This window comes from Amphritea pacifica (genome assembly GCF_016924145.1).
Taxonomy (GTDB): Bacteria; Pseudomonadota; Gammaproteobacteria; order Pseudomonadales; family Balneatricaceae; genus Amphritea; species Amphritea pacifica.
Window position 1 is genome coordinate 47,454 of sequence record NZ_JAFFZO010000022.1, and the last position, 45,244, is coordinate 92,697.

Here is a 45,244-nt window from a genome sequence, read left to right on the forward strand (position 1 = left end):
TATCGGCGAACGCTACAATTTTTTCATGCGATGAATGATTATCCACGACAGCTCTCAAGAAAAGCTCATGGCGTATCGGCGAACGCTACAATTTTTTCATGGATGAATGATTGTCCACGACAACTCTCAAGAAAAGCTCAGGGCTTATCGTCGAGCGCTACATTTTATATTCCTTCCTGTTAAGGGAGGGTTGTCCTTTGTTCCGCATTTCTATCGTTGATCTGTTGTGTCTCCTGTTTATTTCTTTTTTTTCATCTTGCCAGTGATCTCGTTTGTGATTGGTAGGTGTTCAATTTTTTAACTCTCTGTTATTCAAACGGTTTTTATCCGGCACTTTCGCTCTCCGCTTTTCTGTATTTGCCTCACTAATAATCCGTCGCTTTATAAGCTTGTTTCGGGGAGTTTCTCCCTTGCAAACCTGTAGGTTAATTTCTATAGTGTGCACTAGTGGGAAAATGTGGGTAATTGTGGATTAATCTGGTTTCCGGGAGCGCTATTTTTGTTTTTCAGGGGTGTTAATCCAATCAATCTGGATGCCAAGGGCCGTATGGCCATACCGGCACGCTACCGTGAAGCGATCACGGAGCACTGCTGTGGGCATCTGGTTGCTACGATTGACACCGAAGAGCGCTGTCTGTTGCTTTACCCGCTGGCTGAATGGGAGGAGATTCAGGCGAAGATAGAGGCTTTGCCCAGTTTTAATCCCGCTGCCCGGCGTATTCAGCGCTTGCTGATAGGCCATGCGACTGATCTGGATATGGATGGTAATGGCCGGTTGCTATTGCCAGCCCCACTGCGCGAGTACGCGGAGCTTAATAAAAAGATCGTCCTGCTGGGGCAGGGAAATAAGTTTGAAATATGGAGCGAAGAGCGCTGGATGGCGACCCGCGAAGAGTATCTCGCAGAAGCCGATGGTGGTGCTGAACTGCCAGAAGAGTTACAGAATTTATCACTTTAAACCGACAGGGGTTAGCACATGAGTGCAGAGTATAAACATATCACGGTGCTGCTGAATGAGGCTGTGGATACCCTGGTTGAAGATCCGGATGGCTTTTATATCGATGGCACCTTTGGCCGGGGTGGTCATTCTGCACTGGTGTTGAGCCGCTTGTCAGCGCAGGGGCAACTGATGGGGATTGATAAGGATCCTGAAGCGATAGCCTGCGCCGCAGAACGATTTGGTGATGACCCGCGTTTCAGTATTGAGCGGGGCTCATTTGCTCAGTTGGAGGCGTTTGTTCGTCAGCGTGGGCTGGCGGGAAAGGTTGATGGTGTATTGCTGGATCTGGGGGTTTCATCTCCCCAGCTTGATGATCCGAATCGGGGATTCAGTTTCATGGCTGATGGTCCGCTGGATATGCGGATGAACCCGGATGTGGGCGAGAGCGCGGCCGAGTGGCTTGCGCATGCCGCAGAGAAAGAGATTGCTGATGTGCTCTATACCTACGGTGAAGAGCGTCACTCCAGACGGATGGCCCGGGCTATTGTGAATGAGCGGGAGCAGGAACCGATCGTGACCACCGGCCGGCTGGCGAAAATTATTACAGAGGCTAACCCCGCATGGGAAAAAGGGAAAAACCCAGCCACCCGTGCTTTTCAGGGGATCCGGATCTTTATTAACCGGGAGCTGGAAGACCTGGAAGACTGTCTCGATCAGGCGCTGGAGGTGTTAAAGCCCGGTGGGCGACTGGTAGTAATCAGTTTTCACTCTCTGGAAGACCGGATTGTAAAGCGCTTTATCCGCAAGTATGTCAAGGGCGATGAGCATCTGCCGCCGGGTATTCCGGTGACCGATGATATGTTGAATATCCGCCTGAAAGCGGTGGGTAAAGCGGTCAAAGCCGGGCGGGAAGAGGTGTCGGATAATCCCCGTTCACGCAGTGCCGTTATGCGGGTAGCGAAAAAAGTACGATGAAACTGGGAGTGACGCTGCCTGGATGGCTGAGAACCCGGGATGAGCAACCGATTGATGATGTGATAGCGCCTGTCGAGTTGGTTAAGCCAGGGCTGATGTTGTTCTGCATGATTGCTCTGGTGGTGGTGTCATCGTTGATGGTGATCTGGTCGGCACATCAGTACCGGGTCTTATTTAACCAGCAGCAGGAGCTGGTACAGCAGTGGGATGAGTTGCAGGTTGAATGGGGGCAACTACTACTTGAACAGGGGACTCTGGCCGCGAATAACCGGGTTGAGTCAGTGGCAATTAAACGCCTGGGAATGCGTATTCCTGAGCAGGTTGAGGTGATCAGAGATGAGCGATGAGCAGGACTTTCAAGCTCGTGCTGCAAGGGGCTGGCGCTTATGGCTGGTGTTTTTGCTGCTGTTGCTGATCGCGGCTGCGGTGGCGGGTAAGATGCTGTCACTGAATGTGCAGGAGCAAGCGTTTCTGAAGCAGCAGGGGGATGCCCGGGTTCTGCGTACTGCGGTGATTCCGGCCCACCGGGGGATGATCAGTGATCGCAACGGTCTGCCGTTGTCTGTCAGTGCACCTGTTTCAACGGTGTGGATGAACCCCAAAGAGTTTGATCTGCATAACGCTTCGATCAGTAAACTGACGACGCTGATCGACAGCACTAAAACCGACCTGTTGAAGCGGGTAGCACAGTCTCGAGACAAGCAGTTTATCTATCTGAAACGGCAGATGACGCCTGCTCAGGCTGAGCAGATTGAAGATCTGCACATGCCAGGTGTCTATGTAGATCGTGAATATAAACGCTTCTACCCTGCTGCAGAGGTTGCCACGCATCTGGTGGGCTTTACCAGTGTTGACGGGGTTGGTCAGGAAGGCATTGAACTGGCGTTTGAGGACTGGTTGCAGGGTGTACCGGGCAAAAAACTGGTGATGCGGGATCTGCTCGGTCGGACGGTTAAACATATCCGCGAGTTGGAACCGATGGTGCAGGGTAAAGATCTGCAGCTAAGTATCGATCTGCGGTTGCAGTATCTGGCATATCGGGAGCTGAAAGCTGCAGTGCAGGCCCATAAAGCAGATTCAGCGGCGATGGTAGTGCTTGATGTGCATACCGGTGAAGTGCTGGCGATGGTCAACCAGCCCTCTTACAACCCGAATGATCGCAGCAATCTCGGCAGTGATATGAAGTCGCTGCGTAACCGGGCGGTGACCGACACCTTTGAACCGGGGTCTACCATGAAACCGCTGACCATCGCGGCGGCATTGATGAGTGGTAAGTATACCCCTGACAGTGTGATTGATACCTCGCCTGGCTATATCCGGGTGAAGGGGAATACGATCCGTGACCACCGAAACTATGGTGAGCTGGATCTGGGCCGGATTATTACCAAATCCAGTAACGTTGGTGTTACTAAGCTGGCGTTGAGCATGCATGGGGATGCTGTGCGTAATGTTTTTCAGAATGTCGGGCTGGGGCAGGTGCCGGGTACCGGTTTTCCTGGCGAGCAGCCGGGCGTATTACCCTATTTATCTGAACGACAGCAGGTAGAACGTGCCACGATGGCTTATGGCTATGGTCTCTCTGTAACCCCATTGCAACTGGCACAGGCGTATCTGCCATTCGCCACCGGTGGGCTGGTGCGCCATGTATCGCTGCTGAAGCTTGACCGGCCTGAACCCGGCACCCGGGTGATGCCGGAAAAGGTCGCCCGGGAGGTGCTGGAGATGATGGAAACCGTAACCCAGGCTGGTGGTACCGGACGCCGGGCTGCCATCGACGGATACCGGGTCGCGGGTAAGACTGGCACCGTGCATAAAGTTGGCACCGGCGGCTATGCGGATGATCAGTATGTATCCATTTTTGCCGGTGTCGCGCCGGTGGATAACCCTGAAATCGTCGCAGTGGTCATGGTGGATAATCCGAAAGGGCAGGAGTATTACGGCGGTGAAGTGGCCGCCCCGCTGTTTTCGCGGGTGGTCGGTGGCGCTCTGCGCATGTTGAATGTGGCGCCGGATAACTGGCAGCCAGTGCAGACACAGATGGTGATGAAATGAGCCGGGTCAGTTTTCATCTGGCTGAGTTGTTGCCGCAACTGGCTGGTAGTGATCTGGCACAGCTGGAGATCGGCGGTATCTGTCAGGATAGCCGTCAGGTGAAACCGGGTGATCTGTTTTTTGCCCGTAATGGTGTGAACCATAAAGGGATCGATTTTGTTTGCTCCGCTGCAGCAGAAGGGGCAGTTGCTGCGATTGTTGATGACGCAGAACTGGCTGCAGCGGACTCTATTGATGTGACTATCCCGCTGATCGGTGTAACGGATGTTGCGGCACTGATTGGCGAGGTAGCTTCACGTTTCTTTGGGGAACCCTCTCTTCATATGCGGGTGGTGGGTGTCACCGGCACCAACGGTAAAACCTCCAGCGCGCACTATATCGCCCAGTTGCTGCAGGGCTGTGGCGAGGTATGCGGCCTGATAGGGACCGTGGGGAATGGTTTGCTGGGGCAGCTCAGGGAGTCAACCCATACTACGCCGGATGCTATTGGTGTGCATCGCCTGCTGGCTGAACTGCGCAGTGAAGGGGCAACTGCCGTCGTGATGGAGGTATCCAGTCACGCACTGGATCAGCAGCGAATCAGCGGCGTGCACTTCAGTGCGGCAGGGTTTACTAATCTGTCGCGGGACCACCTGGATTACCATGGTGATATGGACAGCTACGGGGCGGCAAAAGCCCGGTTGTTTTTCGAGATGGAGATTGATCATCAGGTGGTGAATGCCGATGACGCTTTTGGCGCAACGATTCTGGCACGTAAAGATGGTCAGGACCGGATCGGTTTTGGCGAGTCTGAACGGGCGGCAGTACGAGCCACTGGAGTGATATTGTCGGCCAGCGGAATTGTCGCCCGGATTGAGACCGGGCAGGGAACCTTTGCGCTGGATACTGGTCTGATCGGCCGCTTCAATCTGAGTAACCTGCTACTGGCCATCGCTATCACCGAGCAGATGGGTTATCCGCAGGAGAAAATAGAGCGCGCATTGCAGCACCTGACACCGGTGGCTGGACGGATGCAACGGGTATCCCGTCAGACACCTCTGGTGGTAGTGGATTATGCCCACACGCCGGATGCGCTGGAAAAAGCCCTTGAAGCCCTGCGGAGTCATTGCCAGGGGCAGCTCTGCTGTGTGTTTGGCTGCGGCGGTGACCGGGATACCGGCAAAAGAGCGCAGATGGCGCAGGTGGCGGAGCGACTGGCTGACCGTATTCTGGTCACCAGTGATAACCCCCGCACAGAGGATCCGCAGCAGATTATACAAATGATTATGGCAGGCTTTAGCGGCAGCGCCTCTGTGACCTGTGAAGCAGACCGCAAACGGGCGATTGAACAGGCGATTGCGCTGCTGCAACCAGACGATATTTTATTGATCGCCGGAAAAGGGCATGAAAACTATCAGGATATACAAGGGGTGAAGATGCCGTTCGATGACCTGGCGGTTGCCAGAGAGGCATTAGCCAGACCGGCTGCTAAACAGGAGCGTTCCCAATGAACGGTCCGTTCAGTCTGAGTGAGCTGGCCCCAGCACTGTCAGCCCGTCTGATTGGCGGAAGCTGCGAGGTGCTGGGGGTGAGCACTGATACACGCCATATTGGCAGTGGTGATCTTTTTATCGCCTTGCGGGGTGAACACTTTGACGCCCACAACTTTGTAAAACAGGCGGTCGCTGAGGGTGCGGTTGCGGTAGTGGTTGAGCATGAGGTCGATGTTGATGTGCCTCAGTTGGTGGTCAGTAATACCCGTATGGCGCTGGGCAATATCGCTGCCTATAACCGTCAACGGTTCAACGGTTCGATGTTTGCCGTGACTGGCAGTAGTGGCAAAACCACCGTAAAAGAGATGCTCGCGTCTATTAACCGGCTTCGGGGACAGACTCTGGCAACCCAGGGCAATCTGAACAACGATATAGGTGTTCCTCTGACGCTGTTAAGGCTGTCAGCCGGTGATCGTTATGGGGTGATTGAGATGGGCGCCAGCGGTGCCCATGAGATCGCCTATAGCACCCAGCTGACCCGGCCGGATGTGGCGATTCTGAATAATGCCTTTGGTGCTCACCTGGAAGGGTTTGGCTCCCTCAGAGGCGTGGTGCTGGCGAAAGCGGAAATTTTCGAAGGACTATCTGATAGTGGCACGGCAGTGGTTAACCTGGATGATCCCCATGCTGATATCTGGCTGGGCATGTTGCAACAGCAGCCGCTGATGACCTTTTCAGTAGAGCGCAGTGAGGCGTCTGTGTTTGCCTCAGATATCTTTTTACAGAGCAACGGCTGTTATGCCTTCAAACTGAACTATCAGGGGCAACAGTATCCAGTCAGTCTGGCTGTAATGGGGTGGCATAATATTGCCAACGCGCTGGCCGCCGCGGCCGCAGTACTGGCCGATGGCTGCCCGCCTGAGACTGCGGCGCAGGGACTGGGGCAATGCCAGGCCGTTGCGGGGCGGATGCGTCCGATTCAGTCAGACGGCTCCACCCTGATTATTGATGACAGCTATAACGCCAACCCTGATGCGGTGAAGGCGGCACTCAATACGCTGTCTGAGCTGACTGGTGAAAAGGTGGTGGTGCTGGGTGATATGGGCGAGCTGGGTGACGGCGCAGAGGAGCAACACCGGCAACTGGGAGCGTTTGCAGCTAGTCGGCCAATTGACCTGCTGTTGACGTGCGGTGCCCTCAGCGCCGCGACCCATGCAGGGTTTAATGCCGCCGGAGGCAAAAAAGCAGAACACTTTGCTGATAAAGCCGCTCTGCTCAGCTATCTGCAACAGCTACCATCGCGTCCGCGCACGGTTCTGGTAAAAGGCTCCCGCAGTGCGGGGATGGATCAAATTGTAACTGGCCTGACGAATACAGGCTCTACCGATGGGGGTAGTCACTGATGTTATTGCTTCTGGCCAACTGGCTGGCTGAATATAACAGTTTTTTCTCCGTATTCAGCTATCTGACGTTGCGCGGAATTCTTGGCGTGCTGACGGCACTGGCGATCTCGCTATTGCTGGGGCCTGCGCTGATCCGCAAGCTGAAAAGCAAGCAGATTGGTCAGACGGTGCGTAGCGATGGGCCCGAATCCCATTTCAGTAAGGCGGGAACGCCAACAATGGGTGGCGCTCTGATAATCCTGGCGATTATGATCAGTAGCCTGCTGTGGTCTGATCTGAGTAACCGATACACCTGGATCGTTCTGGGGGTGACCTTTATCTTTGGCGCTGTTGGCTGGGTCGATGACTACCGGATGGTGATCGAGAAGAGTTCACGGGGATTACCGGCGCGCTGGAAATATTTCTGGCAATCGGTTGGTGGCCTGGGAGCCGCCATCGTGCTTTATATCACCGCCCATGGCCCCGCAGAGACACAACTGATTATCCCGATCTTTAAAGATGTTGCCATCGAGATGGGGGTGTTCTTTATCGTCTTCACCTACTTCGTCATTGTGGGGACCTCAAATGCAGTTAACCTGACCGATGGTCTGGATGGTCTGGCCATTCTGCCCACCGTGCTGGTTGCCGGTGCGCTGGGGTTCTTTGCCTATCTGGGGGGGAACGTCAATTTTGCCAGCTATCTGCATATACCCTACATCGCGGGCTCCGGTGAGCTGATTATTATCTGTGGTTCGATTGTCGGGGCCGGCCTCGGGTTTCTCTGGTTTAACGCCTATCCCGCTCAGGTGTTTATGGGGGATGTGGGCGCGCTTGCGCTGGGCGCTGCGCTCGGTGTTATCGCCGTTATTGTTCGTCAGGAGCTGGTGCTGATGATTATGGGCGGGGTGTTTGTCATTGAGACGGTATCGGTGATTCTCCAGGTAGCATCATTCAAGCTGACCGGACGGCGGATCTTTCGCATGGCACCGCTGCATCACCATTTTGAACTGAAAGGCTGGCCGGAACCCCGCGTTATTGTGCGGTTCTGGATTATTACTGTGGTGCTGGTTCTGATCGGATTGGCAACCCTGAAAATACGTTAACGGAGCGATTGTGAGCCTGATAGCAACAGATCAACTGCGGATTATTATCGGTCTTGGACAGACCGGGCTGTCCTGCGCCCGTTATCTGGCACGTAAAGGTGTTCCGTTTGTTCTGGTTGATACCCGTGATGCGCCGCCCAATCTTGACCTGATTCGCTCAGAGTTTCCAGCGACAGAGTTGCATTGCGGCCCACTGGATCAGCAACTGCTGTGTCGGGCGGGCGAAATTCTGCTGAGTCCCGGAGTCGCTAAGGATCAGCCCGCGATTCAGGCTGCCGTTGCCGCCGGGGTAAAACTCAGTGGTGATATTGATCTGTTCTGTCAGGCGGTTACCGCCCCGATCGTTGCGATCACCGGTTCCAATGCCAAAAGTACGGTAACCACGCTGGTCGGGCAGATGGCGCTGGATGCCGGTATTGATACTGGTATTGGCGGCAATCTGGGAACGCCGGTACTGGATATGCTGGTGGGGGGCGAACAGCAGCTCTATGTTCTGGAACTGTCGAGTTTTCAGCTGGAGACCGTCAATGATCTGCGGGCAGCGGCGGCAACGGTGCTCAATGTCAGCCCTGACCATCTGGACCGTTACAGCAACAGCCTGCAACAGTATTACCAGGCGAAGCACCGTATATTTAAGGGGGCCGCAAACGTTATTGTCAATCGTGATGACCCGCTGACATCCCCCCTGGTGAGCAGCAGTGTTAACGTCTCCAGTTTTGGTCTGGGGCGCCCCGATCTTAACCAGTTTGGTTTACTGGAACAGCAGGGTGAGTTGTACCTGGCCCGGGGCCTGAAACCCTTGCTGGCGATCAGTGAACTGAAAATTCAGGGGCAACACAATATCGCCAATGCGCTGGCGTCGCTGGCGCTGGGGGAGGCGGCCGGTATCCCGCTGGAGTCGATGTTGCACACTCTGAAAAACTTTACCGGCCTGAAACATCGTTGTCAGTGGGTTGATGATAAGGGGGGCGTGGCCTTCTTTAATGACAGTAAAGGCACCAACGTGGGGGCTACGGTCGCTGCAATTAACGGGCTGGCGGCAACCCTGGCCCCAGGTAATAAAATTGTGCTGATTGCTGGTGGCGTTGGCAAAGGGGCTGATTTTAGTGATCTGAACCAGCCGTTGCAGCAAGCGGGGCGGGCTCTGGTGCTGATCGGACAGGATGGTGGGCTGATTGATCAGGCGGTCAGTTGCCTGCCCGGGCAGTACGCTGCCACGATGCCGGAGGCGGTTTCACTGGCTGCCCGTCTGGCCCGGCCCGGTGATATCGTACTTCTGTCTCCTGCCTGCGCCAGCTTTGATATGTTCAGCGGTTTTCCGGCCCGGGGTGATGCCTTTGTTGAGTCGGTGGAGGCGCTATGAATATGGCTGCCACTGTCCCAGTCACTGCCCGTAACCGGGTGCTGCCATTCGATCCGCTGTTTGTCAGTGCGGTGCTCTGTCTGATCCTGATCGGCTTTGTGATGATCAGTTCCGCTTCGATTGAGGTGGCCGCGGTGCGTAACAATAATCCGTTCTTCTATATGATTCGCCACGGTGTATTTATTCTGCTGGGGCTAGCAGCGGCGATTGTTGTACTGAGAATTCCAATCAGCTTCTGGCAGCGCAGTGGCCCCTGGTTGTTGCTGGTAGGCTTTATATTGCTGGTACTGGTGCTGGCCGTGGGCCGGGAGATCAACGGTTCGGTTCGCTGGATCTCTCTGGGGCCGGTAAACCTTCAGGCATCAGAGGTGGCCAAGTTTGCCATGGTGATCTATCTGGCCGGTTATCTGGTGCGGCGACTGACCGAGGTCAGAAGCAGCTGGAAGGGGATAGCCAAGCCAGCGCTGCCACTGGCTTTTTTTGTCTTTCTGATGATTCTTGAACCTGACTTCGGTGCTGCTGTGGTATTGATGGGCAGTGTGATGGGGATGATCTTTCTTGGCGGGATGAAGTTCAGTCAGTTTGCCCTGATTGTGATCGGTTGTGCCGTTGTGATCCCCTCACTGGCGATGCTTCAGCCCTACCGGGTGGTGCGTTTGAAAACCTTCCTTGATCCCTGGGCCGATCCGTTTGGTTCTGGCTATCAACTGGCGCAGGCGCAGATCGCTTTTGGCCGGGGCGACTGGTTTGGCGAAGGACTGGGCAACAGCGTTCAGAAGCTGTTCTATCTGCCTGAAGCGCATACTGATTTTGTGTTCTCCGTTCTCGCCGAAGAGATGGGGCTGGTGTTTGCACTGCTGGTGGTATGCCTTTACGGCCTGATCGCCGTGCGCATGTTTCGTATCGGTCGCAGAGCGGAAAAACTACAGCAGTTTTTTATGGCCTATCTCTCCTATGGCTTCGCCATCATGCTGACAGGTCAGGCGCTGATCAATATCGGAGTTAATGTGGGGGCATTGCCAACTAAAGGGCTGACCCTGCCACTGGTGAGCTACGGCGGCAGTAGTCTGGTGGTCAGCTGTGTCATGATCGCTATCGTGATGCGGGTTGATTACGAGTTGAAAAGGTTGCTGGCGGATGCTCCGGCTACGGCAAAGCAGCGAAAAAAGACAGCGGGCGCTGATGATGAAAAATAATCGCACAGTACTGATTATGGCAGGCGGCACTGGTGGTCATGTGTTTCCTGCACTGGCGACTGCTGACTGTCTGCGTCATCAAGGTGTGTCTGTCGAGTGGCTGGGGACTGCAGCGGGTATCGAGGCCGATGTTGTTCCCGCTGCGGATATCCGCTTGCACTGTATCGATGTAAAAGGTTTGCGGGGTAAGGGGAAGTTAAGCTTACTGATGGCACCCTTGCGGTTGCTGCACGCTTTATATCAGGCGCTGGTTGTGTTGCGCCGGGTTAAACCTGACATGGTGTTGGGGATGGGTGGTTTTGCTTCGGGGCCTGGCGGACTGGCCGCCTGGCTGACCGGGGTTCCGGTTGTAGTGCATGAGCAGAATGCCTGTGCCGGAATGACCAATAAAATTCTGGCACGGATGGCCCGGCGGGTGCTTGAGGCGTTTGGCGGCGCATTTCGCGGCAAATTTACAACCACCGTTGTGGGTAATCCGGTGCGCGGCGATATTCTCAATCTGCCCGCACCCGAACAACGCTTTGAGGGACGCCAGGGACCTGTTCGCTTGCTGGTGGTGGGGGGCAGCCTGGGGGCGACCGCCATCAATGAGTTGCTTCCCGCGGTTTTAAGCCAGTTGCCAGATAGCTGTGAGCTGGAGGTTTTGCACCAGGTGGGTAAGCGGAATCTGTCGCAGACTCAGGCGCTGTATCAGGCGGCTGGACTTGCTGAGCGGGAAACGATCCGGGTGGTGCCCTTCATTGAGCGGATGGATGAAGCTTACGGCTGGGCAGATCTGGTGCTGTGCCGGTCAGGCGCATTGACAGTCAGCGAACTGAGCATTGCCGGGGTGGCCTCTGTACTGGTGCCTTTTCCCTTTGCGGTGGATGATCATCAGACGGGAAATGCCCGGTTTCTGGCTGAAGCGGGCGCTGCGATTCTGGTGCAGCAGAAAGATCTGGATCGGGACCGGCTGATCAATATTTTGACAGAGCAGCTGAATGACCGGCAGGTGCTGTTAGAGATGGCGCAGAAAGCGCGTCAACTGGGACAACCTGACGCCAGTCAAACGGTAGCCGATATCTGTCTGGAGGTAATGAAAAAGTGACTGAGAATACGACAGAAGTTTATGAAGTACCTGAGATGCGGCGTATTCGCAGAATCCACTTTGTGGGTATTGGCGGCGTGGGTATGTGCGGTATTGCTGAGGTTTTGCTTAACCAGGGATACCAGATCTCCGGTTCAGATATTAAAACTTCAGCCGCCACGGAACGGTTACAGAAAATGGGCGCAGAGATCTTTATCGGACACCTTGCGGAGAATATTACCGCCGCCAATGTGGTGGTCACCTCCACGGCGGTTCGGGATGATAACCCGGAGGTGAGCGCAGCCCGCGAACGACGTATTCCTATTGTACGTCGTGCCGAGATGTTGGCCGAACTGATGCGCTATCGTCATGGTATTGCGGTGGCAGGCACCCATGGTAAGACCACCACCACCAGTTTGCTGGCATCGGTGATGGCAGAAGCCAACCTTGATCCTACCTTTGTGATTGGCGGGCGGCTGAATAGTGCCGGAACCAACGCGAAGCTGGGCGGCAGCCGCTATCTGGTCGCTGAAGCAGATGAGAGTGATGCTTCCTTCCTCCATTTGCAACCGATGGTGGCGATTGTCACCAATATCGATGCCGATCATATGGACACCTATGGGGGGGACTTTGGCAAGCTGAAGCAGACCTTTATCGACTTCCTGCATAACCTGCCGTTCTATGGACTTGCGGTGTTGTGCACCGATGACCCGGTTGTCAAAGAGATTATTGCCGATGTCGGCCGGCCAGTTGTCACCTACGGGTTTAATAGCGAGGCGGATTACCGCGCAGAAAATATCGTTCAGAACGGCTTGAAAACCCGTTTCACGGCTAAACGGCCAGATGGACGGGACGATCTGCAGGTGACACTGAATATGCCCGGCAGACATAACGTCCTGAACGCTCTGGCTACCATCGCGGTAGCGACTGATGAAGGGATCGATGATCAGTCGATCTGCCATGCGTTGCAAACGTTTGAGGGGGTTGGTCGCCGCTTTCAGGTGCTGGGCGAGATTCCGGTTAAGGGCGGCACGGCGATGCTGGTGGATGACTATGGTCACCACCCCCGTGAGGTTCAGGCAACGATCCGTGCTGTGAAAGAGGGATGGCCGGATAAGCGTCTGGTGATGATCAATCAGCCCCATCGTTATACCCGTACCCGGGATCTTTATGAGGATTTTGTCCAGGTACTGTCTGAAGCGGATGTGCTGCTGTTGATGGAGGTTTTTGCTGCGGGTGAAGAGCCGATAGCAGGGGCCGACAGTCGCAGTTTGTGTCGAAGTATCCGTCAGCGGGGCAGTGTTGATCCGGTGTTTGTTGAGTCTGTCGCTGCGGTGCCCGGACTGTTACACAACCTGCTGCAGCCGGGAGATCTGCTACTGACTCAGGGCGCGGGAAATATCACCGCTCTGGCACATGAGCTTTCCAAACTTGATCTGACTGTGGCGGCGGAGGCAGATTGATGACGAATTTTATGATTAGTGCGCAGGAGCGTAGCCAGTTTGGCCGGGTTGCGGTGCTTTATGGTGGTTCTTCGGCGGAGCGCAGTATCTCCCTGAAAAGTGGTGCAGAGGTGTTGCGAGGATTGTTGCAGGCCAATGTTGATGCCTTTGGTATCGATCTCTGTGCTGAGGGTGCCGACCCGCTGCAGCAGTTGCAAAACGCTGAATTTGACCGGGCGTTTCTGATTCTGCACGGCCGTGGTGGCGAAGATGGCACGATCCAGGGAGTGCTGGAGATCATGGGTAAACCCTATACTGGCAGTGGTGTTATGGCGTCAGCCCTGGGGATGGATAAGGTTAAGTGTAAGCAGATCTGGAGTGCTGCAGGTCTGCCAACCCCGGCCTATGTCGTACCAGATGAAAACTCAGATCTGCAGCAGATCGCAGATCAGCTTGGTTTTCCAATGATTGTTAAGCCTGCCCATGAAGGGTCCAGCATCGGTATGAGTAAGGTCGACAATGCCGGGGCGTTAGCACAGGCGATTGGTGCGGCCCGGCAGTTCGATCGGGCTGTACTGGTTGAAAGCTGGATCAGTGGTCCTGAATTTACCATTGCGGTCCTGAATGGCCAGGCGCTGCCGGTTATTCGTCTGGAAACACCCCATGAGTTTTATGACTTTGACGCCAAATATCAGGCCAGTGATACCCAGTACCACTTTGATAACGAGCTGGCAGCGAATCAGGAAACTGAGCTCAAACATCTGGCAGAACAGGCGTTTGATATGGTCGGCTGCAGTGGCTGGGGACGGGTTGATGTAATGCTTGATCAGCAACGGGGCTTTCAGTTGCTGGAGGTGAATACGCTTCCGGGGATGACCGATCACAGCCTGGTACCGATGGCTGCCCGGGAAGCGGGTATCAGCTTTGAGGAGCTGGTGGTCACCATTCTGCGGGGGAGCCTCTGAAGCATGTTAAAAAAACTGTTTTCACAGGCTGAACAGCAAGCGGAGCCGCCTAAAAGGGGAGCTTCTGCCACTGTTCACAGGAAAACAGAACCCCGTGGCGCTAAAAAACGCTTCTGGAGATCGGAACGGTCTGCGGTTGCCGATGAGCGTCTGCTGAAGCAGAAAAGCAAAGCGTCCGCTGATGGGACAGAACGTGAGCCGCTGGCCGCGACAGAGGAGACTGCGCGCTGGCATGGTATTGATGGTGACTGGTGGATCAAACCCGCCACCATACTGACGGCACTGGCGGTGTTTATTGCCCTGGGTAATTACTGCTACAGCTCGCTCTATCACTGGCTGGATCAGCCGGTAGAGTGGGTTACTTTTGAGGGGAATACAGAACATCTGGACCGGACGCAGCTGGCGGCCAGCTCCGTTGCCCTGATGAAGGGGGGGCTGCTGAGCGCCGATCTGGACGCGGTTAAGGCGGGTATACAGAAGAACCCCTGGGTGTATCAGGTGGGAGTGAGTCGGCGCTGGCCTGCCTCCCTCTACCTGCAAATAAAAGAGGAGGTTCCGGTTGCCCGCTGGGGAGATGATGCTCTGTTGAATCATGAGGGGGATATTTTCTGGCCCGATCAGGTCGCCCGATACAGCACTCTGCCGCTATTGACAGGGCCTTCCGGTAATACTGCGATGATGATGTCGGAGTATTACGATCTGAATCAGATGCTGCGCAACGCCGGCCTGCAGCTGGTTGAGCTGAAACTGGAAGCGCGGGGGGCCTGGACCCTGATGCTGAATAACGGCATTAAAGTTGTGGTGGGACGGGACCAGGTGGTGGCCAGACTGGAACGGTTTCTGACGGTCTATCAGCAGCGATTGCAGGCGGAAGCTGACGCCGGGCGGATAGAACAGATCGATATTCGATATAACAACGGCATTGCCGTTAAGTGGCGCCCTGAGGCGGCCACAGATGAACAACAAAAAGGTTGATACTGTGAATATGGCGATGAAGCCTGGAAATAATATGATCGTGGCACTGGATATAGGCACCTCGAAAGTGGTGTGTCTGGTGGGCGAGGTTGGCCTGGATGGCACGATCGATATCGTTGGTATTGGCTCCCATGAGTCGCGGGGGCTGAAGCGGGGTGTGGTGGTGAATATCGAATCCACCGTGCACTCCATTCAGCGGGCCGTGGAAGAGGCCGAGCTGATGGCGGGCTGCAAGATCCACTCGGTGACCGTGGGGGTCGCCGGCAGCCATATCAACAGCATGAACTCCCACGGCATCGTTGCCGTTCGCGACGGTGAAGTGATGGAGCATGATCTGGAGCGGGTGATTGATGCGGCCCGGGCGGTGGCGATTCCAGCGGATCAGAAAATTCTGCATATCCTGCCGCAGGAGTATGTCATCGATAACCAGGAGGGCATTCGCGAACCGCTGGGGATGTCCGGAGTGCGACTGGAAGCCAAAGTGCATCTGGTGACCGGCGCGGTGAATGCGGTGCAGAACATTGAGAAGTGCGTTAAGCGCTGTGGTCTGGCGGTGGACAACGCGGTGCTGGAACAACTGGCATCCAGTTATTCGGTATTGACCGAGGATGAGAAAGAGCTGGGTGTCTGCATGGTGGATATGGGGGGCGGCACCACCGATATCGCTATCTTCACCGGCGGCGCGATCCGCCATACCGCGGTGATCCCGATTGCCGGTGACCAGGTGACCAACGATATTGCCATGGCGCTGCGCACACCGACGCCCCATGCGGAAGAGATCAAGATCAAGTACGCCTGTGCGCTGGCTCAGCTGGCCAGTGCCGAGGACACCATCAAGGTGCCCAGTGTCGGTGATCGTCCGGCGCGGGACTTATCCCGTCAGGCGCTGGCAGAGGTGGTTGAGCCGCGCTATGACGAACTGTTCACCCTGGTGCAGGCGGAACTGCGTCGCAGCGGTTTTGAAGATCTGGTGGCCGCGGGGATAGTACTGACCGGGGGCACGGCGAAGATGGAAGGGGCGGTGGAACTGGCGGAAGAGATCTTCCATATGCCGGTGCGACTGGCGTTGCCAAAAGGGGTGCGGGGCATGGGGGATATCCTTAACAGCCCGATCTACGCCACCGGCATCGGTCTGTTGCAATACGCCAAACAGGATATTCAGCATCTGGGTGAAGCGGTAGTGGTTGAAGATGTGATAGAGCGACCTAATGTACTGAACCGGATGAAAGCCTGGTTCCAGGGGAACTTCTGATGAGTTACTAACTGAAATTCGACGCAGACAGAGAGGTCGCGTAAGACAAGTTTAGTGGGGCAGAGTATTAACCCCGGTGATTGATGTGTTCACAGGATGTGACAGACAGCAATGAAACAGAACGCAACAAAAAAACAGGTGCGGGTTGGGCACTGAACCTGGAGGGAAGGGATATGTTTGAACTAGTTAATAATATCGCACAGAACGCTGTCATTAAGGTGATTGGCGTCGGTGGTGGCGGTGGTAATGCCGTACAGCACATGGTCTCATCGGATGTTGATGGAGTTGAGTTTATCTGTGCCAATACCGATGCTCAGGCGCTCAACAATATGGGCTCACGCAGTGTTCTGCAACTGGGTGGCGAAATCACCAAGGGGCTGGGTGCGGGGGCCAATCCGGATATCGGTCGTCAGGCGGCTCTGGAGGATCGTGATCAGATTGTTGAGATGCTCAGCGGTGCAGATATGGTGTTTATCACCGCCGGCATGGGAGGCGGTACCGGTACCGGTGCAGCGCCTGTTGTGGCTCAGGTGGCTAAAGAGCTGGGTATTCTCACTGTTGCTGTAGTGACCAAGCCGTTCCCGTTCGAGGGTAAGAAGCGGATGCTGATCGCCGATCAGGGGATCAAAGAGCTGTCCGAGCATGTTGACTCGCTGATTATCGTGCCCAACGAAAAACTGCTGCAGGTACTGGGCAAAAACTGCACCCTGATGAAAGCGTTCGATGAAGCGAATGATGTCCTTAAAGGGGCGGTGCAGGGGATCTCTGATCTGATTATCCGTCCGGGAATGATCAACGTCGACTTTGCTGACGTGCGTACGGTGATGTCAGAGATGGGTACCTCGATGATGGGGACCGGCATGGCACGGGGTGAAAACCGGGCGATTGAAGCGGCTGAAGCGGCTGTTCGCAGTCCGTTGCTGGAAGATGTCGATCTGATGGGGGCCCGGGGTATTCTGGTGAATATCACCGCCGGTCTGGATCTCGGCCTGGGTGAGTTCAGCGATGTGGGTCAGGTGATCGAAGAGTTTGCTTCTGATAATGCCATTGTTGTGGTGGGCACCGTTATCGATCCGGAAATGGTGGATGATATTAAGGTGACCGTCGTGGCGACCGGCCTGCAGAGAGCGAAGCAGGAAGATTCCACGGTTAAGGTGGTCAGCAACAACCGTAAACCCGATGGTCAGCTTGATCTGAATCAGCTGGAGCTGCCCGCAGTACACCGGCGTAAGGCAGACCATATCAGCGCTGAAAAAAATAGAGTGCCACACAGGGAACTTTCCGGAAATCAGGAGTCGAAGAGTGGCACACAAGGGGAAACTGAGACCTATCTGGACATCCCGACATTTCTGCGGCGTCAGGCGGATTAAGCAGTCCGCTGGAAAGCCTGATGTTGCAGGGGTTACGCGAATCAGTTATTGCTGATATAGCGGTATTTTTGTTAATATGGCGCGCTAATTCGCGACACACCAAAGAGACACACCAAAGAGCCTTGGCAGACAATATGATCGGACAACGTACATTACGGAACAGCATTAAAGCAACGGGCGTAGGCCTTCACACCGGTCAGAAAGTGTATCTGACTCTGAAGCCAGCGCCTGTGGATACCGGTATTGTGTTTCGTCGGGTGGATCTTGAGCCGGCTGTAGAGATCCACGCACGGGCAAAAAATGTAGGTGATACGACACTGTCGACCAATCTGCAGAAGGGCGATGTGCGCGTTTCCACCGTTGAACATCTGCTGTCGGCAATGGCCGGACTGGGGATTGATAATGCCTATGTAGAGCTGAGTGCCGAAGAGGTGCCGATTATGGATGGCAGTGCCGCGCCATTCGTTTTCCTGATTCAGTCTGCGGGTATCCAGGAGCAGAATGCGCCGAAGCAGTTTATCCGGATCAGGAAAGAGGTCACTGTTCAGATTGAGGACAAGATCGCTACCTTTAAACCGTTTAATGGTTTCAAGGTTGGCTTTACCATCGATTTTGATCACCCCGCTTTTGCTGACCGAAACATGGAAGCCAGTCTGGATTTTTCCAGCACCTCATTTGTAAAAGAGGTTAGCCGGGCCCGTACTTTTGGCTTTATGCGGGATATCGAATACCTCCGTGCTCAGAATCTGGCACTGGGTGGCAGCATGGATAATGCGATTGTGGTGGATGATTACCGCATCCTCAATGAGGATGGTCTGCGTTATGACGATGAATTTGTTAAGCATAAAGTGCTGGACGCGGTGGGTGATCTTTACCTGCTGGGCAAGAGTCTGATTGGTGAGTTTCACGGCTTTAAATCCGGCCACTATCTGAACAATCTGCTGCTGCGCAAACTACTGGAAACAGAGGATGCCTGGGAGATTGTAACCTTTGAGGGGCGCGAGCAAGCAGTGCCTATCTCATATCTGCAGCCAGCAGCGGTAAGCTGATTCGCATTAACAGGCTGAAAGCCGGACTCCAGAGTCCGGCTTTTTACTTTTTTTAAGGTCGATATATCCGCAAAAAAAATATCCCTATTGAGATTCAATTTGATGCCCCAATAGAGGTAGAATGTTGCGTTAATTTAATACTTTAACCGGCCTAAGACCGCCGCTTCTAACAGGTAAATAATCAGATTATGTTCACTTCGATGTTAAAGAAGGTTTTTGGTAGCAAAAACGAGCGTGTACTCAAACAGATGAGTAAGATCGTTAAACAGATCAATAGCTATGAAAGCGAAGTTGAACAACTCTCCGATGATGACCTGAAGGCGAAGACGGCGGAATTCAAGTCACGTCTTGAACAGAATGAATCCCTCGATGCGATTTTGCCGGAAGCTTTTGCGGTTGTCCGGGAAGCGTCACGGCGGGTGATGGGGATGCGTCACTTCGATGTGCAGATGATCGGTGGTATTACCCTGCATGAGGGTAAAGTTGCTGAGATGCGTACCGGTGAGGGTAAAACCCTGGTGGCAACGCTGCCGGTGTATCTCAACGCGCTGGCGGGGCGGGGGGTGCATGTTGTTACTGTCAACGACTACCTGGCCAGTCGTGATGCTGAGTGGATGCGCCCACTGTATGAGTTCCTGGGGCTGAGTGTGGGTGTGGTTCTGTCGGGACAGGATCCGCAAACCAAGCGGGATGCCTATCATGCTGATATCACTTACGGCACCAACAACGAGTTTGGCTTTGACTATCTGCGCGACAATATGGCGTTCAGTGTCGAGGATAAAGTTCAGCGGGATTTCTATTTTGCCGTGGTGGATGAGGTGGACTCCATCCTCATCGATGAGGCGCGTACCCCACTGATTATCTCCGGAGCGGCGGAAGACAGTTCAGAGATGTATCGCAAGATGAACACTCTGATTCCGGGGCTGGAAAAGTATGAGGGTGAGATCGATCCTAAAAGTGATGAAGCGATCGATGGCGATTTTGCGGTTGATGAGAAGAACCGTACTGTTGAGCTGACCGAGCGGGGCCATCAGCGGATTGAGGATATGCTCGCCAAAGAGGGGATCCTGGCAGAGGGCGAAAGCCTGTATGCGCCACAAAACCTGAGCCTGCTGCACCATGTTCTCGCAGCACTGCGGGCGCATAACCTGTTTCAGCGTGATGTAGATTACATCGTTCAGGACGGCGAAGTGGTGATTGTTGATGAGCATACCGGCCGTATTATGCCGGGACGCCGCTGGTCAGAAGGCTTGCATCAGGCGGTGGAGGCCAAAGAGGGCGTCCATATCAATCAGGAGAGCCAGACGCTGGCGTCGACGACCTTCCAGAACTATTTCCGTCTTTATGACAAACTCTCCGGTATGACCGGTACAGCGGACACCGAAGCGTTCGAGCTTAATCAGATCTATGGTCTGGATGTTGTGGTTATTCCGACTAACGTGCCGGTGGCCCGAATCGACTATAACGATCTGGTATTTCTCACTATCGAAGAGAAATATGAAGCTATCCTCAAAGAGATTGAACACTGCGTTGAAGAGAAACGTCCGGTGCTGGTGGGTACTGCATCGGTTGAGTCTTCTGAGCTGATCTCAGCATTTCTGAAGAAGAAAAAAATCCCCCACAATGTACTGAATGCCAAAAATCACGGTAAAGAGGCAGGGATTATTGCGGATGCCGGTCGTGCGGGGGCGGTGACAATCGCTACCAATATGGCGGGCCGGGGTACCGATATTGTGCTGGGTGGTAAGTTCGAGTCCGTTCTGGAGGGGATGGATAACCCGACTGAGGAACAGATTGCCGCGGCTAAAGCCGAGTGGCAGGCGCGGCATGATGCGGTGCTGGAAGCCGGTGGCTTGCATATTATTGGTACCGAGCGTCATGAATCACGCCGTATCGATAATCAGCTGCGGGGTCGTGCCGGTCGTCAGGGTGATAACGGTTCATCCCGTTTCTTCCTGTCACTGGAAGATGATCTGATGCGGATCTTTGCTTCCGACCGGGTACGTCAGTTTATGAAAGCCCTGGGAATGGAGAAGGGTGAAGCGATTGAGCATAAGATGGTCTCCAATGCGATCGAGAAAGCTCAGCGTAAAGTCGAGGGGCGCAACTACGATATCCGTAAGCAGCTGCTGGAATATGATGATGTTGCCAATGATCAGCGTCGTGCTGTGTATGATCAGCGCAATGAACTGATGGCCACTAATGATATTTCCGAGACTATCGAGGCGATTCGTGCTGAGGTGGTTGATAATGCGATCAGTGACTATATCAAGCCGCAGAGTCTGGAAGAGCAGTGGGATATCCCAGGTCTGGAAAAGCATCTGCAGTCTGAGTTTGGTCTGGAGATGCCGGTGCAGGAATGGCTGGATAAAGATGATACCTTGCATGAAGAGTCGCTACGTGAGCGCATTCTGCGGGATATCGTTGAGGATTATCAGGCCAAAGCGGCGATTGTCGGGGTAGAAAATATGCGCCTGTTTGAGAAACAGGTGATGTTGCAGGTGCTGGATACGCTGTGGAAAGAGCACCTGCAATCGATGGATATGCTGCGTCAGGGTATCCATCTGCGCGGCTATGCCCAGAAAAACCCGAAACAGGAGTATAAGCGTGAATCCTTTATCCTGTTTGAGCAGCTGCTGGAAAATATCAAGACCGATGTGATTAAGATCCTCAGTCACGTGCAGGTGCGACAGCCCGAAGAGATTGAAGAGATGGAGCGTCAGCGACGTGAACAGGCGGCGCAACAGCAGATGAATTTCCAGCACGACCAGTCCTCCGCGATGGCGGCTGATGAAGCCGGCGATGAGGAAGCCGTTGCCGGCGCAGAGCCTTTTGTTCGCGAAGGTAAGAAAGTGGGGCGTAATGATCCCTGTCCCTGTGGTTCCGGTAAAAAATATAAGCAGTGTCACGGTAAACTGAGCTGATCGCTAATATTGAGTATTTACCCTGATCTGGTGATTGATTAATACAGAGAAAGCAGCGAAGCTGCTTTCTTTTTGTCTATAGATTAATAAGGTTTAAGGAGTCTGTAATGGCAGTAGGTCCTGGCACGCTTCCAACGCTGCACCCGGTTGCAGGTTTTCGTATCGGTACAACTTCGGCTGGGGTTAAAAAGCCTGGGCGAAAAGATCTGGTGCTGATGGAGATCGCAGAGGGCGCCAGCACTGCAGGGGTTTTTACCCTGAACCAGTTTTGCGCTGCACCGGTGAGAATTTGTAAGACACATCTGCAGCAGGGGATGCCATCCTATCTGGTGATCAATACCGGTAATGCCAATGCGGGGACAGGTAAACAGGGGCATCAGGATGCTCTGGATGTCTGTCAGGCGGTTGCAGATCGGGGCGGTGTTGCTATTCAGCAGGTGTTGCCATTCTCGACCGGGGTGATCGGTGAAAAACTACCCACTGATCGTATTATCAGCGCCGTGCCTGCTGCGTTTGATGCGCTGTCTGATGATGGCTGGCTGGAAGCCGCCAGCGGGATTATGACCACTGATACCCGGCCAAAAGCGTATTCGATGCAGCTGGAACACCAGGGGCAGGTGATCACCCTGACCGGTATCTCAAAGGGCGCCGGTATGATCAAGCCCAATATGGCAACCATGCTGGCTTATATTGCGACGGACGCAAAAGTTGAGCCTGCGCTGCTGCAATCATTGCTAAGCCGTGCCGCAGACCAGTCATTTAACCGTATCACCATCGATGGTGATACCTCCACCAACGATTCCTGCATGCTGGTGGCGACCGGTGCCAGCGGGGTAGAGGTGACAGAGGATAACAGCGAACTGCTGGCTCAGTTTGGCGCCGCGGTGGATAAGGTGTTGCTGGAACTGGCTCAGGCGATTATCCGTGATGGCGAAGGGGCAACTAAATTTGTCACCATCAGTGTTGAACAGGCCGCCAGCTCGGAAGAGGCGTTGAAAACCGCTTATGCGGTTGCTCATTCACCGCTGGTTAAAACCGCGCTGTTTGCCAGCGACCCTAACTGGGGACGGATTCTGGCGGCGGTTGGTTATGCCGGGATTGAAAATCTGGATGTTGATACTCTCCAGATCTGGCTGGGAGAGGCCTGTATTGTCGAAAACGGTGGCCGGGCTGCCAGTTATACCGAGGCCGCCGGACAGGCGGTGATGAATCGTGAAGAGATCACTATCCGTATTATCCTTAACCGGGGTGATAAGCAGGAAACGGTCTGGACCACGGATCTGAGTAAGGAGTATGTGGCCATCAATGCGGATTACCGCTCCTGATCATCCTCCAATGCAGGGTATAGGTGTTGTCTAAACTGATCCATGTCGCGGCAGCGGCGATCTTTAATGATTCCGGTGAGCTGCTGCTGGCGCTGCGCGATAAGGCGCAGCATCAGGGCGGTCTGTGGGAGTTTCCCGGGGGCAAGGTAGAACCCGGTGAAGAGGTTCGCAGTGCGCTGGCCAGAGAGTTACAGGAGGAGCTGGGCATAGAGATTGATCAGTCTGCTACCGTTCCTCTGATACAGGTGCCCTTCCACTATCCTGATAAATCGGTATTGCTGGATGTGTTCCGCGTTAACCGCTTTATGGGGCAGCCCTATGGCCGGGAAGGGCAGCCGCTGAACTGGGTTAAGCTGGCGGATCTGAGTGGTTATCAGTTTCCGGCAGCGAACACACCGATTGTCAATGCGCTGCAGCTGCCGACAGCGTTAGCCATCACCCCCCGATTATTATCTGTTCAATACTGTGAATATATCGATAAAGCCCTTCAGAAGGGGGCTCAGGCGGTTATGCTGCGGGCAAAGCACCTTGCTGAAACAGAGCAGTTAAACCTCTATCAACAGCTGGCAGAGGCGTTTCCTGAGCTGTTAGTGATATGGAATGGATCGCTGGACGCGGCAAACCGTGCTGAAGTCACAGCGCTTCATCTCAGTTCAGAACGGCTGATGCAACTGAACAGCCGGGAAACCTATCGTGGCCGCTGGCTGGGGGCTTCCTGCCATACTGAGGAACAGATCCGCCGGGCGGAACAGATCGGCGCGGATTACATCACCCTTTCACCGGTGCAGAAAACAGCCAGTCATCCGGAGGTCACCCCTATGGGCTGGGCTGAATATTCTCGCCTGGTGCGTCTGTCCTCTCTGCCGGTTTATGCTCTGGGTGGTGTATCGCTGGCAGATCTTGAGCAAACCCTTCAGGCGGGTGGCCAGGGGATCGCAGCGATTAGATGTTTTTGTTGAAGCTGGGGGGGCGGGGTCGCAGATTTAGCAGGCGCTGCATCCTGCAGCAATAAAGCTTTGCAGTTGCACAGACCCTCGCCGCTGGAAGCGGCTCCTACACTATAAGCTGGCTTGCCACCGGGGTCGCAGAATCAGTAGGCGCTGCATCCTGCAACGATAGAGCTTTGCAGTTGCACAGACCCTCGCCGCTGGAAGCGCTCCTACACTATAAAGCTGGCTCGCCACCGGGGTCACAGAATCAGTAGGCGCTGCATCTTGCAGCGATAAAGCTTTGCATTTGCGCAGACCCTCGCTGCTGGAAGCGGCTTCCACACTATAAAGCTGGCTCGCCACCGGGGTCGCAGAATCAGTAGGAGCTGCATCCTGCAGCGATAAAGCTTTGCAGTTGCGCAGACCCTCGCCGCTGGAAGCGGCTCCTACACTATAAAGCTGGCTCGCCACCGGGGGCGCAGAATTAGTAGGCGCTGCATCCTGCAGCGATAAAGCTTTGCAGTTGCACAGACCCTCGCCGCTGGAAGCGGCTCCTACACTATAAGCTGGCTTGCCACCGGGGTCGCAGAATCAGTAGGCGCTGCATCCTGCAACGATAGAGCTTTGCAGTTGCACAGACCCTCGCCGCTGGAAGCGCTCCTACACTATAAAGCTGGCTCGCCACCGGGGTCACAGAATCAGTAGGCGCTGCATCTTGCAGCGATAAAGCTTTGCATTTGCGCAGACCCTCGCTGCTGGAAGCGGCTTCCACACTATAAAGCTGGCTCGCCACCGGGGTCGCAGAATCAGTAGGAGCTGCATCCTGCAGCGATAAAGCTTTGCAGTTGCGCAGACCCTCGCCGCTGGAAGCGGCTCCTACACTATAAAGCTGGCTCGCCACCGGGGTCGCAGAATTAGTAGGCGCTGCATCCTGCAGCGATAAAGCTTTGCAGTTGCGCAGACCCTCGCCGCTGGAAGCGGCTCCTACACTATAAAGCTGGCTCGCCACCGGGGTCGCAGGTTTAGTAGGAGCTGCATCTTGCAGCGATAAAGCTTTGTAGTTGCGCAGACCCTCGCCGCTGGAAGCGGCTCCTACACTATAAAGCTGGCTCGCCACCGGGGTCGCAGAATCAGTAGGCGCTGCATCCTGCAGCGATAAAGCTTGCTACCAGTGCGGTTCTTCGCCGCTGGAAGCGGCTCCTACACTATAAAGCTGGTTCGCCACCGGGGTCGCAGAATCAGTAGGCGCTGCATCCTGCAGCAATAAAACTTTGCAGTTGCGCAGACCCTCGCCGCTGGAAGCGGCTCCTACACTATAAAGCTGGCTCGCCACCGGGGTCACAGCATCAGTAGGAGCTGCATCCTGCAGCGATAAAGCTTTGCAGTTGCGCAGACCCTCGCCGCTGGAAGCGGCTCCCACACTATAAAACTGGCTCGCCACCGGGGTCGCAGAATCAGTAGGCGCTGCATCCTGCAGCGATAGAGCTTTGCAGTTGCGCAGACCCTCGCCGCTGGAAGCGGCTCCTACACTATAAAGCTGGCTCGCCACCGGGGTCGCAGAATCAGTAGGCGCTGCATCCTGCAGCGATAAAGCTTAAAGCCAGAAGTCTATAAATTAGCTTTTTCAGGTGATTCCCCCTAGTGAAAATGCTTCAGAGGAACCGTATTGTCAGTGCAGTGGCCGGTCCAGATAGTCTGCGCTTTCGCTATCTTCGAAGCTGCTGCTGTAATCATCAACGCTGGGTTCTGCCGGGATCTGATACGCCTCATCAGCCCAGGCGCCCAGATCAATCAGCTTGCAGCGTTCGCTGCAAAATGGGCGAAATGGATTTTCTGTGCTCCACTCCTGCTTTTTACTGCAGGTAGGGCAGGCCACCAGTGGCTTTTTCTTGTGTGAATCAGTGTTGTCAGGCTTATTAACCAAGATCGGACTCCCGTTCCTGTTGTGCTTTTTGCAGGAACTTTTTATGTAATTTTTCCACCAGGGGGGGCAGTTCATCTACCGTGCCGCTGTTGTCGATCAGATCATCCGCTTTAGCGGTACGCTCACAGCGGGGCATCTGAGCGGTGATAATCGCTTTGACCTGCGCTGCATCGGTGTTGTCCCGTGCGGTTGTACGGCTGATCTGAGTGGCTTCATCGACATCGATAACCACCACATGGTTCACCAGCAGATGCTGATCGGTTTCCAGCAGCAGGGGGGAGGCGAGAATAGTATAGTCCGCCTTTGAGCTATCCAGTTTCAGCAGAATCCGCTCCCTGATCAGGGGGTGGAGCAGTTGCTCCAGCCAGTCCCGCTGACGGGGTGCTTCAAAGACGATTTTTCTCAGCGCTTTACGGTCCAGATTGCCATCGGATAACAGAATATCGCTGCCGAATCGCTGGGCAATTTTAGCCAGTGCCGGTTCTCCCGGTTCAACGACCTCCCGGGCGACCTGGTCGGCATCGATCACATCGACAGCCAGCTGTTCAAAGAGCTGCGAAACGGCTGATTTACCACTGCCGATACCACCGGTAAGACCTACTACAAACATATCAGACTCTCTGAATGAACTGATTTTATGAGTTTAAATTTATCAATAAACAGGTTTATAAGTTTAGCAGATGCAGATACCAGCCGGTCAGCTCATCTCCCCATAACAGCGCGATCCAGCCTGCGCCTGCCAGATAGGGGCCAAAAGGGATCGGTGTTTGCGATTGCTGACGGCTGAAAGCGATCATGATCCCGCCAATAATAGCGCCGATCAGCGAGGAGGCCAGAATAATCAACGGTAGCATATCGGCGCCGGCCCAGGCCCCTAGTGCCGCAAGCAGCTTGAAATCGCCATAGCCCATCCCCTCCTTGCCGGTGGCCAGTTTGAATAGCCAGTAAACCGACCAGAGGGAGAGGTAGCCCAGCACTGCTCCCCAAAGGGCTGAGGGCAGCGTGGTGAAGTAACCAAAGCTATTGATGATCAGGCCGATCCAGAGCAGCGGCAGAGTGATTTTATCTGGCAATAGCTGATGATCAATGTCGATAGCGGTAAGGGTAATCAGGCACCAGCTGAAGAGGACCGCGGCAAAGGCTACCGGATTGAAACCAAGTTGCCAGACAATAAAAGCCGATATCAGCGCGGTGACCAGCTCAATCAGCGGGTAGCGCAGTGATATCCCGGTGTTACAGCCACTGCATCTGCCTCTGAGGATAACAAAGTAACTGATAAGAGGGATATTCTCATACCAGCGGATCAGATGACCACAGTTGGGGCAGGTTGACGCGGGCTGCGCCAGATTGAAGGGCGGGGATCGCTCTGCGGGTGTTTCCTCTGCCTCCGGATCTCTTGTTTCAGCCGTTTCAGCCGTTTCAGCCGTTTCAGCCGCTTCAGTTGCCATCAGCTGCCATTCACGCTCCATCATCAGCGGCAGTCGGTGAATAACCACATTCAGAAAACTGCCCACCATCAGTGCGAAAACAAAGGTAAGTAACAGCGACAACCAGGTATTGGCTGCAATCAGTTCGAACATCATAATATCTGGGTTTTCTCAGTCAGGGCTTTCGGCTTTGTTCTCTAGACTACATTACCCAACTGGAAGATCGGCAGATACATGGCGATCACCAGACCACCCACCAGAATACCCAGAATGGCCATAATCATCGGCTCGATCAGCGTCGACAGGTTATCGACGGCGTTATCCACCTCCTCCTCGTAATAGCTGGCGACCTTATCCAGCATCATCTCAAGGGAGCCTGCTTCTTCGCCGATGGCGATCATCTGGGTGGCCATTGCTGGAAACAGTCCGGTCATGGTGACGGCGTTTTGCAGTGATTGTCCGGTAGAAACGCCGTTCTTGATCTGCATAATCGCCTTTTCGTAGACCACATTACCGGAAGCGCCCGCCGCAGAGTCCAGCGCATCGACCAGCGGCACCCCGGCTGCAAAGGTGGTGGCCAGGGTACGGGCAAAGCGGGCAATAGCGGAGTTATGCAGTATCTTCCCGATAATGGGTAGTTTCAGCACGGTACGATCGAGCCACTCCCGGAACCCCTGTGACTTCTCATGAGCTTTTGTAAAAGCAAAGCCAGAAAGCACAATACCGATAAGAACAAGGAACCACCATTTTTGTGCAATTTTGGACAGATGTACAACAAATAGAGTAAAAGCTGGCAAGTCTGCTCCGAAGCTTGCAAAAACACTCTCAAACTGGGGGACTACTTTAACTAACAGAATAGCAGAAACGATAAAGCCTATAACAATTACCGCAATTGGATAGGTCAGGGCTTTTTTGATCTTCTTTTTAAGAGTTTCAATCTTTTCTTTATAGGTTGCGATCCGGTCCAGCATGGTTTCCAGCGAGCCGGAACTTTCACCTGCATGGACCAGGTTGCAGTACAGATCATCAAAATACTTGGGATGGCGCTCCAGTGCCTTGGCAAAGTTGGTGCCGCCACTGACATCGGCTTTCAGATCGTATATCACCTGCTTCATCTTCTGTTTTTCGATACCGTTAGCAACGATATCGAAGCCCTGCAACAATGGCACCCCGGACTTCAGCATGGTGGCGGTCTGGCGGGTAAACAGGGCGATATCCAGGGGTTTGATCGGCTTGTTATGGTTGCTAAACATGCTGTAGCTCTGTTTACGAACCTTTTTGGGCATAATCCCCTGCTTGCGCAGCATCGCTTTGGCTTCAGCGAGGTTTTCAGCGTTGATCGCCCCTTTGCTGGCATTACCGCTCTTATCTTTACCTTCCCAGTTAAAGGTGAGAGGCGTTTTGTTTGCTGCTTTCTTAGCCATCCGGTTGTTTCCGTATTACAGGTTTAGAATCGTTTAATAATCAGTCTGTTAAACCGCAGTTTACAGTTTTATAACCCGGTTCATCTCTTCCAGGCTGGTGACACCCTGAATCACTTTGCGCAGGCCTGACTGTCTGAGAGAGCGGAACCCCTGCTGTTTTGCTGTTGCCAGGATATCCAGGGATGAACCGTTGTCCATGATCACCTGAGCAATTTCCGGAGTCATCGCCATGGTTTCATAGACCCCCACCCGGCCTTTATAGCCCTTATTACATTTACCACAGCCTTCCGGGTTATGTTCAAACAGATTAAGGCCCGCTTTTATCTGTTCCGGGGTAAAGCCCTCTTCCAGCAGCGTGGCTTCTGGAATGGTGGCGGGCTTTTTACACGCGCTGCACAGACGTCGTCCCAGTCGCTGGGCAATAATCATAGACACAGAGGTGGCAATATTAAAGGCCGGAACCCCCATATTGCGCAGTCGGGTGAGCGTTTCGGCGGCACTGTTGGTGTGCAGGGTTGATAGCACCATATGGCCGGTCTGGGCGGCTTTGATAGCGATCTCCGCGGTTTCCAGATCACGGATCTCGCCCACCATTACTACATCCGGGTCCTGACGCAGGAAGGAGCGCAGTGCTTCTGCGAAGGTCAGTCCCACCTTATTATTCACATGGACCTGGTTGATCCCCTCCAGGTTGATCTCCACCGGGTCCTCTGCGGTGGAGATATTGCGTTCAACGGTGTTGAGGATATTCAGGCCGGTATAGAGCGAAACGGTTTTACCACTACCGGTGGGGCCGGTTACCAGAATCATCCCCTGGGGTTTATGCAGAGTTTGCATAAACAGCTCTTTCTGGTCTTCATCGTAACCCAGCGCTTCGATTCCCATCTGTGCACTGGTGGGGTCGAGAATACGCAGCACCACTTTTTCGCCCCAGAGGGTGGGCAGGGTGTTAACCCGGAAGTCGATGGCGCGGTTTTTGGAAATCTTCATCTTTATACGGCCATCCTGGGGTACCCGCCGTTCGGAGATATCCATCTGCGACATCACTTTCAGGCGGGCGCAGAGACGGGAAGCCAGGTTGGCCGGAGGTTTGGCAACCTCCTGCAGAATACCGTCGATACGGCAGCGGATGCGGTAGGATTTCTCATAGGGCTCGAAGTGGATATCCGAAGCACCGGTTTTTATCGAATCCAGCAGTATTTTGTTGACGAAGCGTACAATCGGTGCATCGTTGGCGGCATCCTCACCATTGTCTTCCTGCTGCTCATTAAGCCCCTCGTCGATCTCCAGGTTATCGAGATCGGCATCTTCCAGACCATCGAGGGCGGAGTTCTGTTCATCGAGGAAGGTGTCGATCAGATGGGAGAGCTTATCCTCTTCAACGATCACCCCCTCGGTGGTGGTGCCGGTATGAAACTTAAACTCATCCAGTGCCTGAATATTGGTGGGGTCTGAAATCGCCACATAGAGGCGGTTCTCCCGCTTGATCAGTGGCAGTGCGTGGTGTTTGGTGATCAGCTTTTCATCCACCAGACCCTGGGGCAGCGCTTCAATATCGATGACATCGAGGTCAAACAGCGGCATGCCGAACTCATCGGCCGCGGCCGCGGCCGCCCGATAGGCACTCACCAAGCGGTTTTCAATAATATGGGCGATAAAGGGTTTATTGTCCTTGCGGGCGGTTTTCAGGGCGTCCATGGCAACATCGGATGAAAACACACCGTCATTAACCAGTCGTCGTGCCAGACCACTCAGCGGCTGAAAGGGTTGTACGCTCATTATTCAGAGAATCCATTTTTATCTGTTGATATCGGCGACAGAAACAATAGCTTAAGTTGGCGGCCTGAATTTGTATAGCTAAAGCTGATATCCTTTGTCTCTATAAACTCAGCTCTTAATACCGACGGCTTTATCGCTAAGGCATCTATTACTGCCTACTATCATCACTCATGAAAAGTAATAAAGAATAAGATCTTACCTTTAACCTAAACTGCCTTGTATTATTATCTATTTGTAAAGTAACATCTATCGGTCGGTTTGAGAATCAACAGACGCTTGCTTCAGGTCACTGGACTGCCATAAAAAATAGGTTACTATCTGTATCAGGCTCGTATGGAGCAGGGAAGATGGGCCCTATGGCAAGGGAAAGAGTCGTTCGGAGCAAGGATGATGATGAATACTTTACTCGCTGGAGAGATAACAAATGAAAAGCACTATTAAAAAACAACAGGGTTTTACCCTGATCGAATTGATGATCGTGGTGGCGATTATCGGTATTCTGGCGGCGATTGCATTGCCTGCGTATCAGACATACACAAATAAAGCTAGGTTTTCAGAAGTTGTCGCAGCTACTGGAGGTGTAAAAACTTCTATCGAGGTTTGTGGGCAGACATTAGCTACTGATGCTACATTTGGCACTATTTGTGGAACTGCCGGTACAAATGGTGTAGTTAGTGTTGGAACAGCCTCTGGTTATGTTACTAGTGTCGATGTATCAGCTAGTGGTGCAAGGGGTGTAGTTGTTACAGCTGAAGGGGCTAATGAGGTGCTGAATACGAATTACATACTGAACGGTGCTATGACTAATGGTCAAGTAGTGTGGACTTTGGATGCTGCCTCTGAATGTATTGCAAACGGTTGGTGTTCTGATCCACGATAAGGTTTTTTTATTGTCAAAAGCGCAAATTAATTTGCGCTTTTTTTGTGCCTGAAATTAGCCTTTCAGCTACTATATTTAATCATAAGGTTATGATTCACTTAGGTTCAAATTATAAAAAAGCCCCGGTACCCAATGAACAAAAAAACCATCCTCCTTATCCTGATCGCTATCACCGCAGCAGTCACCTACTACCTCTACGAAGAGCCGTTGCCGATGGAAAAACGGGCTGTGGTGGAAGCGGATCTGGCTGCTCAGCCGGATAAATATCCGGCAACCCCGGTGTGGTGGTCCGATGGCGGTATTCTGGCGATCGGTATGCTGCCCCGTGAAGGGGGTGAAAAGCGCAATGACAGTGCCAAAGAGATCTGTCAGATTCTCTGGAAACATAACGTTAATAAAACCGTGGTTGAGGTGTACGATATTCTGCAGATTCAGAAAAGCGATGAGTGGGAGCTGATTGGCGCAGCGGATTGCCGGCGCAAAGCGCCATAATTGAAAGCACCGTAATTCAAAGCTCTGTAATGAAAAGCGCTGTAATTTAAAGCACCATAAGCAAAAGCTCTGTCATTAAAAGCCGGATAATTATTCAAATTCAGGCTTTTTCGAGCAGATCAACAGATAGTTTGCAGGGTTGTTACTCAAAGTGAGTATTATGATTTTGAGGTATATTGTTTCCTTTTTGGAATTAATAGTGCTGATGTAAAGTGAAAATCCGCTACCCGAGCGGATTTTTTTATGGGCATCGCACTTTATTGGGAATCAGGGGGCATGCTAAGGTCACAGAGAGCACAGAGAAAACCCAATGAATAGCTCTTCTCCGAGTCCTCTGTGGTAAAACTTTTTTCGTTTTGCCTCAGATAAACCGCATCGACAGATCCACCGCTTTACAATCTTTGGTTAGCAAGCCGATCGAAATATAGTCAACGCCGGTTTCGGCGATGCTGCGCAGGGTGTTGGCATCAATGCCACCGGAGGCTTCCAGTTTAGCCGGTGTGGGGTGCTCTTTGTTCTTCTGCACCGCCAGGCGCAGGCCTGCATGGTCAAAGTTATCCAGCATAACGATATCGGCCTGAGCATCCAGTGCCTCTTGCAGTTCTGTAAAAGACTCGACCTCAACTTCAACCGGTTTGCCCGGTTCGTTGCGCTTGGCGGTTGCGACCGCGCTGGCGACTGAACCGCAGGCCATAATATGGTTTTCCTTGATCAGAAAGGCATCATAGAGGCCGATCCGGTGGTTATAACAGCCGCCGCAGGTGACCGCATACTTTTGCGCGTTACGCAGGCCGGGAATGGTTTTACGGGTGTCCAGCAACTTCACGCCGGTACCTTCAACCAATGAGGCATAGTAGGCACTGATCGTCGCGGTACCGGAGAGGGTTTGCAGAAAGTTCAGCGCGCAACGCTCTCCGGTGAGCAGTGAGCGGGCCGGGCCCTGCAGTTCAAACAGGGGCTGATTAGCCGTCACTCTGTCACCATCGCTGACCAGCCAGTTCACCCTGACACGGTTATCGACCTGGCGAAATACCTCATTAACCCACCCGACACCGCAGATAACCGCCTCTTCACGGCTGATTACCCGTGCGCTGGCCTGTTGCTCTGCCGGTATCAGTTGGGCGGTGATATCTCCGTCACCCAGATCTTCCGCCAGCGCGGTGGTTACGGTAGCTGGGATATCGCTGAGCAGTCGGTTAGTGGCCATAAGGGCTCCGTGTTGGTGATCAGATTGCGGTTGTTCTGCTATCACAGGCTTTGCCTGATCTGATAGCTTGTCTGAAATAGAAGGCGTGGTACTATCAAAGGGCACTTATATGAGCCACACCAAGGCCGCTATTTTAACGGAAAGCCGCTGGGTAAAGTAGTCGCTGGCAGGGGAAAAATGACGCAGTTTAACGAGATTTACACAATAAGGGAGGGCTGGCTTGGTGGTGCAGAGCACTGCCCATCGCCCAACTTTAATCAGCGACCAGATAGCATGCAACCCCGGTTGCTGGTAATACACAATATCAGTCTGCCGCCGAAGAAATTTGGTGGGGGTTATATCCGGGATTTTTTTCTCAATCGTCTGGATAGCAGGGCTGACCCCTATTTTGCAACGATCAGCGCTTTGCAGGTGTCAGCGCACCTGCTGATTGAACGAAATGGCCGGATGGTTCAGTTTGTTGGTTTTGATCAGCGTGCCTGGCATGCCGGGCAGTCGAACTACGGCGGTTGTGATAACTGTAATGACTTTTCCATCGGTATTGAACTGGAAGGCGCAGATCATATCCCCTATACCGATGTTCAGTATCGGCAACTGGCCAGAGTGACTGCGGCATTGATCAGCTACTATCCTGAGATGGGGACTGAACATATCACCGGCCATTCTGATATTGCGCCGCAGCGTAAAACAGACCCCGGTCCGGCATTTAACCGGAACTATTTTTATCGCCTTTTGACGCAGGAGATGCACGGATGAAGTTTCTGGCAGTGATGCTGGTGATGGTTTTGGGACGCTATACGCGACGGTCACCGAAGGTTATCAGGCTGGCCCGTGCCGCTACTCCTCAGAGCACACTGCACTGGGTTATGCTGACCCTGTATATGGTGGCTCTGGAAGCCTTGTTATTGCAGTTTTTTCGCTGGGAGTTCGGTATCTTTGTGCTGGCCATCGAACTGGCGGCGCTCTACCTTTATCTGGAGAACTGGTCGCCCAGTGATATCACCGGAAAGTACTATCGGGACTGGTGTAAAGGCAATTTTCAGGCATCCTGGTTGCAGTTGGCAGAACTGCTTGGGCTCAATCGCACCGATGATGTCACGGATTGCCAGTCCGCTCACTATGCTATCTGTCAGCAGTATCTCTATCTGTCACTTGTTGGTTTTTTTGCCCTGTTGTTCTGGTTTATCTTACTGGGTATCCCTGGCCTGTTTCTGGCCCTGTGGGCAGGCTGGTTAATCCAGCATAAACATACCAAGCGACAGCCGGGGATCGCTGAACTGGTTATCCGGATCCCCGCCCGCTTATTAGGCTTTACCTTCTTTATTGTCGGCAACGGTCTGAGCGCCTATACCCAGCTTAAAAACCCGGAAGCCAAAGATCATAATGTCAGTGACTGGTTGTTCAGAATCGCTCTGGCTGCGGTGGGAGAGGAGAGCTATCAGCAATACCGCTCTGCGAGCGATTGTGGCGATGAAGAGTTTCGACACCATGCGGCTGAAGAGATTATCAGCCTGAACCGGCTTATCCGCCGGTCAGCGATCCTGTGGTTAATGGTATTTGGCGTGCTGACAATGCTGGGCGTGGAGACCCCGCTGTATTAAACCCCGCTGTATTCCACGCCAGGAGCCCCTGGTTTCCAGAAGATATGCTGGCGTCATAGATGGTTGCTTTTGTGGGAGGCGCGCCCTCGCGGCGAGCACCCAAAGGGCATACGATAGAACCATCGCTGCTGGAAGCAGCTCCTACATTACATGTCACCCTGTAGGAGCCCCGTTAGCATGCCCTCTGGGTACCCGGGGCGATAAAGCCATCGCTGCTGGAAGCAGCTCCTACATTACATGTTATCCCCGTAGGAGCCCCGTTAGCATGCCCTCTGGGTAACCGGGCGATAAACCATCGCTGCTGGAAGCAGCTCCTACACTACATGTCATCCCGTAGGAGCCCCGTTAGCATGCCCTCTGGGTACCCGGGCGATAAAACCATCGCTGCTGGAAGCAGCTCCTACATTACATGTCACCCTGTAGGAACCCCGTTAGCATGCCTTCTGGGTACCCGGGGCGATAAAACCATCGCTGCTGGAAGCAGCTCCTACACTACATGTCACCCTGTAGGAGCCCCGTTAGCATGCCCTCTGGGTACCCGGGGCGATAAAAACATCGCTGCTGGAAGCAGCTCCTACAATACATTTCCCTGTAGGAGCCCCGTTAGCATGCCCTCTGGGTACCCGGGCGATAAAACCATCGCTGCTGGAAGCCGCTCCTACATGAAAAAGTCGCTTTTCAGACGATTAATCGCTATCTGATGCAACCTGTTCACAGAGTTCTATGGTTGAAATCAGAATCGTTATAAGCGAGAATCATTTTCATTTAGCAAGAGTGCTCCTGACTTATGACTCCCCTGCTGGAACTCAGATCGATCAGCTGCGGCTATGACAACACAGTGATTACCCAACAACTGAGTTTTCAGTTGCAGGCGGGAGAGATTGCCTGCCTGCTGGGCCCCAGTGGTTGTGGTAAAACAACGGTGTTGCGGGCTATCGCAGGTTTTAATCCGCTGCTATCCGGTCGTATTGAACAGAACGGTACACCAATATCTGCAGCGGGTTTTACCCTGCCGCCGGAACAGCGCGGCATTGGTGTGGTTTTTCAGGACTACGCGCTATTTCCCCACCTCAGCGTATTTGACAATATCGCCTTTGGTTTAAATGGTCGTAGCCGCGATGAAAAACGTGAAGCGGTCGCCGCTTTATTGCAACTGGTTGAGTTGCCTGATCTCTCCGCACGCTATCCCCACGAACTTTCTGGTGGTCAGCAACAGCGGGTGGCCCTGGCCCGGGCGTTGGCACCGAAGCCAAAACTACTGTTGCTGGATGAGCCTTTCTCCAATCTTGATACCGATCTGCGCCGACAGCTGGCGCTGGAGGTGCGCTCGATTCTCAAGGCTCAGGGAATAGCGGCGATTATGGTGACCCATGATCAGGAGGAGGCGTTTGCCATCAGTGATCAACTGGGAATTCTGGCGCAGGGGCAGCTGCAGCAATGGGGGACACCTCCTGAGCTTTATTATCGCCCGGTTAACCCGCTGGTGGCAGGTTTTGTGGGAAAAGGGGAGTTGTTTTCGGGTGAATGCCTGGATGCGACCACGGTCAGAACCGAGCTGGGTATCATTGAGTTTGCCGAGCCCTTTGGTGCTGAGGCGGGGAAACCGCTGTCACTCTTTATCCGTCCGGGGGATATCCGTCCCAGTGTTGAACCCGGTGCCGTGATGGCTACTATCGAACAGAAGGAGTTTCTCGGCAGTTCGGTGGTGTATCAGCTGAGTCTGCCTTCCGGTCGCCGGATTGAGTCTGAGATCTATGAACCACTGATGCTGGAGGTTGGCGCTAAGGTGTCACTGCATGTGGCGGCTCACCGGCCGATCGCGTTCGCGCTTTAATCGATTTCAGTTGCTATGGCGGCTAGCCGAGATGGTCCGGCTTAGCAGGATGACCGGGATAATGCCAACCAGAACGATCAGCAGGGCGGCCAGTGAACAGGCCTCCAGCATCTCGTCTGAAGCATACTGGTAGACATAGGTTGCCAGGGTGTCGTAATTAAAGGGTCGCAGGATCAGGGTGGCGGGTAGCTCCTTCATGCAATCGACAAACACCACCAGCGCCGCCGTAAGCACACCACCTTTAATCAGTGGCAGATGAACTTTCACCAGGGTTTGCAGTGGTGAGTGGCCCAGCGAGCGGGACGCCATATCCATGCTTTCAGTAATCTTATTCAGGCTTGATTCGACTGAACCTACCGAGACCGCGAGAAAGCGAACAACATAGGCAAATATTATCGCGAAGGCGGTTCCGCTGAGCAGGAGTCCGGTGGAGATACCCAGCAGTTGCTCCATCAGGCGATCAACGAAGTTATCGAAAGCTGCGAGGGGGATTATTACCCCGATTGCGAGTACGGCACCGGGCATCGCATAGCCCAGACTGGAAAACCGGGCAGCCAGCCTGAGGCTTCTGCTTTTGTGGAGCCGTTTTGAGTAGGCCAGTAGCAGTGCCACAAGAATTGTCAGAAGTGCCGCACAACCTGAGAGTATAAAGCTGTGGCTGGCGTGGAGCTGAAAATCGCTGCTCCAGAGCTGATCAAGGTTATTCAGGGCATAGCCCGCTAATACCGATACCGGAATGATAAACCCGGCAATCACGGGCAGCGCGCATAGCAGTGTGGCCCCCCAGGCGCGCCCCCCTTTTAGTGGATACCCGGTTAGCGTTTTGAACCGGTCTGCGCTGTGAAACTGTCGCTGCTTCGCCCGGGCCAGACCTTCCAGTGAGATCAGGATGACCACAAATATCATCATCAGGCTGGCGATCTGTGCGGCGCCACCCAGATTGCTCATATTCAGCCAGGTGTCGTAGATACCGGCACTCATGCTTTTGACGGCGAAGTAATCCACCGTACCAAAGTCGTTAATGGTTTCCATCGACACCAGCGAGAGGCCTACGGCGATGGCCGGCCGGGCGATTGGCAGGGATACCCGGTAGAAACTCTGCCACGCGGTACAGCCCAGCGTGCGACTGGCATCGTGAATAGTAGTGGACTGCTCCAGAAAGGCAGCCCGTGCCAGCAGATAGATATAGGGGTAGAGTACCAGTGCCAGCATCAGAATGGCGCCGCCGAGGGTGCGGATATCGGGAAACCAGTAATCACGGGCGGACTGCCAGCCGAACAGCTGCCGCAGAAAAATCTGCAACGTACCGGAGTATTCCAGCAGGTCGGTATACACATAGGCGATTACGTAGGCTGGTACCGCAAAGGGTAGCAGCAGCGCCCACTCAAATATTCGACGGCCGGGAAAACGACACATGGTCACCAGCCAGGCACCGCAGACGCCGATAGCGATTGACAGCGCGCCAACCCCCAGCATAAGCATCAGGGTTGTAGTGATGTAAACAGGCAGCACCGTGTCTGCCAGATGGGTCCAGATATTTTCTTTGGGAAACAGTGCCAGATAGAAAACCGACAGCACCGGCAGGGCCACCATCAGTGCTGTACCCCAGGTACAGCTATACCAGCCAAACAGGTAACGGTTGTTTTCAGAAATGCTCTGTTTTGAATCGCTCACTCTGGCCATATGGGGAAGCGGGCTTTGCCCGCGCAACTCTCTGCTGTTAACGAAAAAACGGTAGCACGAGACTACCGTTTGTGTGAATCATTGTCGATCACTGTTACAGAAGGCGATCAGTTATCGAAGCCAACTTTATCAACCATCCGTGATGCCTGCACTCTTAACTCAGCGACCTTCTGCAGGTTGATATTGTCCTGTTTGAACTCTCCCATATATTGGTTCAGCAGCGCTGAACGGGGAGTTGCGGGGCGCACCGGAAACTCAAAGTTGGCTTCGGCGTACATCGACTGTGCCTGTGCTTCGCTCAGGAACTCCAGCAATTTGATGGCACTTTCTTTGTGGGGCGCATACTGGGTGAGAGCAGCACCGGAGATGCTCATATGTGCGCCACGATCATCCTGATTGGGAAAGACCAGATTGACCGCATTGGCCCACTCTTTCTGTTCCGGTTGCTTTTCGTTGGTGAGCATTTTGCCGAAGTAGTATGAGTTGCCCAGGGCGATATCACACACTCCCTCTTTAACCGCTTTGACCTGCGCACGGTCATTCCCCTGAGGCTTGCGGGCCAGGTTGGCTTTGACCCCTTCGAGCCATTTTTCTGCTTCCGCTTCACCGTGATAGGCGATCATTGAACCGATCAGTGACAGGTTGTAGGTATGCTTGCCGCTACGGGTGCAGATACGTCCCTTCCATTTGGGATCTGCCAGTTCTTCGTAAGTTTTAATCTCGCCCTCTGCGACCCGCTCTTTTGAGGCGTAGATCAGGCGGGTACGGCTGGTAAGTCCGAACCAGCGGTTTTGCGGATCACGATATTGGGCTGGAATATTGCTGGTCAGGACGTCACTGTGCACCGGCTGGGTCAGCCCCTTTTCGACCACATCGTAGAGTGGCCCGATATCCGATGTCAGGACAATGTCCGCGGGTGAGTTTTTACCCTCATGCTCCAGACGCTCAATCAGACCTTTTTTGGCAAACACAACATTGGTTTTGATGCCGGTTTCTGCCGTAAAAGCCTCCAGCATCGGCTGAATCAGAAACGGTTGTCGATATGAATAAATATTGACTTCATCAGCGGTGGCTACAGAGCTGACCGCCATCGTCAGTGGCATAGCGAGGAAGGCGAGTTTTTTGAACGTTTTTCGCATAATTGAAACACCTGAGTTATGTCTGAATGATTAAAGGGGTTAAGCGTCTGCCCTTTATAATGCAGTGATAATGCGAACTATTCTTATTTAACTTAGGAGTAATGTCAACTTAAATGAGGATGATTCTCAATTAAATTTGTTTATACCTGAGTTATTCGACGGTCACTATGGTTGTTGCAGACAGGTACAGCGAAGCGTGACTCAGATGGGGAACAGTCTGGCCAGTAATACCGGTACTGCGTTTTCTACCCGCAGAATTCGCTGACCGATATGGATCGCTTCAAATCCGCAGGCCTGAAGCTTTTCAACTTCATAGGGTATAAAGCCGCCCTCGGGGCCAATCGCCAGTGTTGTCGCTTCGTCGCTGGCACCGGGGCAGGGGGCTGCGTGATAGGGGTGTGCGACCAACGCCCGGGTCTGACGGGCGATCTCGGGAAGTTCATCCTCTACAAAGGGTTTAAAACGCTTTCGCAGGTGTACTTCGGGCAGTACTGTGTCGCCTGACTGCTCCAGCCCCAGCAGTAACTGCTCTCTGAGATTATCCTGCTGCAAAGCCGGCGTTGACCAGTAGCTTTTATCCACTTTGTAGGAGTTGATCAGATAGAGTTGTTTGACACCCATACTGGTAATGGTTTGCAGGGTGCGTTTCAGCATCTTGGGTCGCGGCAGAGCCAGAAGCAGGGTCAGGGGCAGAGCGGCAGGAGGCTGCTGTACCAGCTCTACCTCCAGAGTAATGCTCTGATCCGTCAGACAGATTACCGTGCCGCTGCCGGTCGCGCCGTTTAGCAAACCTACTCTGAGTTGCTGACCCGGAACAGGCTGGTGGAACTGTCTGATATGGTGAAAGCGCCGGTCACAGATGACCACCCTGTTGGTTGTACTATAGTCACTTTCAAACAGCAGTATCAGGTTCATGGCCGACTCAGAATGAAGATAAGGAGGCCATTCTAAAGCAGCTTTAACCCGTTATCCATCGCCGAGTTTTTTCAGGCGATAGGCCAGTGCCGGGCGCGTGAGTCCCAGTTTGCGTGCCGCTTTTGAAACATTGTTGTTGCACTGGGACATCGCCTCCTCAATCAGCTTCTGCTCCAGCTGCTCTAGGCTGAAGTTGTCAACCAGCAAGCTCTCTACCGGCTCTGTCGTCGTTAAGCTGGATTTGGGGGCTTCTTCACAGAGTTGTCCCCGGCCTCCGATAATATTCAGGGGATGAGAGGGCTCAGACAGTGAGGGAAAGAAGCTGGCCATACTGATGGACTGATTGTTTTCAGTGAGAATAACGCCCCGCTCGATCATGTTTTCCAGCTCGCGGATATTACCGGGCCACTTGTACTGAATCAGTGCCTGCATCGCCTTATCTGAAATACCGGAGGTCTTTTTATTGTACAGGGTGCAGTATTTTTTCAGGAAGTGTTCCGTTAACAGCGGAATATCTTCGGTGCGGTCGCGCAGCGGAGGGATATGCACCGGATAAACATTTAAGCGGTAAAACAGATCTGCACGAAAACGACCCTCCTGGACCGCCGCTTCAAGGTCCTCATTGGTCGCAGCTACCACCCTGACATCGATGCGCCGGGTGCGGTTATCACCGACCCGTTCAAACTCTGACTCCTGCAGAACTCTCAACAGTGAGGCTTGCGCCCTTGGGGTCAGCTCGATCACCTCATCGAGAAAAATGGTGCCGCGGTGAGCCCGCTCAAATTTACCTTCGCGGGATTGGATTGCGCCGGTGTAAGCACCTTTTTCCACACCAAATAACTCAGCTTCAATCAGGTCCGGTGGGATGCAGGCACAGTTCACCGCAACAAAGGGTTGGTTTGCCCGGTCACTGGTTGTGTGCAAACCCCGGGCAACGACCTCTTTGCCGACGCCGGTTTCTCCCTGCAGCAGCACACTCACCTTACTTTTTGAGGCTTTACGAATCAGGTGGCAGACATTTTTAAAGGCTGCTGAGTGGCCGACACTGTTAAATAAGAGGTCCTCTTCTGCATCGTTACTGCGAAACTGATCTTTCAGAACACTGACCTCATCCTGCAGCGCCAGCAACTGCTCAATAATTGGGTCGGGAAGCAGGTATTTTTCTGTCTCTTCGGCATCATCCCAGTCTTCGGCCGGACGCCCCTCAATATGACAGTGATCGGCTCCGGTGGCGGCGCACTGAGTTTCCCTGAAGATGATCTGCCGGTTCATGTAGTAGGTTGAAAAGCCACTGGCGTAACCGAGCAGTGTCCAGCATACCGGAACATCTGAGTTGCCAAAGCTTGCCAGGTGGGTTTCGACCTCATGAGAGTTATACCAGTCAAAAGCACCATAGAAATGCTGGCTATCTTCGTCGAACTCCAGAGAGCGTGGGATAACTTTGACCATGCCTTTGATGGCGTGAAGCTGAGGTCCCACCATAAAAACCTCTTCAGCGGTCATATCCGGACGAACTTTTTTAGCCAGTTCGGCATCCCGCCAGCCGGTATGATATCCGAAGCGCATCAGAAAGCCTTTCGCTCTCTCCACTCCCAGGGTCTGGATCAACTCGTTTCGCAGCAACCCCATGACTGCGGAATGGATCAGCAACATCCGCTGCTCATCCAGCCAGATTTTGCCCTCCTCATTGTCGAAGCGGATCTGTTCTAAGAGATCCTGAGCGTCAGGAAGCTTAGGTTGTAATTCTGTCATATGGCACTGCTTTTGTTATTTTTCTTTTGAACTGTATCGGCACCGAAGGCCTGCTTGTTTTTTATTGTGACGCTTATTTTGTCAAAAAAACAACACCTATTTAAATATCCATCGCGGGGGAGGTGGCACAGAGTCCGGGGGCTTTTTTTTATTTTTTGATTAACTTTTCACTATTTCATCACCTGTTATCTGTCGTGTTGCAGGATAACTGTTGGCCATAACAAGAGAGGGATGCTCTATTTTATATCTATATAAATCAATATCTTAATAATTATATCTCGCCATTTTATGGCTTTTCTCTATCTCTGGCACAGCCATTGCTGTAACCCCTGTGATCAAAACTTAATTTTACAGGTGATCATATGGCAGAACTGAAACTAGACAGCCCTCATGCTTCTGGGAACCGGTCCGGCTCAGACCAGATGACTAAATATATCCGGGTGCGTAGTGATGAAAATGCTCGTTTTGTCGAGTTCGATTTTGCTATTGGAGATCCCTCTCTGTTTGTCGAACTGATTATGCCTCAGGGCGCCTTTAAACATTTTTGTGCCGCCAACGATGTGGTCTTTATGACCCGGGAGCAGCAGGAAAATGTGGATGCCGAGATGCAAAAATGGCGCTACGGAGAGGAGACGCTGATGGCGAACAACCATCGCTGAACCTGCTGCAACACTGCATTGATTCAATAAAAACAATGAACCCTAAGATGGGATAACGCAGATGACAATAGAAATAAAAACAGCCATGCTGGAACCGGTGCGCAACACCTTTGCGCACATTGAGCGCCGTTTTGGAGATAAACCGGCCACCCGTTACCAGGAAGCCACCTATGATGTCGCTTCCGAGATTAACTTTCACTACAAGCCGCTGTGGCAACCCGAGTTTGAACTCAACGACAAAGGCCGTACCGCCATCGTGATGCAGGACTGGTATGCCTTCAAAGACCCCCGTCAGTTCTACTACGGCACCTATGTGCAGATGCGCGCCAAACAGCAGGAGGTGGCTGAGAGTAACTACAGTTTCTTCGAAAAGCGTGATCTGGCCCGCCTGATTCCGGATGAGATTCAACAGAAAGTGATTCGCCTGCTGCTGCCGTTACGTCACGTGGAACAGGCCGCCAACCTCAACAATATGTATGGCAGTTCGCTGGGCTATGGCACCGCTATCACCCAGGCCCTGCTGTTTAACGGTATGGATCGTCTGGGCAACGCTCAGTATCTCTCCCGTATCGGTCTGATTCTTGATGGCAACTCCGGTGATGCCCTGGCCGAGGCCAAGCGCTACTGGATGGATGATGCGGTGTGGCAGGGTGTGCGCGCTTACTGTGAAGCCAATATCTGTGTCAAAGACTGGTTTGAATCCTTTGTTGCGCAGGATGTGGTGCTGGATGGCCTGATCTATGAACTGGTGTATCTGCAGTTCGATCAGTGGCTGGCGGACAACGGCGGTCAGGATATCAGCATGCTCACCGAGTTTATCCAGAACTGGAACAGAGACACCAACCGCTGGGTCGATGCGGTGGTGAAAATTGCTGCGACCGAGTCCGACGCCAATAAGCAGTTACTTAGTCAGTGGCTTGAACACTGGAAGGGGAAGGCCCTTGAGGCGCTGGCGCCGCTGGCTGAAGAGATGATCGGTGCAGAGGCCCTGGCGATTGCTGAAGATAGCTGGGGTAAACGTCTGGCAAAAGCCGGACTGTAATAACACCGCGAATAACAACAATAAGGTTAATCACCATGTCAAAAGTCTATATCGCCCTGCAGGACAATGATGAGTCCCGCTATATTGTCGAAGCCATCGAAGAGAGTAACCCGGATGCCACGGTTATCCATCAGCCCGCCATGATCCGCATCGAGCGGGAACACCGCCTGGTGATTGAACGGGCGGTCGTGGAGGAGAAGATGGGCCGGGAGTGGGATGTGCAGGAGCTGCACGTCAATCTGATCACCCTCGGCGGTAACGTAGATGAAGATGACGACCAGTTCGTCCTCGAGTGGAAACAGTAAGGGGTAACATCATGGCTGCTAAAAAACTCAATATCAAAGATAAGTATCGCCTGCTCACCCGGGATCTGGATTGGGAGTTTTCCTACGAAGATCGTCAACAGGCCTTTCCCTACGAAGAGTTCGAAGGGATTAAAATCACCGACTGGAATAAGTGGGAAGACCCGTTCCGTCTGACCATGGATTCCTACTGGAAATACCAGGCAGAGAAGGAGAAAAAGCTCTATGCCATCTTCGATGCCTTCTCGCAGAACAATGGTCATCTGAATGTCGTCGACCCCCGCTATGTGAATGCGGTGAAGATCTTTCTGACGGGGGTTTCGCCACTGGAATACCAGGCGTATCAGGGCTTTGCCCATGTGGGCCGTCAGTTCGGTGGTGTCGGTGCCCGGGTGGCCTGTCAGATGCAGTCGCTGGATGAGCTGCGCCATGTGCAGACCCAGATCCATGCGATGAGCCACTACAACAAGTTCTTCGATGGCTTCCAGGAGTTCAGCCATATGCATGACCGGGTGTGGTACCTCTCGGTACCCCGCTCATTCTTCTGCGATGCGCGAAGTGCTGGCCCATTCGAATTCATGATCGCCATCGGCTTCTCTTTTGAATACGTGCTGACCAATCTGTTGTTTGTGCCCTTTATGTCCGGCGCTGCGTATAACGGTGATATGGCCACGGTGACCTTTGGTTTCTCGGCGCAGTCCGATGAAGCCCGCCATATGACTCTGGGACTTGAGGTGATCAAGTTCCTGCTGGAACAGCATGAGGACAACGTGCCGATTGTGCAGAAGTGGATCGATAAGTGGTTCTGGCGCGGCACCCGTCTGCTGACCATTGTAGCGATGATGATGGACTATATGCTGCCGAATAAAGTGATGTCCTGGAAAGAGGCCTGGGAGGTCTACTTCGAAGAGGCCGGTGGCGCGCTGTTTAAGGATCTGGCCCGTTACGGCATCCGTATGCCGAAATACGCCGAGACCATCGAGAAAGAGAAGGAGCATATCTCCCATCAGGCCTGGTGGACCTTCTATACCCACGGGCATGCGGCCGGGTTCCACACCTGGATTCCAAGCGATGAAGAACTTGACTGGCTGTCGGCGCAATACCCGGACACCTTCGATAAGTATTATCGACCCATGTGGGAACTGGCGAAGGAGCAGGAGGCTAAGGGCGAACGCTTTTATACCTCGGGTTTGCCACAGCTGTGTCAGACTTGTCAGATCCCGATGCTGTTTACCGAGATGGATAACCCCAATCAGAACTCGATGCGTGATTACCTGTATCAGGGCGAGCGCTATCACTTCTGCTCGGATGGTTGCTGCGACATCTTCAAAGAGGAACCGGAAAAGTATGTTCAGGCCTGGCTGCCGGTGCATCAGATCTTCCAGGGCAACTGCGGCGGTCCTG

General features: G+C 53.4%; 39 protein-coding genes. 28 read left to right on the forward strand and 11 right to left on the reverse strand.

Annotated elements, in window-relative coordinates:
- Positions 1-499 precede the first annotated feature (499 nt).
- From mraZ to JW499_RS13750, 19 genes are all read left to right on the forward strand, one after another.
- On the forward strand, positions 500-958 hold the full coding sequence (gene mraZ / locus JW499_RS13660) for a division/cell wall cluster transcriptional repressor MraZ (RefSeq protein ID WP_205211127.1): 459 nt from the start codon (positions 500-502) through the stop codon (positions 956-958).
- 18 nt (positions 959-976) lie between these two features.
- Positions 977-1,915 carry a 16S rRNA (cytosine(1402)-N(4))-methyltransferase RsmH gene (gene rsmH / locus JW499_RS13665; protein WP_205211128.1) on the forward strand — a complete coding sequence of 313 codons (939 nt, stop codon included), beginning with the start codon at positions 977-979 and terminating at the stop codon, positions 1,913-1,915.
- Positions 1,912-2,262 (forward strand): cell division protein FtsL, encoded by a 351-nt coding sequence (ftsL, locus tag JW499_RS13670; RefSeq protein WP_205211129.1) that lies wholly within the window; start codon positions 1,912-1,914, stop codon positions 2,260-2,262. Before rsmH ends, ftsL begins: the two co-directional genes overlap by 4 nt.
- Positions 2,252-3,967: a peptidoglycan D,D-transpeptidase FtsI family protein gene (locus JW499_RS13675; RefSeq protein ID WP_205211130.1), complete on the forward strand. Its 1,716-nt coding sequence runs from the start codon at positions 2,252-2,254 to the stop codon at positions 3,965-3,967. The genes ftsL and JW499_RS13675 overlap by 11 nt, the downstream gene beginning before the upstream one ends.
- Positions 3,964-5,457 carry a UDP-N-acetylmuramoyl-L-alanyl-D-glutamate--2,6-diaminopimelate ligase gene (locus tag JW499_RS13680; protein WP_205211131.1) on the forward strand — a complete coding sequence of 498 codons (1,494 nt, stop codon included), beginning with the start codon at positions 3,964-3,966 and terminating at the stop codon, positions 5,455-5,457. The genes JW499_RS13675 and JW499_RS13680 overlap by 4 nt, the downstream gene beginning before the upstream one ends.
- Positions 5,454-6,842, forward strand: a complete 1,389-nt coding sequence (locus tag JW499_RS13685; RefSeq protein WP_205211132.1) for a UDP-N-acetylmuramoyl-tripeptide--D-alanyl-D-alanine ligase — start codon at positions 5,454-5,456, stop codon at positions 6,840-6,842. The genes JW499_RS13680 and JW499_RS13685 overlap by 4 nt, the downstream gene beginning before the upstream one ends.
- Positions 6,842-7,924: a phospho-N-acetylmuramoyl-pentapeptide-transferase gene (gene mraY, locus JW499_RS13690; protein WP_205211133.1), complete on the forward strand. Its 1,083-nt coding sequence runs from the start codon at positions 6,842-6,844 to the stop codon at positions 7,922-7,924. The genes JW499_RS13685 and mraY overlap by 1 nt, the downstream gene beginning before the upstream one ends.
- 10 nt (positions 7,925-7,934) lie before the next feature.
- Complete coding sequence (gene murD / locus JW499_RS13695) at positions 7,935-9,287, forward strand: UDP-N-acetylmuramoyl-L-alanine--D-glutamate ligase (protein WP_205211134.1); 1,353 nt, start codon at positions 7,935-7,937, stop codon at positions 9,285-9,287.
- A gap of 2 nt (positions 9,288-9,289) precedes the next feature.
- Positions 9,290-10,483 carry a putative lipid II flippase FtsW gene (gene ftsW / locus JW499_RS13700; protein ID WP_232846404.1) on the forward strand — a complete coding sequence of 398 codons (1,194 nt, stop codon included), beginning with the start codon at positions 9,290-9,292 and terminating at the stop codon, positions 10,481-10,483.
- A complete protein-coding gene (gene murG / locus JW499_RS13705) occupies positions 10,470-11,570 on the forward strand; it encodes an undecaprenyldiphospho-muramoylpentapeptide beta-N-acetylglucosaminyltransferase (protein WP_205211136.1) in 1,101 nt (366 codons plus the stop codon). Before ftsW ends, murG begins: the two co-directional genes overlap by 14 nt.
- 35 nt (positions 11,571-11,605) lie before the next feature.
- Positions 11,606-13,012, forward strand: a complete 1,407-nt coding sequence (murC, locus tag JW499_RS13710) for a UDP-N-acetylmuramate--L-alanine ligase (protein ID WP_232846411.1) — start codon at positions 11,606-11,608, stop codon at positions 13,010-13,012.
- Positions 13,012-13,956, forward strand: coding sequence for a D-alanine--D-alanine ligase (locus JW499_RS13715; RefSeq protein ID WP_205211138.1), 945 nt, complete (start codon positions 13,012-13,014; stop codon positions 13,954-13,956). Before murC ends, JW499_RS13715 begins: the two co-directional genes overlap by 1 nt.
- A 3-nt stretch (positions 13,957-13,959) precedes the next feature.
- Positions 13,960-14,931 (forward strand): cell division protein FtsQ/DivIB, encoded by a 972-nt coding sequence (locus JW499_RS13720; RefSeq protein WP_205211139.1) that lies wholly within the window; start codon positions 13,960-13,962, stop codon positions 14,929-14,931.
- Positions 14,912-16,183, forward strand: coding sequence for a cell division protein FtsA (gene ftsA / locus JW499_RS13725; RefSeq protein ID WP_408627313.1), 1,272 nt, complete (start codon positions 14,912-14,914; stop codon positions 16,181-16,183). The genes JW499_RS13720 and ftsA overlap by 20 nt, the downstream gene beginning before the upstream one ends.
- Positions 16,184-16,356: 173 nt before the next feature.
- On the forward strand, positions 16,357-17,553 hold the full coding sequence (gene ftsZ, locus JW499_RS13730; protein WP_205211140.1) for a cell division protein FtsZ: 1,197 nt from the start codon (positions 16,357-16,359) through the stop codon (positions 17,551-17,553).
- 134 nt (positions 17,554-17,687) lie between these two features.
- Entirely contained in the window at positions 17,688-18,602 is a 915-nt protein-coding gene (gene lpxC / locus JW499_RS13735; RefSeq protein ID WP_205211141.1) for a UDP-3-O-acyl-N-acetylglucosamine deacetylase, read from the forward strand.
- A 188-nt stretch (positions 18,603-18,790) separates the two neighbouring features.
- Positions 18,791-21,526 (forward strand): preprotein translocase subunit SecA, encoded by a 2,736-nt coding sequence (secA, locus tag JW499_RS13740; RefSeq protein ID WP_205211142.1) that lies wholly within the window; start codon positions 18,791-18,793, stop codon positions 21,524-21,526.
- Positions 21,527-21,633: 107 nt separating this feature from the next.
- Positions 21,634-22,851 (forward strand): bifunctional glutamate N-acetyltransferase/amino-acid acetyltransferase ArgJ, encoded by a 1,218-nt coding sequence (gene argJ, locus JW499_RS13745; RefSeq protein WP_205211143.1) that lies wholly within the window; start codon positions 21,634-21,636, stop codon positions 22,849-22,851.
- Positions 22,852-22,877: 26 nt separating this feature from the next.
- On the forward strand, positions 22,878-23,810 hold the full coding sequence (locus JW499_RS13750) for a Nudix family hydrolase (protein ID WP_205211144.1): 933 nt from the start codon (positions 22,878-22,880) through the stop codon (positions 23,808-23,810).
- A gap of 1,135 nt (positions 23,811-24,945) precedes the next feature.
- Here the strand turns inward: JW499_RS13750 and JW499_RS13755 are convergent.
- From JW499_RS13755 to pilB, 6 genes are all read right to left on the reverse strand, one after another.
- A complete protein-coding gene (locus JW499_RS13755) occupies positions 24,946-25,329 on the reverse strand; it encodes a hypothetical protein (RefSeq protein ID WP_205211145.1) in 384 nt (127 codons plus the stop codon).
- Positions 25,330-25,449: 120 nt separating this feature from the next.
- On the reverse strand, positions 25,450-25,704 hold the full coding sequence (yacG, locus tag JW499_RS13760) for a DNA gyrase inhibitor YacG (protein ID WP_232846405.1): 255 nt from the start codon (positions 25,702-25,704) through the stop codon (positions 25,450-25,452).
- A complete protein-coding gene (coaE, locus tag JW499_RS13765; RefSeq protein WP_205211147.1) occupies positions 25,697-26,314 on the reverse strand; it encodes a dephospho-CoA kinase in 618 nt (205 codons plus the stop codon). Before coaE ends, yacG begins: the two co-directional genes overlap by 8 nt.
- 55 nt (positions 26,315-26,369) lie before the next feature.
- The gene (locus JW499_RS13770) at positions 26,370-27,287 is read right to left on the reverse strand and encodes a prepilin peptidase (RefSeq protein WP_205211148.1); all 918 of its coding nucleotides are present in this window, start codon (positions 27,285-27,287) and stop codon (positions 26,370-26,372) included.
- Between the two features lie 41 nt (positions 27,288-27,328).
- Entirely contained in the window at positions 27,329-28,555 is a 1,227-nt protein-coding gene (locus JW499_RS13775) for a type II secretion system F family protein (RefSeq protein ID WP_205211149.1), read from the reverse strand.
- 60 nt (positions 28,556-28,615) lie between these two features.
- A complete protein-coding gene (pilB, locus tag JW499_RS13780; protein ID WP_205211150.1) occupies positions 28,616-30,334 on the reverse strand; it encodes a type IV-A pilus assembly ATPase PilB in 1,719 nt (572 codons plus the stop codon).
- Positions 30,335-30,758: 424 nt separating this feature from the next.
- Between pilB and JW499_RS13785 the strand changes: the two genes are divergently transcribed.
- Both JW499_RS13785 and JW499_RS13790 read left to right on the forward strand, forming a co-directional pair.
- Positions 30,759-31,214, forward strand: a complete 456-nt coding sequence (locus JW499_RS13785) for a pilin (protein WP_232846406.1) — start codon at positions 30,759-30,761, stop codon at positions 31,212-31,214.
- A 132-nt stretch (positions 31,215-31,346) separates the two neighbouring features.
- Complete coding sequence (locus JW499_RS13790) at positions 31,347-31,706, forward strand: hypothetical protein (RefSeq protein WP_205211151.1); 360 nt, start codon at positions 31,347-31,349, stop codon at positions 31,704-31,706.
- Positions 31,707-32,067: 361 nt separating this feature from the next.
- Here the strand turns inward: JW499_RS13790 and nadC are convergent, their stop codons facing one another.
- A complete protein-coding gene (gene nadC, locus JW499_RS13795; protein ID WP_205211152.1) occupies positions 32,068-32,913 on the reverse strand; it encodes a carboxylating nicotinate-nucleotide diphosphorylase in 846 nt (281 codons plus the stop codon).
- Between the two features lie 177 nt (positions 32,914-33,090).
- Between nadC and ampD the strand changes: the two genes are divergently transcribed.
- From ampD to JW499_RS13810, 3 genes are all read left to right on the forward strand, one after another.
- Positions 33,091-33,669, forward strand: coding sequence for a 1,6-anhydro-N-acetylmuramyl-L-alanine amidase AmpD (gene ampD / locus JW499_RS13800; protein ID WP_205211153.1), 579 nt, complete (start codon positions 33,091-33,093; stop codon positions 33,667-33,669).
- Positions 33,666-34,514, forward strand: coding sequence for a hypothetical protein (locus JW499_RS13805; RefSeq protein ID WP_205211154.1), 849 nt, complete (start codon positions 33,666-33,668; stop codon positions 34,512-34,514). The genes ampD and JW499_RS13805 overlap by 4 nt, the downstream gene beginning before the upstream one ends.
- Positions 34,515-35,301: 787 nt before the next feature.
- A complete protein-coding gene (locus tag JW499_RS13810; protein ID WP_205211155.1) occupies positions 35,302-36,348 on the forward strand; it encodes an ABC transporter ATP-binding protein in 1,047 nt (348 codons plus the stop codon).
- Between the two features lie 6 nt (positions 36,349-36,354).
- Here JW499_RS13810 and JW499_RS13815 read toward each other — a convergent pair whose 3' ends face one another.
- From JW499_RS13815 to JW499_RS13830, 4 genes are all read right to left on the reverse strand, one after another.
- Positions 36,355-38,022: an ABC transporter permease gene (locus JW499_RS13815; RefSeq protein ID WP_416135409.1), complete on the reverse strand. Its 1,668-nt coding sequence runs from the start codon at positions 38,020-38,022 to the stop codon at positions 36,355-36,357.
- Positions 38,023-38,138: 116 nt separating this feature from the next.
- The gene (locus JW499_RS13820) at positions 38,139-39,170 is read right to left on the reverse strand and encodes a Fe(3+) ABC transporter substrate-binding protein (protein WP_205211157.1); all 1,032 of its coding nucleotides are present in this window, start codon (positions 39,168-39,170) and stop codon (positions 38,139-38,141) included.
- A 201-nt stretch (positions 39,171-39,371) separates the two neighbouring features.
- Positions 39,372-40,085, reverse strand: coding sequence for a 16S rRNA (uracil(1498)-N(3))-methyltransferase (locus JW499_RS13825; protein WP_205211158.1), 714 nt, complete (start codon positions 40,083-40,085; stop codon positions 39,372-39,374).
- 51 nt (positions 40,086-40,136) lie between these two features.
- Complete coding sequence (locus tag JW499_RS13830) at positions 40,137-41,837, reverse strand: sigma 54-interacting transcriptional regulator (protein WP_205211159.1); 1,701 nt, start codon at positions 41,835-41,837, stop codon at positions 40,137-40,139.
- A gap of 422 nt (positions 41,838-42,259) precedes the next feature.
- On the opposite strand from JW499_RS13830, the gene JW499_RS13835 reads away from it, so the two are divergent.
- The 4 genes from JW499_RS13835 to JW499_RS13850 form a co-directional block, all read left to right on the forward strand.
- On the forward strand, positions 42,260-42,496 hold the full coding sequence (locus JW499_RS13835) for a phenol hydroxylase subunit (protein ID WP_232846407.1): 237 nt from the start codon (positions 42,260-42,262) through the stop codon (positions 42,494-42,496).
- 61 nt (positions 42,497-42,557) lie between these two features.
- Positions 42,558-43,538, forward strand: a complete 981-nt coding sequence (locus JW499_RS13840) for an aromatic/alkene monooxygenase hydroxylase subunit beta (RefSeq protein ID WP_205211161.1) — start codon at positions 42,558-42,560, stop codon at positions 43,536-43,538.
- A gap of 35 nt (positions 43,539-43,573) precedes the next feature.
- Positions 43,574-43,843, forward strand: coding sequence for an MmoB/DmpM family protein (locus JW499_RS13845; protein WP_205211162.1), 270 nt, complete (start codon positions 43,574-43,576; stop codon positions 43,841-43,843).
- A gap of 11 nt (positions 43,844-43,854) precedes the next feature.
- On the forward strand, positions 43,855-45,244 hold a 1,390-nt coding region (locus JW499_RS13850), incomplete at its 3' end, for an aromatic/alkene/methane monooxygenase hydroxylase/oxygenase subunit alpha (protein WP_205211163.1).

What these genes read in the sequence shown, in the direction of transcription:
- JW499_RS13835 (WP_232846407.1), top strand. Translation starts at nt 42,260, where the DNA reads ATGACTAAATATATCCGGGTGCGTAGTGATGAAAATGCTCGTTTTGTC.
- secA (WP_205211142.1), top strand. Translation starts at nt 18,791, where the DNA reads ATGTTCACTTCGATGTTAAAGAAGGTTTTTGGTAGCAAAAACGAGCGT.
- JW499_RS13810 (WP_205211155.1), top strand. Translation starts at nt 35,302, where the DNA reads ATGACTCCCCTGCTGGAACTCAGATCGATCAGCTGCGGCTATGACAAC.
- ampD (WP_205211153.1), top strand. Translation starts at nt 33,091, where the DNA reads ATGACGCAGTTTAACGAGATTTACACAATAAGGGAGGGCTGGCTTGGT.
- JW499_RS13830 (WP_205211159.1), bottom strand. Translation starts at nt 41,837, where the DNA reads ATGACAGAATTACAACCTAAGCTTCCTGACGCTCAGGATCTCTTAGAA.
- JW499_RS13790 (WP_205211151.1), top strand. Translation starts at nt 31,347, where the DNA reads ATGAACAAAAAAACCATCCTCCTTATCCTGATCGCTATCACCGCAGCA.
- ftsW (WP_232846404.1), top strand. Translation starts at nt 9,290, where the DNA reads ATGGCTGCCACTGTCCCAGTCACTGCCCGTAACCGGGTGCTGCCATTC.
- JW499_RS13680 (WP_205211131.1), top strand. Translation starts at nt 3,964, where the DNA reads ATGAGCCGGGTCAGTTTTCATCTGGCTGAGTTGTTGCCGCAACTGGCT.
- murG (WP_205211136.1), top strand. Translation starts at nt 10,470, where the DNA reads ATGATGAAAAATAATCGCACAGTACTGATTATGGCAGGCGGCACTGGT.
- mraY (WP_205211133.1), top strand. Translation starts at nt 6,842, where the DNA reads ATGTTATTGCTTCTGGCCAACTGGCTGGCTGAATATAACAGTTTTTTC.
- ftsA (WP_408627313.1), top strand. Translation starts at nt 14,912, where the DNA reads ATGAACAACAAAAAGGTTGATACTGTGAATATGGCGATGAAGCCTGGA.
- ftsL (WP_205211129.1), top strand. Translation starts at nt 1,912, where the DNA reads ATGAAACTGGGAGTGACGCTGCCTGGATGGCTGAGAACCCGGGATGAG.
- JW499_RS13685 (WP_205211132.1), top strand. Translation starts at nt 5,454, where the DNA reads ATGAACGGTCCGTTCAGTCTGAGTGAGCTGGCCCCAGCACTGTCAGCC.
- rsmH (WP_205211128.1), top strand. Translation starts at nt 977, where the DNA reads ATGAGTGCAGAGTATAAACATATCACGGTGCTGCTGAATGAGGCTGTG.
- ftsZ (WP_205211140.1), top strand. Translation starts at nt 16,357, where the DNA reads ATGTTTGAACTAGTTAATAATATCGCACAGAACGCTGTCATTAAGGTG.
- JW499_RS13845 (WP_205211162.1), top strand. Translation starts at nt 43,574, where the DNA reads ATGTCAAAAGTCTATATCGCCCTGCAGGACAATGATGAGTCCCGCTAT.
- lpxC (WP_205211141.1), top strand. Translation starts at nt 17,688, where the DNA reads ATGATCGGACAACGTACATTACGGAACAGCATTAAAGCAACGGGCGTA.
- JW499_RS13785 (WP_232846406.1), top strand. Translation starts at nt 30,759, where the DNA reads ATGAAAAGCACTATTAAAAAACAACAGGGTTTTACCCTGATCGAATTG.
- JW499_RS13720 (WP_205211139.1), top strand. Translation starts at nt 13,960, where the DNA reads ATGTTAAAAAAACTGTTTTCACAGGCTGAACAGCAAGCGGAGCCGCCT.
- JW499_RS13805 (WP_205211154.1), top strand. Translation starts at nt 33,666, where the DNA reads ATGAAGTTTCTGGCAGTGATGCTGGTGATGGTTTTGGGACGCTATACG.
- coaE (WP_205211147.1), bottom strand. Translation starts at nt 26,314, where the DNA reads ATGTTTGTAGTAGGTCTTACCGGTGGTATCGGCAGTGGTAAATCAGCC.
- JW499_RS13820 (WP_205211157.1), bottom strand. Translation starts at nt 39,170, where the DNA reads ATGCGAAAAACGTTCAAAAAACTCGCCTTCCTCGCTATGCCACTGACG.
- argJ (WP_205211143.1), top strand. Translation starts at nt 21,634, where the DNA reads ATGGCAGTAGGTCCTGGCACGCTTCCAACGCTGCACCCGGTTGCAGGT.
- JW499_RS13675 (WP_205211130.1), top strand. Translation starts at nt 2,252, where the DNA reads ATGAGCGATGAGCAGGACTTTCAAGCTCGTGCTGCAAGGGGCTGGCGC.
- pilB (WP_205211150.1), bottom strand. Translation starts at nt 30,334, where the DNA reads ATGAGCGTACAACCCTTTCAGCCGCTGAGTGGTCTGGCACGACGACTG.
- JW499_RS13825 (WP_205211158.1), bottom strand. Translation starts at nt 40,085, where the DNA reads ATGAACCTGATACTGCTGTTTGAAAGTGACTATAGTACAACCAACAGG.
- JW499_RS13715 (WP_205211138.1), top strand. Translation starts at nt 13,012, where the DNA reads ATGACGAATTTTATGATTAGTGCGCAGGAGCGTAGCCAGTTTGGCCGG.
- nadC (WP_205211152.1), bottom strand. Translation starts at nt 32,913, where the DNA reads ATGGCCACTAACCGACTGCTCAGCGATATCCCAGCTACCGTAACCACC.
- JW499_RS13775 (WP_205211149.1), bottom strand. Translation starts at nt 28,555, where the DNA reads ATGGCTAAGAAAGCAGCAAACAAAACGCCTCTCACCTTTAACTGGGAA.
- JW499_RS13840 (WP_205211161.1), top strand. Translation starts at nt 42,558, where the DNA reads ATGACAATAGAAATAAAAACAGCCATGCTGGAACCGGTGCGCAACACC.
- murC (WP_232846411.1), top strand. Translation starts at nt 11,606, where the DNA reads ATGCGGCGTATTCGCAGAATCCACTTTGTGGGTATTGGCGGCGTGGGT.
- JW499_RS13770 (WP_205211148.1), bottom strand. Translation starts at nt 27,287, where the DNA reads ATGATGTTCGAACTGATTGCAGCCAATACCTGGTTGTCGCTGTTACTT.